Raw genomic sequence first — 57,671 nt, forward strand, 5'->3', positions numbered from 1 at the left:
CAGGCAGGCATGGCTCAATACAGCTGGAGCGGCGGCCAGGGGTCGCCGTCGCGCCCGATCGTGAGCTCCCAGGCATCGCCGGCGGCAAGGGTGAGGACGTTCGTGGTGGCTGAATGGTCCGGCCCGCTCAGTTCGTAGGAATACTTGCCGGGCGCCAGGTCCAGCGATACCGCATTGGCGCCGGCGGCGCGCTTGACGGTTCGTGCGTTGATCGTAAGCGCCGCGTCCCTCCCGCTGATGTTGCTGAACACCAGTTTCGCCTGGCCGGGTTCGGGCATGATATTGGCCCGGGTCGCCGCATCGGCGTTCTTCTGCACGAGATGGATCGAGGTGCTGCTGTCCTTGCGGGCGAGCTGCAGCGCGGCCGGCCCCAGCGGGGAGGCGAAGGCGAGCTGGGCGTGATCGGTTGCGATCACCGCGCCATCGGTCTGTTCCTGCCAGCCAAGCTTTCCAAGCTCCGTGCGATAGAAGCTGAGGACGTCGCCGAGCTCTGCGGGCACGGTGGTTTCGAGCCTGGTGCGGAGCGGGGCTTCGACGCCGGGCATCACGGTGGTGTGGGTCCCTCGATAGAGGTAGCGGGTCGGCGCGGGCAGCCGCGCATCGGGATCCGGCGTGAGCGCCACTGAGAACAGTGGCGACAAATTCGATACCCAGGCGCCGGCGCTTGCCGCGAGCAGGCAGCTCGCGAACAGAGCGAGGCCGCACGCAAGAAGTTGCCATCGCGCTGGAGCTGTCGCCCCATGCCTTACCGTCGTCATGCCTATGCTCCAAGCATCGCGCGTGTGTGAAATACTGCGCGATTGCACAACGGCGACACCGTCGGCGCCGCTTCAGACAGCTAGTCGCTGATGGAACAGGGCGGGTTCAACCCGGAGGCCTAGCGTCGAGACGAGACCTGTCCGCTCTCGACGTCGAAGACTTCGCCTCCAGCGCCGATCTCGGTGAAGGCCGCCGGGTCCGCGCCGGTCAGCCACACTTGCGCGCCGAGCTTGCGCAGCTCGTCGAACAGCGCGGCGCGCCTGCTAGGATCGAGATGGGCGACGACCTCGTCGAGCAGCAGCAGCGGCACGATTCCGGTCATCTCGGCGACCAGGCTCGCATGCGCCAGCACGAGACCGATCAGCAGCGCCTTCTGCTCGCCTGTGGACGCATCACGCGCGGGCATGCTCTTCGGCGCATAGATCACCTGGAGATCGGTGAGATGCGGACCGTCGGTGGTGCGGCCGGCGATGGCATCGCGCGGCCGGTTGTCGCGCAGGATCTGGCGGTAGCGATCCTCGACCGACGTCGCCGTCTCAGTCAGCAGCGCGTTCTCCATCCAGCCGTCGAGCGCGATCTGCGCCGAGGGAAAGGCGGAGGCCTGCGCGCGCGCATTGAGCATGCCGGTGAGCCTTGCTGCGGTCTGGCCGCGCGTCGCTGCGACCGCGACGGCAAGCTCCGCGGTCTCGCGCTCGATGGCGTCGCACCAATGGTCGTCGTAATTGCGGGTTTCGAGCAGGCGGTTGCGCGAGCGCAGCGAGCGCTCCAGCGCGTTGATGCGGCTCGAATGCTCATTGTCGATCGCCAGCACCAGGCGGTCGAAGAAACGCCGCCGCTCCGAGCCCGCGCCCATGAACAGCCCGTCCATCGCCGGCGTCAGCCACACCATGCGGATATGGTCGCCGAAGGCCGTCGCGGACCCCACCGGCTCGCGGTCGATGCGGCAGCGCCGGCTCACCGCGCTGTCGGGCCGCGGCGCATCGATGCCGGTGCCGAGCGTGGCCAGCCCCAGCGCGCCCTCGACCTGCGCCGAGACGGCCCAGGATCCGTCGCCCTGGTTGTCGGCGACGTCTTCCAGCGTCGCCCGCCGCAAGCCGCGCCCGGGCGACAGAAACGAGATCGCCTCGATGCAATTGGTCTTGCCCGCCCCGTTCGGCCCGACCAGCGCCACCATGTCAGCCGCCGTCTCGAGCCCCGCCGCCCGATAATTGCGAAAATGCGTCAGCGTCAGGCGATGAATGCGGGAGGGGGTCATCAGTTATTCGATCTGGCGCGATTCTTCCCCTCTCCCCTTGTGGGAGAGGGTGGCGCCTCACGCAGTGAGGCGACGGGTGAGGGGTATCTTACCGCCCGGCAAGCTTTGCAAGGATATCCTCTAATACAGAAGCGGGCTGCTGTAGCACGTCGTTGTTCCAGTAGCGCAATGTCCAAAACCCTTCGGCAGCAAGCGTCGCCTCTCGCGTCGCGTCACGTTGTGATTCTACGTGCTGGCTACCGTCGATCTCGATCACAAGGCGCTTTTCGAAACAGACAAAATCGAGAATGTAGTTTTTGAATGGTACCTGTCGGCGAAACTTGAAAGTGGAGACCCGACGATCCCTCAGCAAGCGCCACATTGCGGTTTCAGCATCGGTTGGTTCGTGCCGCATGTTCTTCGCGAATTGGCGGAGACGCTTGGCGACTGGCCGATGGGATGGCTCCTGCGGCACGAACCCCTCACCCGACTGAGTGTGTATCCGCCACCGGAGCTGCCCTCTCCCACAAGGGGAGAGGGCACAACAACGTGCGTCGCGCTTGTGGCGACAGGATAGGCTGTAGCTTCACCCTCTTCCCTCGTGGGAGAGGGTGGCTTCGCGCACCGAAGCCGGGTGAGGGGTTGTCTCCGCGTACAAGGTATCGCGAGAGGGGGAGCACGTCCCTCACACCCGCATCGGCATCAGCACATACAGCGCGCTCTTGTCGTCGCGGTCTTGGACCAGGGTCGGGGAGCCGGGATCGGCGAGCCTGAGTGTTGCGACGTCGCCTTCGATCTGGGCGGCGATGTCGAGCAAATAGCGCGAGTTGAAGCCGATATCGAGGGCGTCGGAGGCGTATTCGACTTCGAGCTCTTCGGTGGCGCTGCCGGAATCCGGATTGGTCACCGACAGCACCAGCTTGCCCGGTGACAGCGACAACTTCACCGCCCGGCCGCGCTCGCTCGAGATCGTCGAGACGCGGTCAACCGCGTTCTCGAAATCCTTCTTGTCGACGACGAGCTCCTTGTCGTTGCCCTGCGGGATGACGCGGCCGTAGTCGGGGAAGGTGCCGTCGATCAGTTTCGAGGTCAGCACGACATTGCCGATCGTAAAGCGGATTTTTGCCTGCGACAGCTCGATCGTCATCTCGGCGTCGGTGTCCTCGATCAGGCGCTGCACCTCGCCGACTGTCTTGCGCGGCACGATCACGCCGGGCATGCCCTCGGCGCCCTTGGGCTGCACCAAATCGAGCTGGGCGAGGCGGTGACCGTCGGTGGCGACGCCGCGTAAGGTCGCGGCCTTGGGCGTGCCCGCGGCGTGCAGGTAGATGCCGTTGAGATAATAGCGGGTCTCCTCGGTGGAGATCGCGAACTGGGTGCGGTCGATCAGCCGCTTGACGTCCTTGGCGGCGAGCGAGAACGAGTGCGACATGTCGCCGGCGGCCAGATCCGGGAAATCATTCTCCGGCAGGGTCTGCAGCGTGAAGCGCGAGCGACCGGCGCGGATCGCCAGCACGGCGCGGTCGCCGTCGGCCTCCAGCACGATCTGCGAGCCGTCCGGCAGCTTGCGCACGATGTCGTAGAACATGTGCGCCGGCACGGTGGTGGAGCCCGCGGTCGCGGTTTCCGCCGGCAGCGTCTCCGTCACCTCGAGGTCGAGGTCGGTCGCTTTCAGCGACAATTTGGCGTTCTCGGCCCGGACCAGCACGTTGCCGAGGATCGGAATCGTGTTGCGGCGCTCGACCACGCGGTGGACGTGGCCCAGTGACTTCAGGAGTTGCGCGCGTTCGACCGTAACCTTCATTGCACTACTCGCCCGATCCCCAAATGAAGAAGCCGGGCGGTCGAAAAGCCCCGCCGCGGCACCGATGACCCCGGCAGGTCAGGGCCATCCAACCGATATGACCAAAGCCGCCAGGGTCGCGCAAGGTGGCTCGGATGGCCCCCGGATTCAAGGGATCGGGGGCCAGTTCCGCACGATTCCCACGATTTACCGCCCAAACGAAAGCCGCCGCCCAGGCATGGCCGGGGCGGCGGGAGAATGGCAGGAGCGCCTTAGGCGTTTATTCCTGAAGCTGGCGCTTCAGCGACTCCACTTCCTCTGACAGTGCGGTGTCCTTGGAGACCAGGGACTCGATCTTGCGCACGGCGTGCAGCACCGTGGTGTGGTCGCGCCCGCCGAAGCGGCGGCCGATCTCGGGGAGCGAGCGCAGGGTCAGCGTCTTGGCGAGATACATCGCCACCTGGCGCGGGCGCACCACATTGGCGGTGCGGCGGGAGGAGAGCAGGTCGGAGCGGCTGACATTATACTGCCGCGCCACCACGCGCTGGATGTCCTCGATCTTGATCCGCTTCGGCTCCTGCGGCCGGACCAGGTCGCGCACCTCGTGCTCGGCCATCTCCAGCGTCACCGGCCGGTTGTTGAGCTTCGAGTGCGCCAGCAGGCGGTTGATCGCGCCTTCGAGGTCGCGGCCGTTGTGGGTGATGGTGCGCGCCAGATAATGCAGCACCTCCTCCGGCACCTCGAAGGTCGCATGATGGGCGCGGGCCGCGGCGACGCGCGACTTGAGGATGCCGTGGCGCAGCTCTTCGCCGAGCGAGCCCATCTCGACCACGAGGCCGCCGGCGAGCCGCGAGCGGACGCGGTCGTCGAGGCTTTCAAGATCGGACGGCGGCCGGTCGGCCGCGATCACGACCTGGCGGCCGGCATCGATCAGCGCGTTCAGCGTGTGACAGAACTCGGCCTGGGTCGACTTGCCCTGCAGGAACTGCAGATCGTCGATCACCAGCACGTCGATGCCGCGCAGCGCTTCCTTGAAGGCCAGCGCCGTCTGCGTCTTCAGCGCGGCGACGAAGCCGTACATGAATTTCTCTGCGGTGAGATACAGCACCTTGCGCTCGTTGCCGGAATTGCCGGCCCAGGTCACCGCCTGGAGCAGGTGCGTCTTGCCGAGGCCGACGCCGGCATGGATGTAGAGCGGGTTGAACATCACGGGGTCGCCGCGGCGACCTTCGGCGACCTGGCGCGCGGCCGCATGCGCCAGCGTGTTGGAACGGCCGACGACGAAGCTCGCGAAGGTCAGGCGCGGATCGAGCGGCGAGCCGCCGAGCGCATCATGATTGGCCGACACCGGCGCGGTCGCGGTCGAGCGCAGCTCCGGCGTGGGCGTGCGTCGCGTCTCGACCGGCGCGGGGGCTTCCTTCGGCTGTATCACCGGGCGCACGGCCGAACGCACCGTGAGGTCGATGCGATGCACTTCCGGCATCTCGGCCTGCCAGCACGACAGCACGCGCTCGGCATAATGAGCCTGAATCCAGCTCTTCAGGAACCGGGTCGGCACCGAGAGCCGCACGCTCTCCTCCTGCACGCCTTCCAGATCCATGCGCGCAAACCAGCTCGTGTAAACGTCTTCGCCAACGCTCGAGCGCAGCCGACCCTTCACGCGTGACCAGCGATCCTGTTCCATTGTCATCGTCAGAAAACTTCTCTTGAGAGATAAGGTTGCGTGGTGAGCGCCAAGCAGGGTTTCCTGTCATGGCGCGACCTCAAGCGAGTCCATCGTCAGGCATAGCTCGACCGTTCGGCGCAAACGCCGCAGGTCAGATCAGCGATGTCGGAGATGGAGAGTTCGCGAGGTCAGCGCGTACTCGACGCGCTCTCGCATGTGGGAGGCTGAACGCAGGACGGATCGGAGACGGCATCGTTGAACGATGGAACTTGTGTCAATACCGCGTTGAATCCGTAGGACATGATACCTCCCCGTCCTGCCGTGATCGCTCACGACAAGGTCCTGCTTCTGAAGACACCCGCGACGAAAATCGCTGATGACCTGCCCGTCTGCACTGCTCGTCCGCTCGGCTTCGCCTTCGCTCGTGTCGGGGTAACTTTGCGATGTCCGTGCGCCTCGCGAGGGATACGCAAGATCCCGCTTGGAGACATTCAGACAAAGAGATACCATTCCCATATTGCTATGGGTTTTTGATCCGACATTCGCTTTTTGAAGCGTCGCCTACGTGCACACCGCCGCCGATTTGCACGCTCGCCCCGTTTCCTAAACCGCGCTGGTCTGAAGATCGTGGGCGCCGCTGACGACTTAAGGAATACACTATGCGGAAAGACTCGCAACGAAATTGATTCACACTTGAGGCGTCAAAAAACTTGACCTCGGTTAACGCCGCGCGGGAGTTGTTCACAGGCTCGGAAGCAAGTTTTTGGATTCGTGCACAGAATCGAGAATGCCGGGCATCATGTGACAATTCTCCGTCACTGCTAAAAAAATTTTTACAAATTCGTCACGCGCCGGACGTGTCGGCGAATTTTCCAAATGCTTGCGGTCGCTATGTCGATAAGTGATTAGCGAGACATCGCTTTTTGAGTCTCGTTTCACAGGGTAACTCCAAGCCGTGCGCGTTCCGGTGAATCTACGGTGTGCAGAACTCTTACGCGCGCGAATTCATCTTAGCCCCGCAGCACAGGGGTTTTTGCAACGCGGTGAAAGTTTCCACTGTTGCAAGTTACCGGCAGGTAGAACTACGGAACGAAGAATAGCGCAGGCGGTGCAAACCTTCCGATCGAAGATCGACTGTAGCGTGACCGGTTGCGTGAATATGACGGGCAACAAAAAAGCCCGGCGCGATGCCGGGCTGTTTGACGCATGCGATGTTCGATCGGATCGGCCGACCGATTGGTTCGCCGTTACCTGGCTCGTTACTTGGCGAGCTTGGCGATCTGCGCGGTGAGGCGCGAGACTTTGCGGCTGGCGTTGTTCTTGTGAATGATGTTGCGCTGGGCGGCGCGCATCAAGGCGGGCTCGGCATTCGCCAGCGCCTTCACGGCAGCGGCGCGGTCACCGGTCGCGATGGCTTCTTCGACGTTACGCACGGCACCGCGCATCTGGGTGCGGCGCGACTTGTTGACGGCGGTGCGGCGGGCGATCTTGCGCGTCGCTTTCTTGGCGGAAGTGGTATTGGCCATGGTCTCAATATCCTTTGCGGGTACCGGTCGCGTCTTGGTCGGGTAGCGCCGGCTTGCTTGACCGCGGAATCGACGCTCGGATTTAGGGTGTTCGGTTGCTGGGCTGTCCCCGGAACATGAGGCCGCAAAGAGCTCTAAGCTCAAGGAGCCTGCAACTGCTCAAAGAACAGCGGCGGCAGGATTGCGCCCGCCGCCAGTTGGCGCCCTTATAGAGAGGGTCTTCGGCACCGTCAACGCTTTCCAGGCTGGAAAAGCGGCCTCCGGGGCCGTCCAGGGGCGTCGTAACGCCCTGAAGAGGTTGAATTTCTGCCGTCTCCCGGCTATTGGCTGGCGGCGTTTTGTCGGCTCCTCCGATCGGACGACCATATAAGGTGAGGCATGATCCGCGGTTTTTTCCGACTGATTGGGCTGTTGCTGCTCGCTGGCGGGTTCATCTTCATGGTCTATGACGGCGCCCGCTGGGTGGCCGACCAGACCCTCAGATTCACCCGGTTCGGCCAGTTCTGGAACGACATCAATCAGGCCAGCCAAGCGGCATTCCGCACCTGGGTCGAGGCCAAGGCGCCCTGGCTCTGGACCTCGGTGATCCGCCTGCTGCTGGATCAGCCGGTGTTCGCCGTCCTCGGCATTCTCGGCATCCTGCTGATGATCCTGTTCCGGCCGCGGAAACCGCTGATCGGCTATTCCCGGGATTGATCTTCAATCCCCGGGATTGATCCTCAATTCCCGCCGGGATTGAGCGCTCGCCAGCCGCGCGGCGTAACAAGGCTGCCCACGCCAGCGTAGATCCCTATATTCCCACCTGATCGCGAGCACGCCGCCTGAACATCTGGCTCGGGCGACGGACGGCTCGTCTGCGGAGATCCAATCATGCTGTTCATGCGCAAGACCACCGCGTTGCCGAGCGCAGCCGAGGCGCTGCCCGGCCGTGCGCAAGCCATTCCGACCGCGACCTTCCATTTCGTCAACGGCAGCAAGCTCAAGCCGCCTTATCCCACCGGCCTCGAGCAGGCCGTGTTCGGGCTCGGCTGCTTCTGGGGCGCCGAGCGCAAGTTCTGGCAGCTCGGCGATGGCATCTACACCACCGCCGTCGGCTATGCCGGCGGCCACACGCCGAACCCGACCTATGAAGAGACCTGCTCGGGACGCACCGGTCACACCGAAGTGGTGCTGGTCGTGTTCGATCCGAACAGGATTTCTTACGAGACGCTGCTGAAGACGTTCTGGGAAAGCCACAACCCGACGCAGGGCATGCGTCAGGGCAACGATGTCGGCACGCAATATCGTAGCGCGATCTATACCACTTCCGATGCGCAGAAGAAGGCGGCCGATGAGTCGAAGGCGCTCTATCAGAAGGCGCTCGCCGCCAGGGGCCTCGGTGCCATCACCACCGAGATCGCGCCATCAGGCGAATTCTATTTCGCCGAGGACTATCATCAGCAATATCTGGCGAAGAATCCCGCCGGCTATTGCGGCTTAGGGGGCACCGGCGTGTCCTGCCCGATCGGTGTGGGTGTGTAAGGAGACGACGCATCTTGCTTACCCTCCCCTGGAGGGGGAGGGTCGCTACGCATGCAGCGAAGCGGAATGCGTAGCGGGGTGGGGTGACAGTCTCTCCACATCCAACAGCGCGCCAGTGGAGAGATCGCCCCACCCCGCTCGCGCTGCGCGCGATCGACCCTCCCCCTCCAGGGGAGGGTGCGACGGTCACAGCCGCCCCGCTCAACGCTTTATTAACCATAACCGGTGCATCACTTAAGCCGTCTCGTTTCGAGGGATTGGTCCGGTGCCGGTTGCACGCGCGTTTCGATGGTCGATCTTGGCAGCGTCCCTGGCAGCGTCCGCCGCGCTGACCCTTGGCGGCTGCATGCAGACCGCCGGCCCCGTCGCGGTGATGCAGCCCCGCGCCGATCTCGATTCCATGGCCTATGGCCAGCCCTACAATGCGCCGCAACCGGTTGTCGTCGCCGACGGCGGCGGCGCCATCGGCGCGCTGCGCAATTCCTTTGCCTCCTCGCCCGCACCCATGCCGGTCGGTTACGCCGCGCCGATGGCGCCGGTGCGCTACGACGCCTCCTACCATCTCGACGCCGGCGACAAGCTCCGCGTCGTGGTCTACGGCCAGGAAGGTCTCACCAACAGCTACGCCATCGATGCGGGCGGCTCCATCACCATGCCGCTGATCGGCGCGGTGCCGGCTCGCGGCCGCACCACGGCGGGCCTTGCCGGCGAGATCGCCGCGCGCCTGCGCAATGGTTACATCCGCGAGCCCTCGGTCGCGGTCGAGATCGAGGCCTATCGCCCGTTCTTCATTCTCGGCGAAGTCACCGCGCCCGGCCAATATCCGTACGTGCCGAACATGACGGTCGAGAGCGCGGTCGCGATCGCCGGCGGCTTCTCGCCCCGCGCCAAACGCGACGTGGTCACCATCACGCACACCGAGAACGGCGGCTCCATGCGCGCCGTGGTGCCGCTCGGCACTCCCTTGAATCCCGGCGACACCGTGTTCGTCGGCGAGCGCTGGTTCTAGCTCACCGCCTGAAATCCAGCCGCCCCTCCGGAAAGCACCCGTCGATCCTGTTAGCGTCGACCACGCGCCCGACCCATGGCCGTGTGATCGCCGGCGTGGTCAGGTTGATATATTTTCCGACCAGCCGATCCGCGCCCTCGCGCGCGGCGTCGATCAGACCGTGCCGGCGGCCATTGTCCCAGTCGAAGCGCAGATAGATCCGGCTGCCCGTGATGCGCACTTCCGCGCGCCCTTGTTTCCACTTCTCCGCGGCGTCGCCAGCGATGGTCGGATCGGCGCCGCCATTCCAGCGGCTCGCCCAGCTGCCTTCGAGCGGATCGGATGGCGCCGCGGTCGCTGTCCACGCCGCAGCATTGCCGTCCGCGGCGTCGCCAGCCAGCCTGGCCGTCGCGGCATAATCCATCACCTCGGAATCATCGGGTGAGGGGACATCCATGGTTCCGAACGGATTGCGGATGACGAGGTGCGTGATGGCTTGCTGCATGGCGATCTCCCGGCGTGAGCTGGCTCGATTGGCCAGCTCTATCGCCGGGCGGCAGGATGCGGCCACCCGATTTCCGCGAGGGGACGCCGCGTGTTGTCTCTCCTTGTGGAGAGAGTTCGTCCCTATTTCAAATGCTTCGCGAAAAAGTCCATGCTGCGCGGCCAGGCGATGTCGGCGCTGGCCTTGTCGTAGCTCGCGCGCTCGTCGCAATGGAAGCCGTGCTGGGCGCCCGGATAGACGAACACCTCCACGTCCGGCCGCTTCGACTTGATGGTCTCGACGTCGGTCAAGGGGATGCCCGCATCCTTCTCGCCGAAATGCAGTTGCGTCGGCACCTTCGGCGTCTCGTCGGCGAAGCGCACGACCGCGCCGCCGTAATAGCCGATCGCAGCCTTCAGTCCCGACAGCCGCGTCGCCGCGACAAAGGCGATGCTGCCGCCCAAGCAAAAGCCGATGATGCCCACCGGGCCCACGCTCTTCACCGCATCGATCGCGGCCTGGGTGTCGCGCAGCATCGCGGCCCAATCGGGGTTGGCGACGAACTTGCGCGCTTCGGCGACCTCATCGGGCGAATAGCCCGACTGGAAGCCCGGCGCGGTCCGGTCGAAGATCGAGGGCGCGATCGCGACATAGCCTTCCCCGGCGAGGCGGTCGCAGACCGAGCGGATGTGGTGATTGACGCCAAAGATCTCCTGGATCACCACCACCGCGCCCTTCGGCGTGCCACCGGGATCGGCGCGATAGGCGCCAAACTGGAAATTGTCGGAGGCCGTCAGCTTGATGTCTTGTCCCACGCGGGTTGTCCTTCTTGGTTGTCACGGAATTCACTCTCTTCCCTCATCCTGAGGAGCGCGCTCTTCGCGCGCGTCTCGAAGGATGCAAGACCGGGATGCAGCGGCGGGGGGCTTTTCATCCTTCGAGACGCTTGCTGCGCAAGCTCCTCAGGATGAGAGGCCGCACCTATTCCCACATCCAGTTCTCGCCGTAATCCTCCTTCCATCCTGCCAGCCGTCCATGACGGAATTGCAGGAACAGGCGGTGCCGATAGGGGATCAAGCCGCTGCCGCCGATGTTGCGAAGCGCGAGATAGATCTCGTTGCCGGGACGCCCGCGCACATATTGCAGCGGCTGCCCAAGGGCGCGCGCGGTCTGCTCGGCATCCATGCCGAAGGCGAGCGGCGTATTGTTCGACAAGGTCGTGACGAAGGGCTGGCGCGGCGGCACTGTGCCGAACGGTTCGGCCTGCGCTGCCGACAACAGCGCCGCCATTGCGCCCGCCGCGAAGATCGCTCGCATCATGGTCGACGTCCTCATTGCCTAGCCTAGGCCGGCAAGTTCTTCAGGAAAGGCACGACCGCGTCAACAAAAGCCTTGGGCTGATCGATGTTGACGGCGTGGCCGGCCGCGGGGATCACGACCTTTTGTGCGCCCGGGATTTTTGCGGCCATGTAATCGGACGCGGCCAGGAACGGCGTGTCGTCGGCGCCGACCACGATCAGGCAGGGCACCTTGATGTCGGGCAGCAGCTCGATCACGCGCGCATCCCGCTGGGTCAGCATGCCGCGTGCGGCGAGCGCCAATCCCCTGGCGTTGCGATGGCTGGCGGTGGCGCGCTCGCGCGTCGCCGATTTCAGCATGTCGAGACCTTCGCGATCGAGCTTGTCGGCGGTGCCGAGCGCCCGCGCATTCCAGGCCTCGCGGGCGTCGTCCTTCCTAAAGCCGGGCCCGGTATCGATGATCAGCAGCGCACGGGCGGCTTGCGGATAGGTGCGATAGAACGCGAGCGACATGTAGCCGCCGAGCGAGAGGCCGCCGATGATGGCGCGCTCAGCGCCGACCGCGTCGAGGATCGCCGCCATGTCGCCGACGGTCAGAGTTTCGCTGTAGGCGTTGGGATCATCGGGATAATCGGACTGGCCGTGGCCGCGCATGTCCCACAGGATCAGCGTGTGATCCTTCGCGAGCGCATCGACCTGTCCATGCCACATCGCCGACGTCGAGGAATAACCGTGGGTGAGCAGCAATGGCGGACCGTTGCCGTGGACCTCGTAGTAAATTCCGACGCCGTCCCGATTGATCTTTGGCATTGCTTCCGCCCCATTCTTTTTGTTCTAGCCGCGATCTCAGTGTTTCACCTCCCCCTTCAGGGGAGGGTAAGGTTCGTGGTTGGCTGCATTCTACGTCGCCAAGTTACCTGGAAGAAACTGCCTGAACGCGATGGCACGCATGTCTGACGCACGCGCTATTGTGTCCAGTCGCTGCGTCGGCGTCGTTGGCGCGGCGCACAACGAGCAAGTGTAGAAGCGGTTTTTTCGACTCGTTCCAAATTGCATTTGCCACGGCACCCGAACCCGATCATGCTCGCGGCCAAGGCTGACGCCAGCCCGGTGGGCGTCCGCCATTCAAGTTGCCGCCGTAAGCGGCTTCATGCACCGGCAGGGGAAGACGCCTATGCCAACTCTCACCATCAACGGGCGGAGTCTGTCCGTGGATGCGGCGAACGACACGCCGCTCCTCTGGGCAATCCGCGAGCAATTGCAGATGACCGGCACCAAGTTCGGCTGCGGTGCCGGGTTGTGCGGGGCGTGCACCGTGCACGTCAACGGCGAAGCCGTGCGCTCGTGCCAGACCATGCTCAGTGATGTCGCCGGCAAGAAGATCACTACCATCGAAGGCCTCTCCGCCAAGGGCGATCATCCCTTGCAGAAGGCGTGGGTTGCCGAGCAGGTGCCGCAATGCGGCTACTGCCAGTCCGGGCAGATCATGCAGGCGGCCTCGCTGCTGTCGAAGAATCCCAATCCGACCAAGGAAGAGGTCGTCGCGCATATGGACGGCAATCTCTGCCGCTGCATGACCTATTCGCGGATCCAGAAGGCGATCATGCGCGCCGCATCCGAGATGCGCACCGCATCCGCCACCTCCACCGAACGGAGGCCCACATGAATCGGCACGTCAAGAACGTCACCCCCGCGACGACCGATCTCAGCCGCCGCTCCTTCCTGGTCGGCACCGCCGCAAGCGGCCTCGTGCTCGGCTATGCCGGCGTGCCCGGCATCGATTCCGCCTCGGCCGCGGCTTCCGCGAATTTCGAGCCGAGCGTCTGGTACGCGATCGCGCCGGATGGTCTCGTCACCGTGACCTGCGGCAAGGCCGACATGGGCCAGCACATCGCCTCCACCATGGCCCAGATCGTCTGCGAGGAGTTGGGCGCGAAATGGAGCGACATGCGCGTGCAGCTCGCCTCCAACGATCCGAAGTTCAACGATCCCGTGCTCGGCGCGCAGATCACCGGCGGCAGCTGGTCGACCATGATGAACTTCGAGGCGATGAGCCGGGCGGGTGCGGCCGGCCGCATCGCGTTGACGGAGGCCGCCGCCGCGGCCATGGGCCTGCCGCCCTATTTCAAGGACCAGCTCGTGGTCCGCGACTCCGTGATCTCGCATCCGAAGTCGAAGAAGCAGATGACCTTTGCCGAGATCGTCAAGAGCGGCAAGGCGACGAAAACCTTCACGCCGGACGAATTGAAGGCGATCAAGCTGAAGACGCCGGACCAATACACCATGATCGGCGTGTCGGTGCCGCAGCTCGACATCCCCGCCAAGACCAACGGCACGGCCAAGTACGGCATCGACGTGATGTTGCCGGGCATGGCCTACGGCAAGGTGGTGACCCCGCCGGTACGCTTCGGCGCCACCGTGAAGTCGGTCGACGACAGCGACGCCAAGAAGGTGCCCGGCTTCATGAAGGCCGTCATCCTCGACGACAAGACCGGAACCACCTCCGGCTGGGTCGTCGCGGTCGCCAGCACCTACGCCAACGCGCGCAAGGCGGCGGATGCGCTGAAGATCGCCTATGACGGCGGTCCGAACGCAAAACTGTCGAGCCAGTCGCTGCTAGACGAGGCCAAGCGGCTTCAGGGCCTGGAGGATTCCGGCCAGTTCTTCGTCAAGGACGGCGATCCGAACGCGGCCTTCGGTTCGGCGGCCAAGGTGGTGGAAGCCGAGTACACCACCAGCATCAACATCCACGCGCCGCTGGAGCCGATGAACGCCACCGCGGAGTTCAAGGGCGACATCCTGCACATCTATTCCGGCAACCAGTTCGCGACGCGCTCCGGCGCGATCGCTGCGGGTGCGGCCGGGATCGATCCGAAGTTCGTCGTCATGCATCAGCATTGGCTCGGCGGCGGCTTTGGCCGCCGGCTCGATGCCGACATGATGATTCCCGCGGTGCAGGCGGCGAAGGCGGTCGGCAAGCCGGTCAAGGTGATCTACTCGCGCGAGAACGACATGACGATGGATTTCTCGCGTCCGCTCACCTACCAAAAGGTCAAGGCCGGCGTGGACGGCGACGGCAAGCTCGTCGCGCTCAGCCACGACGTGGTCTCGGCCTGGCCGACCGCGCGCTGGGGAATCCCCGATTTCCTGACGCCCTCGGTCGACAAGAAGGGTCCGCTCGACAGCTTCACGGTCAACGGCGCGGACTTCTTCTACACCGTGCCCAACCATTATGTGCGCGCGATCAAGAACGAGCTGGCGCACAATGCCACGCCGTCCGGCCAGCTCCGCTCGGTGGCGCCGGGCTGGACCTTCTGGGCGGTCGAAAGCATGATCGACGAGATCGCGGCTGCCACGGGCAAGGATCCCGCGCAGTTCCGCATCTCGCTGCTCGACGGCGCCGGCAAGAACGACGGCGGCGCGCAGCGGCTGCGCAACACACTGCTCGCCGCGATGGGACTGTCGGGCTACGGCACCAGGCCATTGCCGAAAGGCGAGGGCATGGGGGTCGCCTGCGTCTCGTCGCAGGAGCGCGCGACCGCAAGCTGGACGGCGTGCGTCGCCCATGTTGCGGTGGCGCCGTCAGGCGCGGTCACCGTGAAGAAGCTCACGGTCGCAACCGACGTCGGCACGCAGGTGCATCCCGACAACATCCGCGCCCAGGTCGAGGGCGCGGCGCTGTGGGGCCTGTCGCTGGCGATGTACGAGAAGGCGACGCTGAAGGACGGTGGCATCGAGCAGACCAATTTCGATAGCTACACGCCCTTGCGCATGAGCCAGATGCCCGAAGTCGCGGTTACCGTGATCGCCAATGGCGAGAAGGCCACCGGTGTCGGCGAGCCCGCGGTCACCGTGGTCGCCCCCGCCATCGGCAACGCCATCTTCAACGCCTCAGGCGCCCGCGTGCGGGCACTGCCGATCACGGCGGAGGCCGTGAAGGCGAGCATGAAGGCGTAAGCCGAGCGCGATTGCAGAATGAGACGATCCGCCGGAGGGCAACCTCCGGCGGATTTGTTTTGGTGGCTGTCTCCCCAATCTCGATGTCATGCCCGCGAAGGCGGGGCATCCCGTACGTCGCGGCTTCTCGGTTCCGGCCCCACCGCCTCGGCGTACTGGGTCGCCCGGTCCCGGCTCCGCCGAGGCTCACACGAGTGCTCGGCGCGCCGAAGGCTTCAGCGAAGGCGGCAAGCCGGGCGATGATAGCGGGGGGAGCGCACTCAAAATTCCCCTTATCTTTCAATGCCCCTTCTACTGTGCATGGGGTTGTTTTCGCGATTTTTGCCGTTCCCCTTCCGGAACCGAAATCCGTAAAATTGCACCCAATTCCAGAAGGTTCCATTGAGCACCCCTCTTAAGGGCCAGAGAACCTGATCCGGCTTAGGCTGACGCCAAATCCAATCCCGTGCTTTGGGGAAGTCATGAACGCCTCAGCCAAAACCGCCGCCAAACGCCGGCTTCTGCTCGCCTCCGATCGGAGCGACGAGAGCACCGAGCTCGCCAGCATCCTGAAGGCGGTCGGCGATGTCTCGACGGTGACGACGCAGGGCATTCCCGAGCAGCCCTCACGCGATCTCTCCGGCCTCGTGGTCGATATCAACCTGCGCTCGCCCGAGAGCGTGCAGCGGGTGCGCAACAAGCTGCGCGGCGACGCCTATCGTTCGATGCCGCGGCTGTTCGTGCTTGCCGATGCGCTGCATCACGGCACCATGCAGGCCTGGGCGCTGGGCGCCACCGACACCATCTCGCGGCCGCTCCAGGCGGACGCCATCCTTCAGCGCATCCGCGCCGCCTTCCCGGACACCGCCGCCTATGACGCGACCGACCGCGGCAAGACGCTCAACCGCGGCGTCGAGGCGGCGCACGCGGTGCTGGCCAAGATGTTCGAGAAGCTGCCGCTCGGCGTGCCCCTGACCTTCGACGACGTGATCGCCGCCGAGAGCAAGATCCTGAAGGCGATCAAGCACTCCTCGCTGCGCGAATGGCTCACCACGGTGGGCTGCCACCATGTCGGCAGCTACCGGCACTGCCTGTTCGTCACCGGCTTCGCCGTCTCGTTCGCGCAGCACCTCGGCATGCGCGAGGACGACCAGCGCCGGCTGACCCGCGCTGCGCTGCTGCACGATGTCGGCAAGGCCTTCGTTCCCTCCGCGCTGCTCGACAAGCCCGGCAAGCTCTCCGACGAGGAGATGGCCGAGGTCCGCCAGCATCCGCGCCGCGGCTATGACGCGCTCGCAGCGCAAGGCGGCTTCCCGCCGGAGATGCTCGACGTCGTGCTGCATCACCACGAATTCCTCGACGGCTCAGGCTATCCGAACGGCCTGTCGTCGAACCAGATCAGCGACATCGTCCGTTTGACGACGATCGTCGACATTTATGCCGCGCTGGTCGAGAAACGCGCTTACCGCATGCCCTTCACGCATTCCCGTGCGTTCGGGATGATGGAAGGCATGGGCGGCAAGCTCGATCAGCAGCTGCTGCAGGCGTTCAGGCCTGTGGCGCTGGGGTCGTTCTAACGCGACGTTCTCCGCTGCCGTAGGGTGGGCAAAGGCGCAAAGCGCCGTGCCCACGAGCTCTCTCCGATCACACTTTGAATGGTGGGCACGCTTCGCTTTGCCCACCCTACGGCAGCGCGCCGTGTGGCCGTGCGCTACCCCACCATCTTCCGCAGTTCCGCCTTCGCCACCTTCTCCAGCGTCGAGCGCGGCATGTCGTCGACGAGCCTGATCTCGCGCGGCACCTTGAAGTCGGCAAGGCCCTTGCGGCAGGCTTCCATGACGCGCTCGTGCAGATCTGGCGCAGCACCGGCGACGCCGCCTTGCGGGATGATGAAGACGACCGGCACCTCGTCCAGCATCGGATGCGGCTTCGCCACCACGGCGGCCTCGCGCACGCCCGGCACCAGCGCAATCACCTGCTCGATCTCGGAGGCCGCGACGTTCTCGCCGCCGACCTTCAGCATGTCCTTGGCGCGGTCGCCGAACTTGATGGTGCCGTTCGCAAGTCGCTCGACGCGGTCGCCGGTGAGGAAGAAGCCGTGCGCGTCAAAGCTCTCGCGCGTCGCTTTCTCGTTGTGCAGATATTCGGCGAACAGCGACAGGCCGGCGATGCCCTTGATCGCGAGATTGCCGGTGTCGCCGACCTCGGTCGGACGTCCCTCATCGTCGGTGATGCGGATTTCATATTCCGGCGCCGCGCGGCCGATCGACATCGGTATGTTGGGCTGGTCGACCTCGCCGACGATGCCGTGGGTGATGGTCTCGGTCATGCCCCACCAGCCGATCATCTTGATCCCGAAGGCGGCAAAGGCCGGCGGCTCGTTGATCGCGGTGCCCCACAGGCGGAATTTGTGATCTCTCGGGATCTCCTGCTCGAGCAGCGCCTTCATGCAGAACGGAATCGTCGAGGTCCAGGTCGCGCCGTGCTCGCGCGCGACACCCCAGAACCGGCTCGCGGAGAAGCGCGGCTGGATCACGCAGGTGGCGCCGACCCACAGCGTCGCCAGCATGGAGTAGGCGAGGGCATTGGTGTGGAACAGCGGCAGATAGGTCTGGTGCACGTCGCTGGCGTGCAGGTCCTCGTGCGCGGCGTTGATCTTGGCGCCCCACAGCGCGTTGGCATGGGTCCACAGCACGGCCTTGGGGCGCGAGGTCGTGCCCGAGGTGTACTGCACGCTGCACGGCGCCAGCGGATCGGCCACGCGCCTGGGGCGGTCGGCACTGTCGGCGGACAGGGATTCAAAACTGTCGCCGCGCGAGACGCCGTGCGCGGGCGCTGCGCCCGCATCATGCGAGGTCACCGCCATCCAGCTTATGTTGCGGCAGTTCTGCGCGACGATCTCCGCATAGGCTGGCTGCGTGATCGCGGCGACCGCGCCGCAATGATCGGCAAAATACGCGATCTCGGCCGGCGCCGAGCGGGTGTTGGTGGTGACCGCAATGGCTCCTAACTCGACACAGGCAAACCAGGCGAGCAGCGCTTCGATGCAATTGTCCAGATGAATGAGCACATATTCGCCCGGCTTGACGCCGCGCCGTGCCAGCCCTGCCGCGAGCGCGCCGACCCGCTCGTGAAATTCGCCATAGCTCCAGCGCTGCGCCGGCGCATCGAACGGCGCCCAGATCAGGAACGGATGGTCACGCCGGACCTCGGCGCGCATCCTCAATAGCCAGGGCACGTCGAGCCCGTCGAATGGGCCGACGGTCCCGGCTGCGGTCTGTTGAAGTGGCATGGATCCTCCCCGTGCAGCCTGCATCTTGATGGCGGCTGTCTTCTGATGATTGCGTCTTCCTGCCATCGGACGGCGCCGGGCGCAAATCGGGGGGCGTGTGAGGCTGCCCTCTCTCCTCGTCATTGCGAGGAGCCCTTGCGACGAAGCAATCCAGACTGCGTCTGCGGAGACAGTCTGGGTTGCTTCGCTTCGCTCGCAATGACGATGGGGCAGGCGGCGATGGCCCTACCGGCCTCAATCTCCGTATGACGAGATCTCGATCAGGCTGCCGTCGGGATCCCGGCAATAGACCGAGCGCAGCGTGCCGCGCGCACCCTGCTTGGGAACCGGGCCTTCCTCGATCGCGATGCCGTGTGCCTGCAAATGCGCCACCACCTCGTCGGGCGCGGCGGAGGTGAGGAAGCAGAGGTCCTCGCTGCCGGCGGTCGCCTGGTCGGCGGTAAACCACTCCACCTTGTCGGCGTCGCGCGGCCGGACGTTGATCTTCTGGTTACCAAAGTGAAGCGAAGTCCGCGGCGCTTTGCCGCCGCCGGGATCGAACACCTTGACTTCCATGCCGAGAATTCTGCGGTACCACTCCGCGCTGGCCGCGACATCGGCGACGTTGATCACGAGATGATCGAGGGCCTCGACTTTAACAGGCATGTCTTATCCTTTCGTCGTGATGCGCCCCGTGCACTTTCCGCGCTCCGCAAGCTTTGTTACAACCCCACCGACGCCGGGTTCAAGCAATCTGGCTTCAAGAACAACACGTTGGGAGAACCCTTGAGATGATCACTCGCCGTACCGCGCTGGGCCTGCTCGCCGCCAGTCCGCTTGCAGCCACCCCGCTGTCGAAGGCCTTTGCCGCCGATTATCCGGCCCGCCCGGTGAAATGGGTGGTCGGCTATCCGCCGGGCGGGGCCACCGACATCCTGGCGCGGCTGATCGGCCAGCGCCTGTCGGAAAAGCTCGGCCAGCAATTCGTGATCGAGAACAAGCCGGGTGCCGGCAACAACATCGCCACCGAATCGGTCATCAATGCCGAGCCCGACGGCTACACGCTGCAGCTGGTCAATCCGGCCAACTACATCAACGCCTCGCTCTACACCAATCTGAAGTTCAACTTCGTGCGCGACATGGCGCCGGTCGCCTCGTTCCAACGCGTGCCGAACGTGATGACCGTCAACAAGGACGTGCCGGCCAAGAACGTCGCCGAGTTCATCGAATACGTGAAGGCCAATCCGGGCAAGGTCAACATGGCCTCGTCCGGCAACGGCACCTCGGTGCATCTGTCCGGCGAGATGTTCATGGCCATGACCGGCTGCAAGATGCAGCACGTGCCTTATCGCGGCGCCGCGCCCGCGATCACCGACATGCTCGCCGGCCAGGTGCAGGTGATCTTCGACAACATGCCTTCGATCATCCAGCACATCCGCTCCGGCTCGCTTCGCGCCATCGGGGTCACCACCACGGAACGCTCGGCGCAGCTGCCTGACGTGCAGCCGATCGCCGACACCGTCAAGGGCTATGAGGCCAGCGCACTGTTCGGCATGGGCGCGCCGAAGAATACGCCGAAGGAGATCATCGCCAAGCTCAACGCCGAGGTCAACGCGGTGATCAAGGAGCCCGACATGGCCAAGCGTCTGGTCGAGCTCGGTGGCGAGCCGCGGGTGCAGACTCCCGAGGCGTTTGGCGAGGAGATCAAGGCCGAGACCGAGAAGTGGAAGAAGGTCGTCGAGTTCGCCGGCCTGAAGGTCGAGTAGCGGCCTTGTGATCGTGAGGATAGGAGCCCTGCCGTTTGGCAGGGCTTTTTTCTTGCGTGCCTTGTTTCGTTGATCTGGAATAAAACCGCGTTGCGAAACCTGATAATAGATGGCGCCGTATCTCGGGCCAGCTAGAGAGGAGTTGGATCATGCGCAAGAAGCAATTGATGCTGCTGACGTTCAGCGCGGCGGTCCTCGCGGGTTTCGCCACCGTCACGCCCGCGGCTGCGCGCGACTATCCATGGTGCGCCCAGGGCGGTGACTATGATTATCCCGGCGAATGCGCCTACGCTACCTACGAACAATGCCAGGCCAGCGTGTCCGGCCGGCTCTTGTACTGCGATCGCAATCCGCGCTTCGCCTACGGCCAGGGGCTGCCGGCGCAACCGCGGCCGCCGCGGCGCGTGCGGCCCGTCGCTCCGTACTGAAGGCGGAGCGGTTTACCGCTTCGCGTCCGCCTGCTCCGTGCCGGTACACGAGATCAGCATCGTGTAGGCGCGGGCGTTGGCGGCGATGTCGGCTGTCTTCAGTTCGCCCTTGGGCTCTGCGGTCTGGTAGGGCACCACGGAGTTGTCGAGGAAGTCGCGCAACGCGCCGGTCTTGATGGCGAAGTTGATATTCTCCGTCAGCTGCCCGGTCTCTTTGATCATCCTGAGCGCGTTGAGCTTGGCAACGACGATGCCGGCGACCTGGCCGGACAAGTCGAACAAGGGGCCCCCACTGTTGCCCGCTTGAACAGCCGCGCTGATCTGCAAACGTCCGGTGTGATTGCGGAAGCCGCTGAGTGAGCTGACGATTCCCGTCGTCACGGTCAGGTCGGAGGAGAGATAGCCGTGCAGCGGGAAGCCGATGGCCACCACTGAATCGCCGGAGTGCATCGAGCGGTCCCGGATCTTCGCAAAATCCTTGAATACTGCCGTCGCCGGCGCCTGCAGCAGCGCGAGATCGTTTGTCGCGTCGCTGGAGACAACGCGCAGAACCATCGCGGCCTCACCGGCGAGATTGCCCTTGATATCTCCGGTGCAGCTATCGATCACGTGACTGTTGGTGACGATATGTCCGTTGGGACTGACCACAAAACCAGTGCCGGTGAAGGTTCCGGTTCGTCCCGGCTTGGCGGGAGGCGCACCTTGCTTGTCGCCGGCCACTGCGGGCTTCGCCGCAACCTTGGTGAAGTCGCCGGCCTTGTCGAGCCCGTCGGCTTTCACCTTGCTCACGCAATTGGCCAATGCCGCGATCACCGGGCCGGTCGATGTCAGGTCGAAATTCAGCACGGTGCGGCCGCTGGTTGCGACCATCAGGCTTGCCTTCTGAAACGTACGCACCACGTTGGCGGGCATGACCGCCGTGAGCATGTTCGGCTGATTGGCCGTGGCGAACAGTCTCGCCTGCTCTTGTCCGTCGAAGATGACGTCGATCGCGGCGTTCTCACCTTGCTTGAAGCGGTAGCTCGGGCTCGCAAAGGCCAGCGACCAGGTGCCGACAGCGTTGTAGCCGACAACCAGGATAACGCCGTTGAGGTAAGGCGTCGTCGCGGCGCAATGGGAGAAGGCACCGGTCTGGTCGTTGCTGAAGGCGCCGCCGATCCAGTTGCCGACATTGACGCTGCCGAACGGTCCCGCCGCATTAGCGGCTCCGGCGATACCTATTTGCAATAGAGATGCGAGAATAAATGACTTAAGCCACATACCAGCCCCCGGACGCTTTTGGACCGCATCTTATCTACGGGAGCCGGGCGTGCGCAACCGGCAGTTGTCTGTGCCGGCGGAATCCTCTCGCGGCGACTTTCAGGCTTGCGTTTGCTTTGCAATGCCATATACTTTGCATTACAAAGTAACGGGACGAGCAATCCCGGAAACACGGGCGGAGCGAGGTTCTGGCGTTGCGCGATCTCGACAAGGCACTGGCCGACATCGTGGCGATCCGCAGCCAGATTGCGGCCGGCACGGCATTCCGCGGCTATGGCCCCGCGACGATGGCGGCGACCGGCGCTGTCGCGCTGCTCACCGCGATCCTGCAATTCTGGCTGCTGGGCGATCCCAACAGCGAGCCGCTCGGCTTCTTCTTCGGTTGGTTCGTTGCCGCCGCGCTGTCCGGCCTGATCATCGGGATCGAGATGCGCGCGCGTTCGCGCCGCCATCATTCGGGTCTGGCCGACGCCATGATCCACCAGGCGGTCGAGCAGTTTCTGCCGGCGGGCGTTGCCGGTGTGCTGCTCGCGGTGGTGATGTGGAAGTTCGCGGGCGAGACGCTGTGGCTGCTCCCGGGCCTGTGGCAGATCCTGGTATCGCTCGGCATCTTCGCTTCCGTCCGCTCGCTGCCGCGCACCGTCGCGCTCGCCGGCGCCTGGTATTTCGTGTCCGGCTTCGCCGTGGTGGTGCTCGCGAGCCAGACGCACACGCTGTCGCCATGGACCATGGGCCTGCCCTACGTGATCGGGCAGTCGGTGATGGCGGGCATTCTCTATGTCGCATCTGGAGACCATGATGTTGAAGGCTGACAGCGCGCCTTTCTCCTATGAAGGGCTCGACCGCGTGATCCACGAGAAGGCGAGGCTCGGGCTTCTGACCTCGTTGATGGCGCATCCCAAGGGGTTGGCATTCGCCGACCTCAAGCAGCTGTGCGGCCTCACCGACGGCAATCTCAGCCGGCATCTCGGCGTGCTGCAGGAGGCCGGCCTCGTCGAGGTGACCAAGGGCTACGAGGGCAATCGCCCGCACACCACCTGCCGCCTCACCAAGGCCGGGCGCCGCCGTTTCCTCGACTATCTCGCCGTGCTCGAACGCCTGGTGCGCGACGCTGCGAAAGCCGCCGGCCGCGAGGCGCCGCCGCTCGGCCGCCTCGGTATCGTCTCGACCTGATCCTCCCCCTTTTTGACCGGAGACTTTGCAATGCAAAGTGACCTTGCGTCCCGCAACGAAAAGCTTCATGTCGGCATCATCATGGACGGCAACGGACGATGGGCGACGCGGCGGGGCCTGTCGCGCGTGCGCGGCCACGAGGCCGGCGTCGAAACCATCCGCCGCATCGTCGAGGCCGCGCCAAAACAGGGCATCGGCACGCTGACGCTCTACGCCTTCTCGACCGACAATTGGCGGAGACCGAAGCCCGAGGTCGCGGCGCTGATGACCCTGCTGCGCTTCTATCTCGCCAACGAGGTGCAGAGCCTGGTCAAGAACGGCGTGCGCCTCACCGTGATCGGCCGCCGCGACCGCTTGCCTGACGGTATCGCCAATGCGATCACACGAGCCGAAGACGCGACAGTTGAAGGCTCAACGCTGCACCTGCGTATCGCCGTCGACTATTCCGCGCGTGATGCCATCCTCAATGCCGCGGCGAAGGCGGCCGCGCTGACGAGCCTCACCCGCGAAGCCTTCTCACAGCTCGTCACCGGCGAAGCCGGTCTGCGCGACGTCGATCTCATCATCCGCACCTCGGGCGAGAAGCGGCTGTCGGACTTCCTGCTCTGGGAAGGCGCCTATGCCGAGCTGCACTTCACCGAGCGGATGTGGCCTGAATTCGACGCCAGCGATCTCGCCGCCGCCCTGGCCTCCTTCCACGGCCGCGAGCGCCGCTTCGGCGGCCTTCAGGCGATCGTGCCCGAGGAGGTGCCTTCGCTCTCCCGTGTGTGACCCGCGGCACATGAAAACGAGCTGTTCGTTTTCATCCGCATGATTGGCAGCTCCGTCCAAGCGGACGGTGAGCGGCCTCGGCTAGGTCTGCAAGTCCCAGCAACCTGCCGAAAGCATCACGCATGTCACAGCTGTTTCCGGGAGCCGTCGTCGAGCCGGTCGAACTGGCCGACGCAAACGGCATGGTCTGCATCAGAACCGCGAGCGCATCCGACGTGGAGAATCTGTCGGTCTATTTCACCGGCCTTTCCACGACATCACGCAACAAGCGCTTCAGTGGTGCGCGTTCCGACCTCGGCGTGGTCGCGGCCGAATGCATCGCCAAGAGCGGCGGTCTCGACAACTTCACCTTGCTCGCCGAGCTCAGGGAGGAGGGACGGGGCAGGATCATCGGCGAAGCGCTATACGCGTACGATGCGACGGCCCGGCACGGCGAATTTGCGATCTCGGTTGCCGATGCCTTCCAGCGCATGGGGCTCGGCCTTCAGATGATGACGGCGATGGAAACGCGCGCGATTGATCTCGGGCATGAGATGATCGCTGCCGAGACCGCGCGGGCGAATGCTGAGATGCGCGGCCTCGCCAGGAAAGCGGGATTCAACGATACCGGGCTCGGAGACTGGCAGTCGGTTCATCTCGCCAAGCGCCTGTCGCGCGAGCGGGGTCTTGCCGAAAATTTGAGCAAGCAGGCGATGCCGATCGTGCTCTACTGTCTCCCGTGATCGGAGCTTTCAGCGATGCGCGCAGTCTTGAACTATTGCCGCGGCGGAACGGAACGGCAGGTGGCGGCCGGCACGTTGATCGTCACCGAGGGTGGCACCAGCGGCCATCTCTACGTGCTGATGAAGGGCAGGCTCGAGGTGCTTAAGGGCGAGATGGTGGTCGCCACCGTCGCCGAGCCAGGCGCGGTGCTGGGTGAAATGTCCGTGCTGCTCGAGCAGCCGCATACCGCGACGGTGCGGGCCTGCACCGACGCGGTCATCTACGAATTCGAGGATGCAGCATCGGTGCTCAGGCAGGAGCCGGGCGTCGCGCTGTTGATCGCGCGGATGCTGGCACAGCGGCTCAACGTCGCCAACACCTATCTCGCCGATCTCAAGCGGCAATATGCCGGTCACGGCACGCATCTGGCCATGGTTGGCGAAGTGCTCCAGAGCATGATCAACTTGCCGCCGCTTGAGGTCTCGCCAGGGTCGGATCGGCAATCCGATCCAAGAATGTGAGCCAGTCGGGCGGCGCCTCGATAGGGGCAGCGGGCCGCTTCAGCGGCGCGCTGAGGTCGATCCATTGGGCTTCGCCAGCCGCGAGCCAGAACGCCTGGTCTGCGTCGAGGTCCAGCACGATGCAGGTCGGTGGCCGGCCCGGCTGCAGTCCGGCGTTGAACACCCAGGTGTCGCCCAGCCGGTCGAACCACGAGCCGTCCTTGATGAAAGGCGACTGATGCACATGACCCGAGATCACCATCGAAGGCTGGTACTGCGTGATCCATTGCGCCAGCTCGACATCGCCGAAGAACCGCTTGCCGCCCCAACTGGTCGGTGAATCGGCCGGTGGCGCGTGATGTGCCCAGATCCAGCGTCGCAGCCGGCCGGAAGCGGCGTCGCCGAGCTGGGTCATGAGGCGCTGTTTGACCAGCGGCCCGTCCCACCACGGGCACACGGTGAACAGAGTGTCGCCGATGGTGAGGCTGTCGCCATCGCAGGCAATGCCGATGTCGCGCACCTCCGAAATCCAGCGTGCGATCTTCTCGCCCTCTGCATTGCGCTCGTCGAGGTCGTGGTTGCCGGAGCAGAGGATCACGCGGGTCTTCGCGGCGAGCAGCGCGAGGTATTTTTTCACCACCACGATCTGGGCCCGGAAATCCACCATCGAGCCGATGTCGAGCGCATCGCCGGCGAAGATCACGAGGTCGAATTGCGGAGCCGCACTGACGAGCCAGTCGAGCTGAGGCAGCGAATAATGCAGGTCGGCAACGACCAGGCAACGCATCGAAAATCCATTGGTAAGAGAAATCGAATTGCTTGCGAATTGATGGACGCAAGAAACGGGCCAGGCTCCGGGCGCAACAAAATGGCTGGGAAGGCGGTCGGGCGTGCGGGTGAAATCCGCGGTCGATGCCCAGCCAGCCGATCAATCAATCGCCGGCGGATTTTCCCAGGATTCTCCGGTCAGCCAGGGTCTTGGCAAGTTGCTCGGTGTAGATCATCCGCGCCCATCGATGCAAATGCGAGGGATAATGCGCATACAGGATATCGAGCATCACGTCCGGCGTATCCAGAAACTGCGATTGATCGAGGCCAAGTCGAGCCGCAATCCTCTGACCTGCCTCGGTGTGGAAGCTTTGCGGACCGCCCTGAGCATTGACGGAATTGACCGGCGAGATCACGAGATAAACCTTCGTCCGGTCGAGCTTCGAAAGCGTTATGGACAGGGAGTCGAGCGCCTTTTCGAATTCCGCGTTCATCACGAACGGCTTTGATGCGGGGAGCGGCTTGAGAAGAACGTGAGCGGGCAGCGTGGCCTTGAATGCCTCCAGCGAAGGAATATCAAGCATTCGGTTGGGCTCGATGGCGCTACCGTGCTCCCTCCATATGGTCGAAATGAACTGGTCCTTGCCGCCGTAATAAATCCCATAGGCGCCTGGAAGCGGGGTGTACACGGCTCGCTCCATCAGCAGTCGGATGTATTCGAGACCGCCGGCCGGAAACGTCAGGCTGGAAGGAACTTCGAAACGGTCGGTCCTGATGAAGGTCGGCCACTCATTCCATCTCGGATCGCGCTGGAACTGGATCGGATTGAACACCAGAATGAGTTTCTTGGGCTGGCGTCCGCGGGCGATCATCTTGTCAAGCATGGCGGCGTAGCCATCCGGCCCAACGAAGCCGATGGTGCAGAACGACTCGACGTCGGATCCCGGAAACGTGCGTAACAAGGTCGGGACGTGAACCCCAAACAGGCAAGAGCTGTCGCCGAGAAAGGCGAGATCGGATGCAGGCAGCCGCTCCGAACGCCTGATCTGCTCGAGGACGATGTAGGTCTCGATCCCGCGAGACCATTGATAGTTGCCCTGCTGATAAATCAAATTCGCGACTCCGAGGATGAGAGCCGTCAAGGCGACGACCGGAACGAATTTGCGCGCGACGAGCTGAAGCGCATGGGTCAGCGGCCACTTTCCGATCGCCTGAATCGTGCGGTTCTGCATGGCCTAGAACTGAAAATAGATGAAGGTTGCGTTGACGTGCCCGGACGCCGCGATAGTCACAGCCGCCAAGGCTGCAAACAGTGGATACCTCATCCAAGCAGGTCGGCGAATCAGGAAATAATCCCCGCGCGACTGCAATTGCCATTCCAGCAGCATCAGTGGGGCTGACAGCGATAGAATCGCGACTGCGACGGCGCTGTGCACCGGGGCCCATTCCCAGTTCTTGAGCGCACTGAGCATGCCCATCAGCAAATTCCAGTTTGCCGCTCGAAACAGGAACCAGCCGACGAATACGACCAGCATGGTGACGGCCCAGCCGGCGCCGCGGGCGACCCCCGAAGGGGGCTCGTCTCCGCCGGGCAATTTGCGCCACAGCGCAAGCACGGTTCCATGAAGCAGTCCCCAGAGAACGAACGTCCACGACGCGCCGTGCCAGAGGCCCCCCAAAGCCATGGTCAGCATCAAATTCCGGTTCGTGATGGTCTCGCCACGACGGTTTCCGCCGAGCGTGATGTACAAATAGTCCCGGAGCCATGTGCTGAGGCTGATGTGCCAGCGCCGCCAGAATTCGCTGATCGATACCGACCAGTAGGGGTAGCGGAAATTCCACGTCAGCTCGAAGCCGAACAGCAGCGCGACGCCTTTTGCGATCAGGCTATATCCGTTGAAATCGGCGTAGATCTGGATGCCGAAGGCGATCGTGGCGAGCACGACCGACCAGCCAAAGGGTTGATCCGGAATGAAGAGCGTGTCGACGATCACGGCCAAACTGTCCGCCACCACGACCTTCATGGCGTAGCCGTAGATCAGCAGCCAGAGTGCGCGATCGGCATGGTCAGCCGTGAATTGTCGAGGCTTCGAAAATTGGTCCAGGAGATTGCTGGCTCTTTCGATCGGTCCCGCCACGAGTTGCGGGAAGAACGCCTTGAAGGCGAGAAACTTGACCAGGTCTCTCTCCGCAACATGCTTGCCGCGATAGACGTCCACCACATAGGCGATGCCCTGGAAGGTGATAAAGGATATGCCCAGCGGCAGGATGATGCGCATCGTCGGCAGGTTCGGATTGAGACCCGCGCGTTGGGCAATCGTCACGAACGAATCGATGAAGAAGCTGAAATACTTGAATATCGCGAGGACGATGATCGCCACTGCGACCGCGGAAAAGACCAGAAGCTTTCGGGTGTGCTCGTGAGGGGTCGCGGCGATCAGAATCGCTGCAGCATAGTTGACGACGGAAATTCCGACCAGCAGCGGCAGAAAACGCCAGTCCCACCAGCCATAAAAGACGTAGCTTGCCGCCAGGATGATGACATTCTGGACCGCGAGCCGGGAGGTGGCGTGATAGAGCAGGAAGGTCGCGGGCACCAGACCGAGGAACGCCACGGAGACAAAGGACATTGCAAGAATAGGTCACATTATTGGATCGCGACGCCGCTCGTCGCTCTGCTCAGTCTGGATAACGAGGCGAGCGGGGGTGCAACCGGGATTGCGCAGATAAACCACAGTCCAGCGAGGCGGTGACTGGGCCGCTTCATTGGCCGCGGCATCCAATAGCAACTTTGAGATGAAATCAACCGCTATCCACCCGCGCCCTCATCCGGGCGGCGACGTCCTTGGCCGAGGACCCCGACCACGTGCGCCTGGCGCGCCGGCATCACGGACTTCACCTCCGCGGTGCTGGACCTCTTGGGCCAATTCTGGTGTCTTGACGATTCATCAACGCGGATGTCCGCATGACCTCCTTCAAGACCATTCGCGCCCGCGCCGAGAAACGCAAGGGCGGACCCAAGGCCCTGGAAAAGCTGATGCCGGCGAAGCCGGACCTGAAGCGTCTGGCGAAGCTCGGCGACGATCGCATCCTGGCGGAGATGACGAAGCGTGTGTTCTGCGCCGGCTTTGCCTGGAGCGTGATCGAGACGAAATGGGACGGATTTGAAGACGCTTTCCTGCGTTTCCAGCCGGCCAAGCTCAGCTTCCAGCCCGAGGATTATTGGGAAGGCCTGCTGCGCGATGCGCGCATCGTGCGCAATGGTGCCAAGATCATGTCGGTGCGCGACAACGCTGCCTTCGTGCAGGAGATCGCGAAGGAGCACGGCAGCTTCGGCAAGTTTCTGGCGAAGTGGCCGTCGTCCGACGAGATCGGCCTGCTCGATCTCATGACCAAGCGCGGCAGCCGGCTCGGCGGCAATACCGGGCAGATGCTGCTGCGCTTCGTCGGGTGGGACGGTTTTGTGACCTCCGCAGACGTGGTGGCTTGCCTGCGCGATGCCGGTCTCGACATTGCCGAAGAGGTCAAGTCGAAGCGGGATCTCGCCAAGGTGCAGGCGCAGTTCAATGCCTGGGCCGAGGAGACCGGCCTGCCCTACACATATCTGTCACGCATCTGCGCGCTCTCGGTCGGTGAAAGCCGCAGCGCGTAGCAGGTCCCCCGATAAATCGTGTGCATCCTGTGGCGATCTCGTGCCGCGAGCGCGGCAGATGCAGCGCCCGATCACGAAATACATTTCTCGGGAACATTTGAGCGCAGCACCTGTTCGGAGTCGAGCCAGGCGGACAAAGGCGCAGGGAACGCGTGCTCCCGCCCTGGCCAACGAAACCGGACACAGAAACGGAGCAGCTCATGAAGCTCACATCCGAACAGGTGAAGCAGACCGTCAACCAACTCGGCGCTCAGGTGCTGCCCGACGAACACCCGGCCATGCCGCAACTCAACAGCATGTTCGGCGAGCATACCTTCTTCGTCGACGAAATGGGCCTCAAGGTCCTCGAGCCCACACCATCGCTCGGTGCCGACCGCCAGAGCGGCGAAGTCGTCAGCCTCGCCGATTGGGGCGATTCCGACCTGACGCGCCTGATGGCGCACGAGCCCGAGCCGACCGGCGTGATCGTGGTGTTCGAGCACGTGAGGCATTGATTGCCCCGAGCGGGTCGAATTCCATCGGTGACGGGGCCTGAAAATCCCGTCACCATCGGCCGCGTGCCGCCTTGTGAGGCGGCTCCAGGAGCCGCAGCATCATGCTTCGATCGGAATCTCGATCGCGATCTGAGTCCCTGGCCCCGCCCTGCTCTCAAGTCGCAGGCGCCCGTTCAGCGACGAGGCCACCAAATTGAATGCGATGTGCAGCCCGAGGCCGGCATGTCCACTCTCACGACCGGTCGTGACGAACGGATCGAAGATCTGCGCCTGTAATTCCTGGGGTATCCCAACTCCGTCGTCGGCGCAGACCAGCCGGACCCGTTTCGCGTCGGGCTGGCTGACGGTGATTGCGAATCTGCCGCCTCTCTTGTCCGGGTACGCATGCCCTGCGGTATTGAGGGCGAGATTGCTGATCACCTGGGCGAGCGCTCCGGGGTAAGTGTTGAGCGTGATGCCCGCCGGGCATTGGACGTCGACCGCCAGAGCATGGTGCGATAGCAGCGGCCCAAGCTTGGACATCAGCTCAGCCAGCCAATCCTTGAGCTCGAAGATGCGCCGGTCTTCATCGGCCTGGTGGACTGCGACCTGCCTGAAGCTGTGCACCATCTCGGATGCGCGATGCAGGTTGTCGAAGGTCAGGTCGAGCCCCTGCTTGAGCCTGTCAATTCCCTTGGTCAGATCGGATCGCCGGACCGACGCTCCGCCCAATGCGTCGGCCATTGTCTGCAGATCGGTCTGCATGGTGGTCGAGGTCGTCAGGGCGAGGCCAAGCGGGGTGCTGACCTCGTGCGCGACACCGGCCACCAATCGACCGAGCGAGGCGAGTTTTTCTGCCTGCACCAGATGTTCCTGGGTCGCGCGCAGATCGCGCAGCGATTTCTCCGAGCGTTCCTTTTCCCGCTGCAGCGCCTCCGACGTTCGGAATTGCTTTCGCGCCCGGTATTCGCGCGCGGCCACGGCGTAGAGCGACAATGCGTAGGCGTTGCCGACGAGAGAATGATTGATGAATCGCAGGCCGATCGGCATCGTCGGTGCGAACGTCTCGGCGACCAGCAGCGCCAGCCACGACAACAGGCAGAAAATCGCCAGCGAGCCGATCCGCAATGGCAGCATGGTCGAGACGAACAGAATGATCATCATCATGCCGGGGGCGGCAAAGGTGAAGCCCGACGGCAGGACGAGATAGATGCTCGGAAGGATGCAGCCGGGAATGACGCAGTAGACGAGGAAAATCGTCTCCGCCCATGGCTTCATCAAGCGCCGTGACAGTAACGCGGTCAGCGGGAGCAGCACGAACAGGGCGGTGCCGCCACGGATGGCCAACGTGGTTGGAACGACTTCGGGATAGAGCACCCAATCCCAGAGGGTGTAGCCGGCATAGGTGGCGGCGCCGAGCAGCATCGCGATCTGCGTCCACCCGAGACTGCCTCGGACGTATTGGTCGACAAACCGGCGCTCCTCGATGCGGTCTTCGAAGCGCAAACCGAGGCGTATCAATAGAGCAAGCATTCCAGCATCAATCGCGAAAAACCGTGTTTTGGTGTCTCTACGACAGGTTTTGAGCCGCGTCGCGGATAAAGATGTCGCGTTCGCCGAGGGCCTGGCGGCCCCGTTCAAATGCCCAAGGTCAGCTGCGGCTCCGCCTCGTCCCCGATCTGGAGCGCGGACAGCGAGACACCCAGCAGCCTGACGCGCTTGGGCAATGGCATCTCGACTTCGAGCAGGCCGCACGCCAGCCGCTCCAGATCGTCCCGCCCCGCGACGGCCGCTGCGACAGACCTGCTGCGTGTGATGATCTCGAAGTCGGCAAACTTGATCTTCAGCGTGACGGTGCGGCCGCGATTGCCGGTCGCCTCGCAATGCCGCCAGACCTTGTCGACGAGAGGTCTTAGCTCCGCGGCGAGCGCGTCATATTCGGCAAGGTCGGTCGAGAACGTGGTCTCCGCGCCGATGGACTTGCGGATCCGGTTGGCCCGGACCGGCCGATCGTCGACGCCGCGTGAGATCCAGTAATAGTACGCACCTGACTTGCCGAAATTCGCATTCATGAACTCCAGCGTCTGGTTGCGAATGTCGAGACCGGTGAACAGGCCGAGCGCGTTCATCTTCGCAGCCGTCGCCGGGCCTATGCCGTGGAACCTGCCGACCGGCAGCGTCTCGACGAAAGCCGGTCCCATCTCCGGCGAGATCACGAACTGGCCGTTGGGCTTGCGATGATCGGAGGCGAGCTTGGCCAGAAACTTGTTGTAGGAGATGCCCGCCGACGCGTTGAGGTCAGTCTCGGCCTTGATCTTCCCGCGGATCTTCAGCGCGATGTCGCGCGCCAGCGGGATTCCTTGCAGGTTCTCTGTCACATCGAGATAGGCCTCGTCGAGCGACAAGGGTTCGATGATGGGCGTGTGCTCGGCAAAGATATCGCGGATCTGCCTGGAGATCGCCTTGTAGACCTCGAAACGCGGCTTGACGAAGATCAGATCGGGGCACTGCCGCTTCGCAGTGACCGACGGCATCGCGGAGCGAACGCCGAACTGGCGCGCCTCGTAGCTGGCGGCCGCGACGACGCCGCGTTCCGCGGAGCCTCCGACCGCGACCGGCTTGCCGCGCAGCTCCGGATTGTCGCGCTGCTCCACCGACGCATAGAAGGCATCCATGTCGATATGGATGATCTTGCGGACGGGCGAGGCTTCGCCGGTCACCGTGTCGGATTCGCTCATGAACAGATGATACAATTGCGCGATGAAATGCGCGAGGTGATGGATGCTGCAGCTGTTGTTGTTCGTGGTGGGCGTGGTCGGCACGGGCTGGCTGATCGGCGCAACCAATCTCCCCGGAGACTGGTATGCCGGCCTCGCCAAACCGGCGTTCGTGCCACCGAACTGGGCGTTCCCGGTGGCCTGGACCCTGCTCTACATCATGATCGCCATCGCGGGCTGGCGGACCTTTCGCCGTGAAGCCGGGGGCAAAGCGATGATGGCCTGGGCTGCGCAACTGGCGCTCAACTTCGCCTGGTCGCCGGTGATGTTCACGATGCACCAGATCGGCGCTGCGCTCGTCATTCTCATCGGCCTGTTCGTCGCGATCGCGACCTATATCGGTCTCGAGGCATCACGAGACAGGCTGGCCGCCGCATTGTTCGTGCCCTACGCAGCCTGGGTCGCGTTTGCCGGCGTGCTCAATGCGGCCATCTGGCGTTTGAATTGAGACATTCAGTCTCGACCAGTTCAAAGAACAATCTCAGGCTTGTGAGTGGCAAGCATGGTCACGCGACCTAATATGAGCGCACGGAGGACAGCCAATGCAATACAGCTCCGAGCTCATTCACACGATGCGTCAAGCGCTGGAGACCGTGATGGCGAGCGTACCGGCCCATCAATCGGTGTTCGGCCTGAAAGCGGCCGTGGCCGAATGCATCCTGAACGCCGCCGCACACGGCCAGACCTCATATGACGGACTGGTCTCGTCCGCCTCGGACCAGCTCCAGACGATTGTCGCGATGCTGACGTGAGCGTTGGCCTGAAACGGCCGTAGGACTGGCGCGCCACGGCCGATGAAGATGGGCACTATTGCTTCGCCGTAGCACTATGACGCGGCGGCCGGCGACGCGATCACGCCCGATGACCAGCGACGGACTGCGATCTTGCGCTACGCCTGATAGGCTGTTGTCTCCCGATTTCGCGGTTGCGGCCATTTCGATCAATCTCGGGAACAGCGCGGTGGGCCAAGAAGAGGCATCGCTATCTTCCCCGCTCGTCAAGAATGTTTAGGGCACGGACCTGTTTCCGAGTTACGGTCGCTTAGTTTGAAAAGCCGCACGGCACAGTCCGTTAACTCGGCACGATTTTCGCCAAGCCTTTAGAGACCGTTAAGAAGACATTCTCCTAAAAGTTGTAAGGCGCCCAAACAAGCAACCAGATGTTAGGAAACGCTGTCCAGTGTTGGCCAGAACGGATCTAATTTTTCGCCGATGACCAACTAAGGGTGAATGCTGTGCCGGCAAGTCTCAGGATTCCAGGCAGCTACTATTTTGCAATTTTTGTCTTGGCCTGCGCTACTCTCTCTTTCCAGATCCTGATCACGCGCTTTTTTAGCGTGATGCTATACTACCACTTCGCGTTCGCGGCCATTTCGCTTGCGATGCTCGGACTGACGCGCGGCGCGATGGAGGTCTACAACAACGCCGAGCGTTACGGGCCCGAGGCAGTGGGCCCCGAGTTCGCACGCCACGCCTCGTGGTTCGCAGTCTCGGGTGTTGGCGCGATGGTCGCCTTCCTCTGCGTGCCTCTCGTGATTCCTGCAGTCCTCGCGCAGGGCGCTCTCGCGCTTGCGGCCCTGGCATTCGTGATCCCCTTCAGCGAAAGCGGCATCTGCATCACGCTGCTGCTCACGCGTCTTCCGTATGCCGGTGGCTGGCTCTATGCCGCGGATCTGACCGGGGCCGCGTTCGGATGCCTCGGCATCATCTTCGCTTTGCTCGTCGTCGATCCCGTCAGCGCCACGTTGTGGCTCGGTGCCTTTGCCGCAGGTGCGGGCTGGATGGTGGTCCGCAGCGGCGGCGATGTCGGCAGCCGGCGACTGAGCGGTGTAGTCGCGCTGACGCTGGCGACTACGGCCGCCCTGCACACTGGTCTTCATGTTGCTGGCAAAAGTCACCTTGGAGTGTTCTGGGCCAAGGGGCGGGAGGAGACCGGGACACTGTTCGAGCGCTGGAACACATATTCCCGTGTACGAGTGAGGCCGCTCGGAGAGACAGCTCCGTTCGGCTGGGGCTTTGCCCGCGATCCCAAGGTAAAGATCGACCAGAACTATCTGGATATCGACTCCGACGCGGCTACCGTCATCACCCGGCACGACGGCGATCTCGACAAGCTGTCCTATCTGAAAGACGACGTTATCAATGCGGCCTACCTAGTTCAGCCGCCAACAGACGTGGCTGTCATCGGCGTCGGCGGCGGGCGCGACATCCTTTCTGCACTTTTGTTTGGCGCGAAGCGCATCCGCGGAATCGAGATCAACCCCGCCATTTTCGAGGTCCTGACCGACAAATTCGCCGAATTCTCCGGCCATCTTGATCGTCAGCCGGGTGTGAAGCTGGTGAACGCCGAAGCACGCAGCTACATCAATCATTCTTCCGATCGGTATGATCTCGTCCAGATTTCGCTGATCGACACCTGGGCCGCCACGGCCGCCGGCGGGCTGACGCTGACGGAAAATCGCCTCTATACCGTGGAGGCCTGGGGCGACTTCTACCGTGCCTTGAAGCCCGGCGGGCTGCTGTCGATCTCGCGTTGGTACGATCCCACGGATCATAGCGGAGAATTTTACCGGCTTGTGGCGATCGCCGCCGACGCACTACAGCGGCACGGTGTACCCGTGGGCGAACTCGCGCGGCATGTGATCGCCGTCAACGCTGGTCCTGTCGTGACCGTCATCACCCGACCCGACGCCCTCACGGACGCCGAATGGCAAAGCGCGCGGGTAAGACTTGCTGCACAGGGCTTCAAGATCATCCTGGCACCCGACGTCGCTTTCGACGCCATCACTTCTAAATTGCTCTCCGGCAACGCAGGCCCTGCTTTCTTGGCGTCATTGCCGGAGAATATCACCGCTTCGACCGACGATAGTCCGTTCTTCTTCTTCACGCAGCGCTTTACGAATTTCATCACCAAACCGTCGTCCACCGTCACGAACAACAATGTGGCCACCAGCATGATCTTGCTGGTGCTCGGTGTCGCGCTCGGCGCCTGCGCATATTATATCGTCGTTCCGTTTGTGCGTCTGGCACGACAGATGCCGCCATCGAGACTGACGCCGCCGGTGGTCTATTTCAGCGCGATCGGCCTCGGATTTATGCTGATCGAAGTGTCGCAGATGCAGCGGTTAATGGTCTTTCTCGGACATCCCGTTTACGGATTGAGCGTCGTTCTCTTCACCATTCTCATCTTCAGCGGTATCGGCAGTGCGACGGTTGGTGCGCTAACCCCTCATCGCGGCGTAGTGCTCGGCCGGGTGGCTGCTCTCCTCGTCACGCTCACCGTGGCGGGCTTCCTTACACCGCTGGTGAGCATCTGGGCGCGGTCGGAAGCGACCGACATCCGGATACTGATCTCCGTCTCCTTGTTAGCGCCGCCGGCGTTCTGCATGGGCATGATGTTCCCGCTCGGCTTAAGCATCTGGCGCCGGCACTCGGAAATACTTCCGTTCCTTTGGAGCGCCAACGGCATTACCTCGATGCTAGCCTCGGTGCTGGGCGTGACCCTTTCCATCCTGTTCGGCATCGCCTCGACATATGCGTTGGGCGTCGCCCTCTACGTTGTCTCTGCCGCCCTGCTCGCCCTCAGGCGTAAGGAAAGTCATCCCGTTCCGCCTGTGGTCGAGCTGATCCAGGGACCAGGACTGGTACCGGACGACGTTGCCTCTCCGATCGGTTCGCCCATTCCGTCGCCGCAGGCCGCCGCGAGGACGTGAAGGAGCTGATCGCGCTCGCGAAGGCGAAGTCCGGCGCGATCAATGTCGGGGCGTCGGGGAACGGTACGACCAATCATCTCGCCGGCGAGGGCGCAGCGCCCGCGAAAACGCCCGCGCGCGTCCTTAACATCACCAGTTTTGTACCGACGTGGCGCGCCACGGCCGATGAAGATGGGCACTATTGCTTCGCTATTCCCCTATGATGCCGCAATCCGCCACGCGCTCCAATCGGCAAAACAGCGACGGCCTGCGATCCTGCGCTACGCCTCGCGGGCGCTATTCCCCGATTTCGCCGGGTGTCCGGTCATCCCTTGACAGCGGCCGTTTCGATCAATGCCCCGATCGACGTGATATGCGAGAAGCAGATATCGAGGATTTGGCTTTAGACCACGGCTGCAATTTTCGGGAAAAGGCGATTGAGCGCATCTTTGTCAACGCCATCTGCGCCTTGCCACCAGATGACTGGATAGTTCCAGTCATTGGTGTGATCGGGAGGCCGGTCTCTAAGCTCATTTGACGTAAATGCTTGCAAAAAACCGCAGCGGCCTGCCGGTTTGAGAACACCGCAATACCCAAGAATTTCGATGAGCACGCGCCGCTCCGAGCCGTTAGACTTGATCACCTTGCTGATGCGCTTCTCTAGCTCATTCGGCTTCGCTTTCGGAGGCAGGCCAGACACTATTTCGACGATTCGGGCGAGGATCGAATAGTCCTCCTGTGTCGGCGCAGCCAAACTGGCTTTCTCGAATTGCGTTAGGTCGAACCAGCAATACAGTGGATCTAGATGACGAACGCCGCCCCATTTCCATCTCTCGAAACTCAGGACGTTGAGGTCTTCCTGCTCTGCGGCGGAATGGCCGTAACGGCCACAGAGGCGACAATGCAGCCGGCCGCTCGGCATTTGACCGCGGGCCTGTTCGACAAGTCGATGATCCGGGAAGTGTGCGGCGAAGGAGTAGCTGCCGAGCGCTGAGCGCAACTCAAGCCGACGTGTGCTGAGGCTGGCCAGAAAGGCGTCTGTTACCTGTTCTAGGCTTACGCGGTTACGAATAGTGAGCAGCCGTGCGACGATGTCGTCGTGGGTTACCGCAACGGGATCGAACATGTAACCAGCCTGCCGAGCGCACTCGAAATCGGCGGGTTCGATCGCTTTGTCTCGCTTCCAACCCTTTGGCGACCAATGGGTGTCAAGAAGTATTTGAAGGGCCTTCTTATCACGCGACATGAGCCGCCTCCTACGCCTCCAGAACACAATTGCCCTATCCGTAATGGCACTGCTGGGCAATGACTACGTTCACCGCGTTGCGGAGACAAAAGATGAAACTCCGTTGGCCCGCTCAAGGGCATTCGCGTGACATTTCCACGTCCGCCTTCTCGTCCGCCGTCGACGATGCCCGACATTACCAACCGGGTGCCGCGCGCCTGTCTTGACGGGACGCAGAGCGCGACCGATTAGGACGGCTAGATAAAAGCGACGGTGTCGCTCCGGGCCGTTGGGGGGTCGTAAGTGTTTGTCTGCACATTGTTTTGGATGGCACTGCAGCGGCACCATATGAGACGGCCTGGTGCCGCTCGACCCGAGAAAGCAATCAAAATCAACATTCCGAGCGCCATCGTTCGCAGCATAGCGTCTAGTCGCGCATGCTCGGCATGGATGTCCGCCATGATCGCATGGGAGACTGCTGCCGGACCAACGGAACACCGCCAAGGCCCGCGCCTCGCGCGACCGGCTCCGCCGGCTTGCGGCCTTGACTGCGCCCCGCTGGCCCGGCTCTTTGCTGCCATCCGATCAAGGCTTGCTGTGTGCGATTACGCTCACGCGGCAGACGGAGCGCAAGGTCGGAGCACCACAGCGTGATGTGGCGCGCACTTCGGTTGTTCAGTGGATCGACCAGGCTTGCCACAATCGCGCCATGGCTCGCTCTCAAGAATCGCAGCGGCGCGTGTCGACCAACGCGCAATGCGACGATCTCTACGACTATGCAGTGGCGCCCGCTCGTCCTAGCCCGCGACGAGCAAAGCGCACTTCTGTGACATGGACGGTGACGGATGACTGGCCGGAAGACGTGCCGGTTACTGAAGCCGAGATCGCCGTCTTCGAGGCTTGGTTCGGCGAACTGTTCGACGAGCTACTTGGAGACTGCTGAAGGGGACATCACCATGGCTGTAACGGTTCGGGCGGCGCTCTACTTGCGGGTCTCAACGGGACGGCAGGCCGACAGCGATCTCTCCATCCCGGACCAGCGTCGTCAGGCGAAGGGTTATTGCGCGTCGCGCGGCTGGGAGATCGTCGCCGACTATGTCGAGCCAGGCGCGTCCGCGACCGACGATCGGCGGCCGGAGCTCCAGCGCATGATCGACGCGGCGACGGTCAAGCCGCCGGCGTTCGAGGCGATCCTGGTGCATAGCTTCAGTCGCTTCTTCCGGGACCAGTTCCAGCTTGAGTTTTATGTTCGCCGGCTCGCCAAGAACGGCGTGCGTCTGGTGTCGATCACCCAGGAACTCGGTGACGATCCGATGAGCAACATGATCCGCCAGATCATGGCGCTGTTCGACGAGTACCAGTCCAAGGAGAACGCGAAGCACACGCTGCGGGCGATGAAGGAGAACGCGCGGCAAGGCTTCTGGAATGGCGCGCTGCCGCCGATCGGCTACCGCGTCGTTGAAGCCGCCGAGCAGCGCGGCCATCGCATCAAGAAGACGCTGGAAATTGATCCCATCCAAGCCGAGACCGTGCGGCTGATCTATCGCCTGGCGCGGGAGGGAAACGGCTCCTCCGGGTCGATGGGCGTCAAATCGATCGCCAAGCATCTGAACGAATCCGGCATCCGAACGCGCGACGGCGGACGCTGGGGCGTCGATGCCGTGCACAAGGTACTGACGCGAACCACGTATGTCCGACGCCACCGATTCAACACCAAATATTGGAAAACGCGCGAGTGCAAACCAGAGGCGGAGATCGTCGAAATGGCGGTGCCGCCGATCATCGAGGCCGCGGAGTTCGAGGCGGTGCAGACGCTGCTCAAAACACGCTGCCCGGCACTGACCGCGCCGCGCATCGTCAGCGGCCCAACCCTCCTTACCGGCATCTGCTTTTGCGCTGCCTGCAGCGGGGCGATGACGCTGAGGACCGGAAAGAGCGGGAGATACAAGTATTACACTTGCTCGACCAAGTCCCGGCAGGGCGAGACCGGTTGCAAGGGCCGCACCGTTCCCATGGAAAAGCTCGACAGTGTGGTGGCCGAGCACATTGAGCAGCGCCTCTTACAGCCCAAACGTCTCGAGGAAGTCCTGTCGGCCGTTCTCTATCGCCGGAAGGAGCGCGCCGAACGCCGAACGGCGCATATTGCCGAATTGCGCAAGCGGGCGTCCGAGGCAGAAGCCAAACTTAAGCGCCTCTACGACGCCATCGAGAACGGCGTCGCTGACGTCTCCGATCCGCTGCTCAAGGAGCGCGTGACCGAGCTGAAGGGCATCCGGGATCAGGCCCGTGCTGACGCAGAGCGGGCCGAGGGCGCGCTTGATCGGGCTGGGCCAAGCATCACACCCCAAGCACTCAAGACCTTCGCCAGCCAGGCCCGCAGGCGGATGCGAACTGAGGCGGGCGGTTACCGCCGCGACCATCTGCGCGCCCTGGCCCAGCGGGTCGAAGTGGACGCGAAAGAGGTTCGCATCATGGGATCGAAAAGCGTGCTCTTGTGCACCCTTGTCGCTGCGTCCGGCGCAAAAACGGCAGGTTTTGGAGTGCCCAGTTTTGTACCGAAGTGGCGCACCCGACACGATTCGAACGTGTGACCTTTGCCTTCGGAGGGCAACGCTCTATCCAGCTGAGCTACGGGTGCAGTGCTCGCTCATTTAGCCGATTGGCGCGGGGCGGGCAACCGGTTCTCGCCACATTGCGCTTTAAGCGGTTTTGCGCCGGAAAGGGGCCGGAACCGCTGCGGCCTCCCTACCGAGGCTTGCGAATTCGGCGAGCACCCTTTCGGCGCAAATGACGCGGTTGCGGCCGAGGCGTTTGGCCACATAGAGCGCCTCGTCGGCCGCGCCCAGCAGCCGGTCGGGCCCGCCATCGGCGCCGCCGGGAATGTGGCTGGCGACCCCGACGCTGAGGGTGACGTGGTCGCCGGCGCCGATGGCGCCATGGGCGATCCGCAAGGCGATGACGGCGCAGCGGATCTCATCGGCGATTACGCAGGCGGTATCGCAATCCATGTCCGGCAGGATCAGCGCGAACTCCTCGCCGCCATAGCGGCTGGCGAGATCGAGCGGGCGCACGGCATGCCGGCTGACCACCGAAGCGACCGCGCGCAGGCATTCGTCGCCGATCTGGTGGCCGTGGTGGTCGTTGAACAGCTTGAAATGATCGACGTCGACGAACAGCAGCGCCAGCGGCTTCTGCGTGCGCTGGGCGCGGGCCCATTCGGTCATCAGCATCTGGTCGAACGAGCGGCGGTTCGACAGACCGGTCAACCCATCCTTGGTGGCGAGCTCCTTCAGCGCCATCTCGGCGCGCTTCTGGTCGGTGAGGTCGCGCAGCGTCTCCACCACGGCGATCAGATGGCCGGCCTCGTCGTGGATCGGTCCGGCGTCGATGGCGAGATAGAGCTGGCTGCCGAGCTTCGGCATCGTGCACCAGTTTTCCGCGGAAAAGCCCAGCCCGTTATGGCCGCGCGCGGCGTATTCCGAATAGAACTCCGGAAGCCGCTCGGGCCGGTCGAGCGCGACGAGATCGGCAAGGCAGGGGCGTCTCGTCTCGTAGAAGGCCTGCCAGTGCTTGTTGGTGCCGATCACCTCGGATGCGGCGAGGCCGGTCAACCGCTCGCAGGCCCTGTTCCAGATCACGACGCGGCGCTTGGGATCGATCACGAAGGTCGGCACCACCAGATGCTGCATCAGCCGCACGGCATAGGAATCCGCGACGTCGACCGTCTTGGCCGAAATCTTCGCCGAAGGCTTGCGCGAAGACTTGCGCGAAGACTTGGCCGACGTCTTGCTCGGCGACTTCATAGATTTCGTCATCAGGCCACCGCCGCCACCGGCAAGGCTCCGGGCAAGCCATTGCCCGAGCCGAACAGTTTCCGCACCTCGCTGGCCGGCTTCGGCGGGCTGAACAGATAGCCCTGCATCTGCGTGCAGCCGAGCGCGCGCAGCATCTCGCGCTGCGCCTCGGTCTCGACGCCCTCGGCGACCGTGGTCATACTGCTGGCGGCCGCGATGTTCACCACCGCCTGCACGATCACGGGTGCACCGCTCGTCTCCGCGATGTCGGCGACGAAGCAGCGATCGATCTTGATCTTGTCGAACGGGAAGCGCTTGAGATAGCTGAGCGAGGAGTAGCCGGTGCCGAAATCGTCGAGCGCGATGCGTACGCCGATCGAGCGGAGCTGGTGCAGGATCGAGAGCGCTGCTTCGTCGTCGCGGATCAGCACGGCCTCGGTGATCTCGAGCTCGAGCCGGCGCGGGTCCAGCCCGGAGGCGGCGAGTGCGCCGGCGATCCGCAGCGCCAGCGTGTCGCATTTGAGCTGCACCGGCGACACGTTGACCGCGACGCGGATATGCGTCGGCCAGGTCGCGGCCTCGTTGCAGGCCATGCGCAGCACCCAGTCGCCGAGCTCGTTGATCAGGCCGGTGTCCTCGGCGACGGGAATGAACTCGGCCGGCGAGACCATGCCGCGTTCGGGATGGCGCCAGCGTAGCAATGCCTCGCAGCCCGCCACGTCGTTGGTGCGCAGGTCGACCAGCGGCTGATAGTGAATCTCGAAGCCGCCGTTCACCAGGGCCTGCCGCAGATCCTGCTCCATGCTCAGGCGCGCCTTGGCGCAGGCATCCATCTCTGGCTCGAAGAAGCGGTGGGTGCGGCGCCCCTCGGCCTTGGCGCCGTACATCGCGAGATCGGCGTTCTTGATGAGCTGGTCGAGATCGGTGCCGTCCTGCGGCGCCAGCGCGATTCCGATGCTCGCGTCGGTGGAGAGCTGATGGCCGAGACAGTGATAGGGCTGTCGAATCGCCTCGTAGATTCGCGTCACGAAGGCCAGCACGTCGGCAGGGGACTGGATACCGGTCTGGATCACGGCGAACTCGTCGCCGCCGAGCCGCGCGATCAAATCGTCCTGCTTGAGGCAGCCGCGGAGGCGGCCTGCGATCGCCTTCAACAGCTCGTCGCCGACGTGGTGGCCGAGCGAATCGTTGATGCCCTTGAATTCGTCGACGTCGATGTAGAGCAGCGCGAACTGCGCGCCATCGGCGACCTTCGCCAGCTCGCGTTCGATCTGTTCGCGGAACAGGGTGCGATTCGGCAGGTCGGTCAGCGCATCGTAATGCGCCATATGCGCGATCTTCTCGTGGGCGCGCCGCCGCTCGGTGACGTCCTCGACGACATTGATGATGTAGCGCGGCTCGCCGGACTTGTCGCGGATGCCGATCCGGGTCGAGGTGATATAGCGCCGGCCGGTGGCCGGGGTATTCCAGATGTGCTCATCCAGGAACAGGCCGTTCGGCGATTGCAGCAGCTTGTCGTCGTCCCGGGTGATGATCTCGGCGTCTTCCGTCGGGTAAAGGTCGAACGCGCTCTTGCCGACGATCGTCTCCGGCGTTTCGCCGAGCTGTTGCTCGGCCACCTGGTTGGCCAGGAGGTAGCGCCGCGTTCGGGCATCCTTCACGGTGATCCGCGAAGGAATATGGTCGATGATCTCGCGCAGGAAGGTGTGGTTGCGATCGCGCTCCTGTTCCAGATGGCGGCGATCGGTGATGTCTTCGATCGTCGCGACCCAGCCGCCCTGGGCGAGCGGGGTGTTGATGACCTGGAAGGCGCGGCCATTGGCCAGTTGATGAATTCGCGTGGAGACCGTGCCTTCGGCGACGACCCTCATCACGTCAGCGCAAAATTCCTCGACGTCGCCGTCAAACGCGCCGCGCTCCTGACGATGATACATCGCCTCGCGGATGTGACAGCCGGGTTTGATGACGTCGTGGGAGAGGCCGAACATGTCGGCGTAGCGTCGGTTGCAGGTGACGATGGTGCCGCTCGCGTCGTAGAGGATCAGCCCCTGCGTCATGTTGTTCAAGGCGGTGTCGAGCCGCAGCCGCTCCGCTTCCAGCCGTTCCTGCGCTTCGCGGTTCTGCCGGTTGATCAGGCGGATGATCAGATAGGATCAGCGCGATCACGGCAGCCGAAAGCGCGGCGGTCGTGACCATGAAGCCGGTCTGCTGCCGCCAGTCCGCGAGGGCCGCGACTGTCGTGTTGGTGGCGACGATGACCAGCGGAAAATGCGTCAGCGACGCCGCTGAGCCGAGCCGCTCCTCGCCGTCGAGCGGGCTCTTGACGCGGAGCGTCTGCTGACCGCCCTTGGTCAGCACCTTCCGCATCAGCGGTGCATCCTTGAAGCTCCGTCCGATCAACTCCTCATGATGCGGATAACGCGCCAGCATCTTGCCTTCGCGATCGAACAGCGAGATGGCCGTGCCCTCGGCAAGCGCGACCGATGCGAAATAATGCTGGTAGCTGTCCGGATCGATCCGGCGGACCATCGCGCCGAGGAAGGTGCCGTCCGCGCCGTTCAAGCGGCGCGCCACGATCGTGGTCCATTTGTTGATGATGAAGCTGCGGACTGATTCCAGCAGCACCGGTTCGGACTGCGGATTGGTCTTGAATGTCTGAAAGTAGGCCCGCGACGAAACGTTGATCTTGGGCAGGGGCTGGGCCCGCGACCAGTTGATCAGCTCGCCGTCGGCATCGTAGATCGCGATATCGCCGAGGTAAGACACGGAGCTGATCTTGCTGCGCAGCATCTGGTTCGCCGCAGCCCCGGACATGCGCTCGCGGAACATCGTCGGCGAGGTGATCTCCGTCAGGCTCATCTGACCGATCAGATCGGCAGCGACGAAGTCGGAGTCCTCGAATTGCTGATCAAAATGCCGGGCGATCAGCTGGACCGTGTTTTCCAGCTCGCGCTCGCGGTTGGCCAGTGTGCGCTCGCGAAATTCACCGACGGCCACGGCCGTCACACCGAAGATGCCCGCGACCAGCAACACGCCGCACAGGATCAGCCACAGGACAGGACCACGTCGCGCCAAGGCCTCCCAGCCGTTCCTTGCGGCTAGAGACATTCCGGCTGCCACCGTGGAAAAGACCTGGCGCATTCCCCCTCCCTGGAGGAACACGAATACACCGCACAAATGGCCTAAACCTTAGGAAAGCCAGTTACCTAAGCATTAATCCAGTTGCGCAGTCGCGTCCGTATCCAGCAGAGCGGGAATCGCGTCGTGGTTGTGCGGCGGGTACAGCAACCGCCGCACTGCATCATTAATCGCGCCTTAATGCGAACTGCCGGCGCTCTTGCCGCCAGCGGGATTACGCAGCCGCCCGACCACGCCGGTCGGGAAGAAGTAGACGCTGGCGATGAACAGCAGGCCGAGCCACAGCAGCCAGCGGTCGGGATGCAGCAGCCCCGGCAGCAGCGGCAAGCCGGCCTCCGACGCCGCCGTGGAGGCGACGCCCATCAGCGACTGCAAATAGTTCTGGGCGAGGATGAAGATGGTGGCGCCGATGATCGCGCCGTAGATCGTGCCCATGCCGCCGATCACGACCATCAGCAGGATGTCCAGCATGATCGAGAAGCTGAGCGAGGTGTCGGGACCGGCATAGCGCAGCCACAGCGCATTCAGGATGCCGGCACTGGCGGCGACCAGCGCGGCGATGCAGTTGGCATAGGTCAGGTGGAACACCGTGCGGAAGCCGAGTGCCTCGGCGCGAAAGCGATTCTCGCGGATTGCCTGCAGCACGCGCCCGAACGGCGAGTTCACGACGCGCAGCAGTGCGAGGATCATCAGGGCCGAGATGGCGAACACCAGGTAGTAGGTCAGGATCCGGCCGTTGACCTCGAAGCCGACCAGGCTCTTTGGGATCAGCACCGTGCCGGGCCGGAGCAGCTCGGGCAGCTGAAAGCTGCGCCCGTCCTCGCCGCCGGTCAGCCAGGACAGCTGCGAAGCCAGCACCTGGAAGGCGGAGGCGACCGCGAGCGTGATCATGGCAAAGAAGATCGCGGCGACCCGCAGCGAAAACAGCCCGATGGCGAGCGCGAGCAGGGCCGCGAGCGGTAGGCCGACGACGATGCCGGTGGCGACCGCCGCCCAGTTCGGGCCCATCCCGTACAGCGCGATGGCGATCGCGTAGCTGCCGATGCCGTAGAACATGGTGTGAGCGAACGACACCGAGCCGGTATAGCCGAGCAGGAGGTCGTAGGAGGCGACCAGCGCGGCGAAGACGCAGATCTTGGCGGCGACGTTCAATGCCTTGGCACCCGGAAACAGGAACGGCGTCGCCGCCAGCGCCAGGATGATGACGACCAGAACGACGGTGAGGATCCGGCTACGCGGCGGATCGCCTGACAGGATCATCATCGGCTGGTCACCGCATAGAGGCCGCGCGGCCGCCACATCAGAATGGCGACCATCAGCAGGATGTTGGAGACGAGGGCGAGTTTCGGCACCAGGAAGCCGCCGTAATTGGCAACCATGGCCACGAGGATCGCACCGATGAAGCAGCCGCCGATCGACCCCAAGCCGCCGATGATGACGACGATGAAGATCAAGACGGTGAGGTCGTCGCTCATGGAGGCATGGACCTGCTCGCGATAGAGCGCCCACATCACGCCGCCGAGGCCGGCCAGCGCCGATCCCGTCATGAACACGCCGAGGAACAGCCGGCGGATGCGATAGCCGAGCGCTTCCACCATCTCGCGGTTCTCCACGCCGGCGCGGATCAGGAGCCCGAGCTTGGTGCGGTTGAGCACGAGCTGGATCGCGATGAAGACGGCAAGGCCGATCAGCATCGCCAGCACGCGGTATTTGGCGATCGCGACGTCGCCGAGGATGAAGGAGCCGCGCAGCGACGCCGGTAGCGGCATCGGGATGATCTGCGGCCCCCACAGCGCATAGAGCGTCTGCTCGGCCACGATCAGGCCGCCGGTGGTCATCAGGATCTGCTTCAGGTGCTGGCCGTAGACCGGCAGGATCAGCACGCGCTCGACGACGAGGCCAAGGGCGCCCGACACCGCCATCGAGAGCAGGGCGGCCGGCGCCAGCACGGCGAGGTTCATCCAGAGCGAATCCGCCTGAATGGAGGCTGCGAACGGCGCCAGCACCAGGGTCGCGACATAGGCACCGACGGCGATGAAGGCGCCGTGGCCGAAATTGAGCACGTCCATCAGGCCGAACACCAGCGTCAGGCCCGAGGCCATGATGAAGATCATCATGCCCATGGCGAGGCTCGCGGCGGTCAGCGTCAGCCAGGTGCTGGGCGAGCCGATCAGGGGGATCGTCACGAGGGCGAGCGCGACCGGCAGCAGGATCGGCGCGATGTCGCGCTTCGGCTTCGGCAGCGGATCGGTTGCGGCAAGGTCAGTCACTGATGCGCCTCCAGGCTCAAGCCGAGCAGCCGCTCCTGCAGCGGCACGTCGGCGGCGAGCGCCGCCATCTCGCCGCGATGGACGATGGTGCCGTTGTCCATCACGAGCACGTTGTCGCCGAGCTCGCGGGCGGCAAAGAAATTCTGCTCGACCAGGAGGATGGTTGCGCCCTTGCGCTTGATCTCCTTCAGGCACTCGATCAGCGCCATCACGATCGCCGGCGCGAGCCCCTTGGTCGGTTCGTCGATCAGCAAGAGCTTGCGCGGCTCGATGATGGCGCGCGCGATCGAGAGCATCTGTTTCTGCCCGCCCGAGAGGCTTCCTGCCCGCGACAGCCAGAACCGCCGCAGCGCCGGGAAGAAACCAAAAATCCAGTCGAGCTGCTTGTCGTCCAGCGGCCCGTCGCGCGCCGCCAGCACCAGGTTTTCCTTCACGGTGAGATCGGAGAACACCGCCATGCTCTCCGGAACGTATCCGACACCGAGCCTTGCGATGTCGGGCGTGGCACGGCTCTCGATGCGATCGCCGGAGAGGCTGATCTCGCCCGATGAAGCTTGCCACAGCCCCATGATGGTGCGCAGCGTCGTGGTCTTGCCGGCGCCGTTGCGGCCGAGCAGCATCGTGGTCTGCCCCTGCGGGACGGCGAGGTCGATGCCCTGGAGGATGTGATAGCGGCCGATATGGGTGTGGACGCCGGAGAGCCTTAAAAGATCGGTCATGCCGCGCTCCCTGCAGCTGTCTTGGGCGCGACGCCGAGATAGGCCTCCTGCACGATCGGCGAGGCGATCACCTCGGCAGGCGGGCCGTCGGCGACGAGTTGCCCGTTATGCAGCACGATGATGCGGTCGGCGAGCGAGCGCACCACGTCCATCTTGTGCTCGACCAGCAGGATGATCTTGCTCCTGTCCTGCTTGAGCTGTGCGATCAGGTTGAGGACGACCGGGACCTCGTCGATGCTCATGCCGGCGGTCGGCTCGTCGAACATGAAGACTTTTGGCTCCAGCGCGATCATCAGGGCGACCTCGAGCTTGCGCTGGTCGCCATGCGACAGCGCGGTCGCGGCGACGCCGCGGCGGCTGCCGAGCGCGACCTGGTCGAGGATGGCGTCGGCGCGGGCGATCAGGTCGCGGCGCACCATCCAGGGCCGCAGCATGTCGTAATGGGTGCCGTTCGCCGCCTGCACTGCGAGGCGGACGTTCTCTTCCACGGTGAGGTTTGGAAAGAGGTTGGTGAGCTGGAAGGCGCGCCCGAGGCCGGCGCGGGTCCGCATCGGCGCGGAGTGCTGGGTGATGTCGGTGCCGTCGAACAGGATGCTGCCGTTCGAGGCGCGTAGCTGGCCCGAGATCAGATTGAAATAGGTGGTCTTGCCGGCGCCGTTCGGCCCGACGATCGCGGTGAGCTCGCCCGGACGGAACGTGCAGGTCACGTTGTTGACCGCAACATGGCCGCCGAAGCGGATGGTGAGGTCGCGAGTTTCGAGGGTGAGCGTCATTGTTTGGCAAATGATGAGATGAGGAAGTATCCGCGATCACAGTGGGCTCCCTCCCCCGCTTGCGGGGGAGGGGTGGGGAGAGGGTATTTCCGCACGCGAGAACCCCCAAGGGGAGAGAGCCCTCTCCCGGCCTCCCCCGCAAGCGGGGGAGGTGAAGTAAGAAACGTCAGCGCTTGTTCTTGACCGGAACGTCCATGTCCTCGATCTTCAGCTCGCGCACCGGCTCGAGCACGGCCCAGGCGACGTTCGGATCGACCTTGACCTTGAAGGCGTACATGCTCTGCAGCGCCTGATGGTCTTCCTTCCGGAACACCATCTTGCCCTTCGGCGTGTCGAACTCCAGGCCTTCCATCGCCGTGATCAGCTTCTCGCTGTCGGTCGACTTCGCCTTGGTGACGGCGGCGACGACGGACATCGCGGCGGCAAAGCCGCCCGCAGTGAAGAAGTCCGGCGGCGCGTTGAAGCGCTTCTGGTGCTCGGCGACGAGCCAGTCGTTCACAGGGTTCTTCGGGATCTCGTAGAAATAATAGGTCGCGCCTTCCATGCCGGGCAGGCCCTTATAGGCGGCGAGGGCCGGGAGGATGTTGCCGCCGGTGGAGAGCTCGATGCCGTAGCGCTTCGGGTCCATGTCCTGCAGCTTGGCCAGCGGATTGCCGGCGCCGGCCCAGATCACCCAGATGACCTTGCGGCCCGGCTTGTCCTTCAGTGCGTCGAACAGGCGCTGGCCGACTGCGGTGAAGTCGGTGGTCGAGGTCGGGGCATATTCTTCGGCAGCGAGGGTCGCGCCGGTCTTGGCGAGTGCCTCCTTGAAGGCGGCGACGCCATCGCGGCCGAACGCATAGTCCTGTGCCAGCGTTGCGACGGTGACGCCCTGCTTGCCGATCGCGACCGCATTGGAGATCGCGTCCTGCGAGGAGTTGCGCGCGGTGCGGAAGATGTAGCGATTCCACTTCTCGCCGGTAATCTGGTCCGCGACGGCGGGCTCGACGATCAGGATTTTCTTGTTCTCCTCGGCGACGGGGAGAATGGCGAGCGCCGCGGCCGACGAGGTCGTGCCGATCGCGATGTCGGCCTTGTCGTCCTGATAGGCTTCGGCGAGCGCGGCCTTCGAGAGATCCGGCTTGCCCTGGTCGTCCTTGGTGATGATGACGATCTTGCGGCCATCGAGGGTCATCGTGCCCTTGGTGGCGTATTCGAAGCCCATCTTCAGGCCGGTCTCGGTCTGCTTGGCGTAGGCCTCGAGCGGACCGGTCTTGCCGTAGATCAGCGCGACCTTGAGATCGTCGGCCTGCACGGAGGTGCCCGCAGCGAGTCCGAGAATGGTTGTTGTTATGATGAGTGATCGACGCACGATGGTCCCTCCTGATTTAACGTTTCTCGGCAACAGCGATTTGCATAACACTACGAACATTGCAATTGAACCTTCCGGCCGAGCGCGTCGGCCTTTCGAGCATGCATCATTTTTGGGCTGGCCGCGCATCGCCGGCTCCCTCGGCCTGACGCCGATCCGACTGCGCCTCATCAGCGCTTTCGAAAATGTGCGGCGCGACGCCGCGCTTCTCCAGGGCTTCGCCGAGCTTGATGCGCAGGAAGCCCGACGTGGTGTAGCGCGACACGCCGGAATAGAAGCGATCGACGAGGCTGCGCACCATCGCCGAATAATCGTCCATCAACTCCGGCAGGATGGAAAAATTGTCATAATTGACGATGGCGTAGACCCGGCGGCCAAGCGGAGCGAGCCTGGCTTCGACGATACCAGCGATGGTGTCGATCTCGGCCTTGCTGCGTAGCGGATAGCGCTCGAGATTGACGAAGAACAGGTTCTGCTGCTCGTCCAGCGTGAAGCGCTGGTCGAGTGGGATGGTGAGCAGGCGCTCGCGCAAATCCATCAGACCTTCGCGGAAGATGCGATCGTCCATCAGCGCCGGGTCGCGCGGGATCAGCGGCTTGAAGTCCATCAGGCGCAGAATGTCGCGCTCGATGTCGATGCCGGGCGCGACTTCGGTAAGCTCGAGCCCGTCGGGCCTGAGCTCGAACACGCAGCGCTCGGTGACATACAGCGTGCGCTGCTTGCGCGCGGCGGCGAACGGGCCGCTGAAGGTGACGTGCTCGACGTTACCTACGAACTTGCGCGACTTGGCCTCGTCGAGAATGACGAGCTTGCCGTCCTTCACCGCGATGCGCTGCTTGCCCGCGCCGAAGGTGCCGACGAAAATGACCTCCTTGGCGTTCTGGCTGATGTTGATGAAGCCGCCGGCACCCGCAAGCTTCGGCCCGAACTTGCTGACATTGAGGTTGCCGGCGCGATCGACCTGGGCGAGCCCGAGGAAGGCGGCGTCCAAGCCGCCGCCGTCGTAGAAGTCGAACTGATAAGGCTGGTCGATCACCGCCTGGGTGTTGATCGCCGCGCCGAAATCGATGCCGCTCGCGGGGATGCCGCCGATCACGCCCGGTTCGGCCGTCAACGTGATGAGGTCGATGATCCGCTCCTCATTGGCGACGGAGGCAATCCCCTCGGGCATGCCGATGCCGAGATTGACGACGCTGTTGGCCTTCAGCTCCAGGGCGGCGCGACGGGCGATGATCTTGCGCTCGCTGACCGGCATCACCGGCAGCGAGGCGGCGCGGACGCGGATCTCGCTGGAGAAGGCCGGATTGTATTGCGTGCCGAAGGTCTGCCAGTGATTCTCGGGCCTCGCCACCACGACGCAGTCGACGAGGATGCCGGGAATCTTGACCTGGCGTGGATTGAGGCTGCCGGCCTCGGCAACGCGTTCGACCTGGGCAATGACGATGCCGCCGGAATTATGCGCCGCCATCGCGATGGCGAGCGCTTCCAGCGTCAGCGCCTCCTTCTCCATGGTGAGGTTGCCGTCGGGATCGCCCGTGGTGGCGCGGATGATCCCGACGTTGATCGGGAACGTCTTGTAGAGCAGGCATTCCTCGCCGCCGATCTTGATCAGTTCCACAAGCTCTTCGGTGGTGCGCGCATTCAGCTTGCCGCCGCCCTGCCGCGGATCGACGAAGGTGCCCATGCCGACGCGGGTGATGTGGCCGGGCCGGTGCGCCGCGATGTCGCGAAAGAGATGCGTGATCACGCCCTGCGGCAGATTATAGGCCTCGATCTGGCTCGCGATCGCAAGCTGCTGCAATTTCGGCGCAAGGCCCCAATGTCCCCCGATCACGCGGCGGACCAGGCCTTCATGCGCGAAATGGTTGAGGCCGCGATTCTTGCCGTCGCCCTGGCCCGCCGCGTAGACCAGCGTCAGATTGCGCGGCTTGCCCTGCGTATAGGGGGCATCGCCCTCGTGGGAGAGATAGAGCTCTTCCAGCGCGACCGCGATCTCCTCGGCAAAGCCGATGCCGACGAAGCCGCCGGTCGCGACCGTGTCGCCGTCACGGATCAGCATGACGGCTTCCGCCGCGGTGACGACTTTGCCCTTCTCGGAATTGCGCAAGTAGGGCAAGGCAGGATGCTGGCTCATGGCATTCCCTCCCATGTCTGTTGCGGACCGCATGCCGGCTCTTCTCGTTTGCCTCTATTCGTATCGCGTGGAGCGGCTGGCGACCAGCCGCTCCGGCGTCGCGGAGGCCGCACTCAGCCCGTTCAGGGCTGGGCGACCTTGCGTGTTTCGGTGGCGAAATAGACCGAGACGATGGTGATCAGCGCCAGCGCGATCATGTAGAGCGAGATCGGCCAGGTCGCCGGCGCGTAGGCCGTCATCAGTCCCGTCGCGATCAGCGGCGACAGCGCGCCGGCGAAGATCGAGGCGAGGTTGTAGCCGAGCGAGACGCCGCTGTAGCGCACCTTGGTACCGAACAGCTCCGACAGGAAGCTCGCCTGCGGGCCGTACATCGCGGCATGACCGATGGCGAGGCCGAGCACGATCGCGATCCAGGCATATTGCGGGTTCCTGGTCGCCAGCAGCGTGAACAGCGGGAACGACATCAGCGCCGAGAACACCGCGCCGAAAATGTAGATCGGTCGCCGCCCGAGCCGGTCGGAGAGCGCACCGAAGGCCGGGATGGTGAAGGTCTCGATCGCGGCGCCGATCAGCACGCCATTGAGCATGTCCTGCTTGTTCATGCCGAGCGATTGCGTGGCATAGGCGAGCACGAAGGTCGCGTAGATGTAGAAGAAGCCGTTTTCGGCGAAGCGCGCGCCCATCGCGAGCAGGATGTTCTTGGGATACATCCTGATCGCCTCCAGGATCGGCATCTTCACTTCCTGCTTGGTATCCTTGACCTTCTGGAACTCCGGAGATTCGGCGATGGTGAAGCGGATCCACAGGCCGACCAGCACCAGCGCGATCGAGAACAGGAACGGGATGCGCCAGCCCCACGCCAGCAGCTGCGCGTCGGTCAGCATCGCCGATACCACCGAGAAGACCAGCGTGCCGAGCACGAGGCCGAGCGGAGCGCCGAGCTGCGGCCAGCTGCCGTAAAAGCCCTTCTTGTCCGCGGGCGCATGCTCGACCGCCATCAGCACCGCACCGCCCCATTCGCCGCCAAGGCCAAAGCCCTGGATCAGGCGGCAGGTGACGAGCAGGACCGCGGCCCAGATGCCCGCGGTCTCGTAGGTCGGCAGGAATCCGATCGCCGCGGTCGCCACGCCCATGATCAGCAGCGTCAGATAGAGCATGGTCTTGCGGCCGATCTTGTCGCCGTAATGCCCGAACACGACGCCGCCGAGCGGGCGTGCGACGAAGCCGAGCGCGTAGGTCGCGAACGCCAGCAGTGTTCCCATCATGGGGTCGAAGGTCGGAAAGAACAGCTTGTTGAAGATCAGCGCCGCGGCGGTGCCGTAGAGGAAGAAGTCGTACCACTCGATGGCGGTGCCGATCAGGCTCGCCGTGGCGACCGTGACATGCGAGGGCTGCTTCGCCTGAAGCTGATGGACCGAGATCGCTTCACTCATCCTTGCGTCCTCCCTGATTTGCGAATGCGCATGTGCAGCATGCGTCATTGTGCAAAGCGAAGAGCAAGGTCCGCGCCAGGTGCTGTTGGCTCGCGCAAACCGGCTTAAATTCCGGCAATTTCCGCATTGGCGCCCGGACAGAGCCGCTCGGTGCCTTGTCCGGAATCCGAGACTCCGGACAGTCCATTGTCTCGAAACTCAGACGGAGGCCGGCCCTGCGGCGAGGCCGAACTTGGCGAGCTTCTTGTAGAAGGTCGCGCGCGAGATCCGCAGCATCCTGGCGGCCTCGGAGATCTGGCCGTTGCTGGCGGCGAGCGCCTGCTCGAGCGTATGCTTCTCGAATTCGGCCTCGGCTTCGGCATAGGGCACCACGGGTCCGGCCGGGCGCGCGGATGCTGAGGGCCTGACGTCGGAGCCGACGGGAAGAATGCGGGCGACGTCCTCGCCGGTCAGCCGGCCGGAATCGCTCAGGATCAGCGCCCGCTCCAGGATGTTGCGGAGCTCGCGGACGTTGCCCGGCCAGTCATAGCGTGCCAGCGCGGAAAGCGCGCTCGGCGTGATCTTCGCCTTGATGTAATCGCCGGAGGCGCTGATGTCCTCGAGCAGCCGGGCGCAGATGTCGGGGAGATCATCCAGGCACTGCCGCAGCGGCGGCAAATCGATCGAGAGCACGTTCAGCCGGTAATAGAGATCGGGCCGGAACGCGCCGTCGCTGACGCGCTTGCGCAAATCCACATTGGTCGCCGCGACCACGCGCACGTCGACCTTGGAGATCTTGTCCGAGCCGAGCGGCTCGATCTCGCGCTCCTGCAGCACGCGCAGCAGCTTGGCCTGCAATTGCAGCGGCATCTCGCCGATCTCGTCGAGGAACAGCGTGCCGCCGTCGGCGATCCGGAATTTTCCTTCGCGTCCCCTGCGGTCGGCGCCGGTATAGGCGCCCGGCGCGGTGCCGAAGAACTCCGATTCGATCAGCGTGTCGGGGACCGCGGCGACATTGACGCTGACGAACGGCTTCTCGGCACGCGAGGAGGCATTGTGAATCGCCTGCGCCAGCATCTCCTTGCCCGTTCCGGTCTCGCCGGTGAGCAGCACGGTGACGCTCTGCCTCGCGGCGCGGCTTGCAAGCTGTTTGGCCTGCGCGATACCAGGCGTGGTGCCGACGTAGTCGGCGAAGGTGAAGCGCGCCGCCCGGGCGTTGGACAATTGCCGCCGCGCCAGCCGCAGATCGCTCTCGAGCTGGGCGACGCGGGCGAGCAGGGGTTTGAGGCTTTCGAGGTGGTCGTACAGCACGAAGCCGATCGCGCCGATCACGGTGCCGTTCTCGTCCTCGATCGGCATGCGCGTGACCACGAGCTGCTCGCCGCCGAGCTCCATGATGTCGAGCAGGATCGGTTCGCCGGTCTCGGCCACCTTGCGCATCAGGCTGTTCGGGATGACCTCCTCGATCGGCCGGCCGATTGCCTCACTGGTCCGCTTGAGGCCGAGCGCCGCGAGATATTTTTCATTGACGTAGACGACGCGTCCGCCGCGGTCGATCGCGATCGCGCCCTCGCAGAGCTTCTCCAGCCGCTCGAACAGCGTCTCCATCGCGCGCGCACGAAGGTAAGCGGGATCGCTGATCGAGGCGGAAGAGGCGGACATGACATATCCCGGGGGAAGTCTGTCTGTGTATTAGCAAAAGGGCGTCGATTTCAAAGGGGGAATTGGTCGGTCGCGAGGCGCCCCATCGTCGTCCCGGACAAGCGAAGCGTAGATCCGGGACCCATACCCACAGGGCATAGTTTGGCGAACATTCGGAGTTGGCAGCCTACTCCATAACCACGCCCTGGGGTGGGTCCCGGGTTCGCTTCGCGCCCCGGGACGACAGCGGTAATGTTGTCCCGCTTGCACCCTACCTTCGATACCCGCTCGCCCGCGAATAGCCCTGGCGGTTCTGCTGGTGCGGGCGGCTTGCGACGCTGGCGCGTGACTCGCTGGACACGGGCGTTGCGAGCTTGAGTTCCTCCAAAAAGATCGGCCGGGAGAAGTAATAGCCCTGCGCGTAGCGGATCTTGGTCGCGGCCTGCAGATAGGCGAGCTCCTCGTAGGATTCGAGGCCTTCGGCGATCACGGTCATGCCGAGCGCTTCGCTCAAGGATTCGATCGCGCGCAGGATGCCCTGGCTGCGCGGGCGCTTATGGATGTCGGTGATGAAGGAGCGGTCGATCTTGATCTCGTCCGCGGTGATGTCGGCCAGCGCCGAGAGCGAGGAATATCCGGTGCCGAAATCGTCGATCGAGATGCCGACGCCGAGCTTGCGGAACATCGGCAGGATCTCGTCCTGGAAATGATTCTTGGCGACGAAGGCGTCTTCGGTCACCTCGATCATGAAGCGCTGCGGAAAGCCGGTGTCGTCGAGCGCCCGCGCGAAGCTGCGCATGAATTCTGGGTTGCCGGCCTGCTTGGCCGCGACGTTGATGCTGATGGTCGCTTCCGCGCCGAACGTCTCGTTGATCAGGTCGATCGATTTGACGATTTCGGCGAGCACGAGATGGGTCAATTCGTCGATCAGGCCGAGCTCGCTGGCAAGATTGATGAAGGATCCCGGCGCCTGGATCACGCCTTCGTCGTCGCGCAAACGGACCAGGGCCTCGATGCCCTTCACCGCCTGGGTGCGGATGTCGACCTTGGACTGGAAGGCGCAGCAGAAACGCTTTTCCAGGATAGCGAGCCGCAGCGACTGCTCGATCTTCATCCGCGCCAGCGCCTCGCGCTCCATGCTGGAGTCGAAGAAGGCTGCCGATCCCTTGCCGTCGTTCTTGATGCGGTACATCGCGATGTCGGCATTCTGGCGCAGCGTCTCGAAGCTGCGTCCGTGATCGGGATAGAGGCTGATGCCGACCGAGGTGGAGGCAAAGAGTTCCGAATGGTCGATGAAGAACGGCGCCGTCAGCCGCTCCAGCGTCGACTGCATGAATTCGGCGACTTCCTCCTGGCTCTGGATCGGGGAGAGCAGCAGCAGGAATTCGTCGCCGGAGATGCGCGACAGCATGTCGGTATCGCGCAAGTCGCGCCCGAGCCGCTTCGACAGCTCGACCAGCAGCGCATCGCCGACGGCGTGGCCGTAATAGTCGTTGATGTGCTTGAAATTGTCGACGTCGAGGAAGGCCAGCGCGAAGCGCTCGCCGCCGCCATTCTCCGCCAGCAGATTGTTGGCGTGATGTTCGATCACGCGCCGCGAGGGCAATCCCGTCAGCTCGTCGAAATAGGCCGAGCGGAACAGCTGGTCCTCGAAATTCTTCTGCTCGGTGATGTCGGACGACGCCGAGATCAGCAGTTCGCGTCCGGCGAGGCGAACGGGACGATGGGTCGTGAGCAGTACCTGGCGCGCGGCGCCGCCGTGAAGCGCCTCCTCGGTGACGACAGCCTGGCCGGCGCTCAGTGCCTGGCGGCAGGCCTCGCGGCGCGGCGCAAGATCGGGTGAAGGACGGCTGCCGTCCATGCCGAGCTGCGCGGCCGCGGCATCGTTAACCAGCAGAAGCTCGCCATGCGCATCCTGCACGGTCAGACCGGCCGGCAGCATTCTAACGATTTCCTTGAGAAAACCGAGCTCGGCTTCAGTCGCGCCGGAATATTGGTTGTCGTTCATAGAAGTCATGAATCTTGTTGTTTCAGCGCGCCTTTGCAATGGGCGCGATCTTGCGTGGTTCCCTCTTAAGTTTGGTTAAGGGGTCAGGAGAAATACGGGGGTGTTTTGGAGGAAACTTGCGGCGTTGCGACGCGCGCCGACGATCGTCATTAACAGAGGGTCAACAGCGCGTGCGAAACTGCGGGCGGCACGCGGGCCGGCTTTCCTTGACGCGCGATGCTATTCGCTTCGGGGGATGCGGCACTGCATGATGCAATGCAGCCCGGTCTTCAGGTAAGAGATCTCGGTCCTGCCATCGAAGGACGACAGTGCCGATTTCAGCAGCTTGGTGCCGAAGCCGGGCTCGGACACCTCATCCACACTCGGACCCTCGGTCTCGTCCCAGGTGATGATCAGGCGGTCGTCGCTGACGGTCCATGACACCTGCAGTAGACCGCGCGGCGCGGAGAATGCGCCGTACTTGCCCGCATTGGTGGCGAGTTCGTGAAACATCAATGACAGCGTGACCGCGAGCTTCGGCGGCAGGAACAGTCGATCGCCATTGAGGGTGAAGCGGACATGGCCGTAGGGGCCGAGCTCCGAGATCAGGAGGTCACGGATGTCACAGCCGGCCTTGTCGATCCGCGAGATCAGATCGTCGGTCGCGGCCAGCGAGCGCAGCCGCGGATCGACCCGGGCCCAGACCTGGGGGTGGTCGTGGAGCACCTGGTGCAGCACCGCGTGCACCGTCGACAGCTTGTTCTTCAGCCGGTGCTGGAGCTCGTCGACCAGCAGTTTGC

51 protein-coding genes, 1 tRNA gene and 1 pseudogene (1 of these 53 only partly in view) are annotated in these 57,671 nt (G+C 63.8%); 21 read left to right on the top strand and 32 right to left on the bottom strand.

Translation table 11 applies throughout. From position 1 onward, the window contains the following. Positions 1–14: 14 nt before the first annotated feature. The 6 genes from GGD67_RS11440 to rpsT all read right to left on the bottom strand — a co-directional run bounded on the left by GGD67_RS11440 (position 15) and on the right by rpsT (position 6,968). Positions 15–758: a hypothetical protein gene (locus tag GGD67_RS11440; protein WP_179732788.1), complete on the bottom strand. Its 744-nt coding sequence runs from the start codon at positions 756–758 to the stop codon at positions 15–17. A 119-nt stretch (positions 759–877) separates the two neighbouring features. Then, complete coding sequence (gene recF / locus GGD67_RS11445; RefSeq protein ID WP_018319462.1) at positions 878–2,014, bottom strand: DNA replication/repair protein RecF; 1,137 nt, start codon at positions 2,012–2,014, stop codon at positions 878–880. 88 nt (positions 2,015–2,102) lie between these two features. Next, complete coding sequence (locus tag GGD67_RS11450; protein WP_018319463.1) at positions 2,103–2,468, bottom strand: endonuclease domain-containing protein; 366 nt, start codon at positions 2,466–2,468, stop codon at positions 2,103–2,105. 210 nt (positions 2,469–2,678) lie between these two features. Continuing rightward, on the bottom strand, positions 2,679–3,797 hold the full coding sequence (gene dnaN, locus GGD67_RS11455; protein ID WP_018319464.1) for a DNA polymerase III subunit beta: 1,119 nt from the start codon (positions 3,795–3,797) through the stop codon (positions 2,679–2,681). Positions 3,798–4,056: 259 nt separating this feature from the next. Then, positions 4,057–5,466 (bottom strand): chromosomal replication initiator protein DnaA, encoded by a 1,410-nt coding sequence (dnaA, locus tag GGD67_RS11460; protein WP_026202184.1) that lies wholly within the window; start codon positions 5,464–5,466, stop codon positions 4,057–4,059. A gap of 1,235 nt (positions 5,467–6,701) precedes the next feature. Beyond that, positions 6,702–6,968 (bottom strand): 30S ribosomal protein S20, encoded by a 267-nt coding sequence (gene rpsT, locus GGD67_RS11465; RefSeq protein WP_018319466.1) that lies wholly within the window; start codon positions 6,966–6,968, stop codon positions 6,702–6,704. 378 nt (positions 6,969–7,346) lie between these two features. Between rpsT and GGD67_RS11470 the strand changes: the two genes are divergently transcribed. From GGD67_RS11470 to GGD67_RS11480, 3 genes are all read left to right on the top strand, one after another. After that, the gene (locus GGD67_RS11470) at positions 7,347–7,664 is read left to right on the top strand and encodes a hypothetical protein (RefSeq protein ID WP_018319467.1); all 318 of its coding nucleotides are present in this window, start codon (positions 7,347–7,349) and stop codon (positions 7,662–7,664) included. Between the two features lie 174 nt (positions 7,665–7,838). Next, a complete protein-coding gene (gene msrA / locus GGD67_RS11475) occupies positions 7,839–8,489 on the top strand; it encodes a peptide-methionine (S)-S-oxide reductase MsrA (protein WP_179732790.1) in 651 nt (216 codons plus the stop codon). Between the two features lie 265 nt (positions 8,490–8,754). Then, a complete protein-coding gene (locus GGD67_RS11480; RefSeq protein WP_018319469.1) occupies positions 8,755–9,498 on the top strand; it encodes a polysaccharide biosynthesis/export family protein in 744 nt (247 codons plus the stop codon). 1 nt (position 9,499) lies between these two features. Here the strand turns inward: GGD67_RS11480 and GGD67_RS11485 are convergent, their stop codons facing one another. The 4 genes from GGD67_RS11485 to GGD67_RS11500 all read right to left on the bottom strand — a co-directional run bounded on the left by GGD67_RS11485 (position 9,500) and on the right by GGD67_RS11500 (position 12,069). Further along, a complete protein-coding gene (locus GGD67_RS11485; protein ID WP_179732792.1) occupies positions 9,500–9,982 on the bottom strand; it encodes a hypothetical protein in 483 nt (160 codons plus the stop codon). A gap of 122 nt (positions 9,983–10,104) precedes the next feature. Then, positions 10,105–10,776 carry a dienelactone hydrolase family protein gene (locus GGD67_RS11490; RefSeq protein WP_179732794.1) on the bottom strand — a complete coding sequence of 224 codons (672 nt, stop codon included), beginning with the start codon at positions 10,774–10,776 and terminating at the stop codon, positions 10,105–10,107. Between the two features lie 166 nt (positions 10,777–10,942). Continuing rightward, positions 10,943–11,281, bottom strand: a complete 339-nt coding sequence (locus GGD67_RS11495; protein WP_179732796.1) for a hypothetical protein — start codon at positions 11,279–11,281, stop codon at positions 10,943–10,945. 23 nt (positions 11,282–11,304) lie between these two features. Then, entirely contained in the window at positions 11,305–12,069 is a 765-nt protein-coding gene (locus GGD67_RS11500) for an alpha/beta fold hydrolase (protein ID WP_179732797.1), read from the bottom strand. A gap of 364 nt (positions 12,070–12,433) precedes the next feature. On the opposite strand from GGD67_RS11500, the gene GGD67_RS11505 reads away from it, so the two are divergent. The 3 genes from GGD67_RS11505 (at position 12,434) to GGD67_RS11515 (ending at position 16,772) form a co-directional block, all read left to right on the top strand. After that, positions 12,434–12,925: a (2Fe-2S)-binding protein gene (locus tag GGD67_RS11505; protein WP_018319474.1), complete on the top strand. Its 492-nt coding sequence runs from the start codon at positions 12,434–12,436 to the stop codon at positions 12,923–12,925. Next, entirely contained in the window at positions 12,922–15,216 is a 2,295-nt protein-coding gene (locus tag GGD67_RS11510) for a molybdopterin cofactor-binding domain-containing protein (RefSeq protein ID WP_179732799.1), read from the top strand. The genes GGD67_RS11505 and GGD67_RS11510 overlap by 4 nt, the downstream gene beginning before the upstream one ends. A 461-nt stretch (positions 15,217–15,677) precedes the next feature. Continuing rightward, positions 15,678–16,772 carry an HD-GYP domain-containing protein gene (locus GGD67_RS11515; protein WP_018319476.1) on the top strand — a complete coding sequence of 365 codons (1,095 nt, stop codon included), beginning with the start codon at positions 15,678–15,680 and terminating at the stop codon, positions 16,770–16,772. 134 nt (positions 16,773–16,906) lie between these two features. Here the strand turns inward: GGD67_RS11515 and GGD67_RS11520 are convergent, their stop codons facing one another. Both GGD67_RS11520 and GGD67_RS11525 read right to left on the bottom strand, forming a co-directional pair. Next, the gene (locus GGD67_RS11520; protein WP_179732801.1) at positions 16,907–18,487 is read right to left on the bottom strand and encodes an AMP-binding protein; all 1,581 of its coding nucleotides are present in this window, start codon (positions 18,485–18,487) and stop codon (positions 16,907–16,909) included. 234 nt (positions 18,488–18,721) lie between these two features. Further along, complete coding sequence (locus GGD67_RS11525) at positions 18,722–19,132, bottom strand: VOC family protein (RefSeq protein ID WP_018319478.1); 411 nt, start codon at positions 19,130–19,132, stop codon at positions 18,722–18,724. 125 nt (positions 19,133–19,257) lie between these two features. Between GGD67_RS11525 and GGD67_RS11530 the strand changes: the two genes are divergently transcribed. Together GGD67_RS11530 and GGD67_RS11535 are read left to right on the top strand one after the other, a co-directional pair. Beyond that, a complete protein-coding gene (locus GGD67_RS11530) occupies positions 19,258–20,232 on the top strand; it encodes a tripartite tricarboxylate transporter substrate binding protein (protein ID WP_018319479.1) in 975 nt (324 codons plus the stop codon). Between the two features lie 149 nt (positions 20,233–20,381). Next, positions 20,382–20,660: a DUF3551 domain-containing protein gene (locus GGD67_RS11535; RefSeq protein WP_179732803.1), complete on the top strand. Its 279-nt coding sequence runs from the start codon at positions 20,382–20,384 to the stop codon at positions 20,658–20,660. A 12-nt stretch (positions 20,661–20,672) separates the two neighbouring features. Here GGD67_RS11535 and GGD67_RS11540 read toward each other — a convergent pair whose 3' ends face one another. Continuing rightward, positions 20,673–21,920 carry a S1C family serine protease gene (locus tag GGD67_RS11540; protein WP_179732805.1) on the bottom strand — a complete coding sequence of 416 codons (1,248 nt, stop codon included), beginning with the start codon at positions 21,918–21,920 and terminating at the stop codon, positions 20,673–20,675. 194 nt (positions 21,921–22,114) lie between these two features. Between GGD67_RS11540 and GGD67_RS11545 the strand changes: the two genes are divergently transcribed. From GGD67_RS11545 to GGD67_RS11565, 5 genes are all read left to right on the top strand, one after another. Further along, on the top strand, positions 22,115–22,732 hold the full coding sequence (locus GGD67_RS11545) for a hypothetical protein (RefSeq protein WP_179732807.1): 618 nt from the start codon (positions 22,115–22,117) through the stop codon (positions 22,730–22,732). Continuing rightward, positions 22,719–23,093, top strand: a complete 375-nt coding sequence (locus tag GGD67_RS11550; RefSeq protein ID WP_026202187.1) for a winged helix-turn-helix domain-containing protein — start codon at positions 22,719–22,721, stop codon at positions 23,091–23,093. Before GGD67_RS11545 ends, GGD67_RS11550 begins: the two co-directional genes overlap by 14 nt. A gap of 30 nt (positions 23,094–23,123) precedes the next feature. After that, positions 23,124–23,864 carry a di-trans,poly-cis-decaprenylcistransferase gene (locus GGD67_RS11555; protein WP_018319484.1) on the top strand — a complete coding sequence of 247 codons (741 nt, stop codon included), beginning with the start codon at positions 23,124–23,126 and terminating at the stop codon, positions 23,862–23,864. Positions 23,865–23,986: 122 nt separating this feature from the next. Then, positions 23,987–24,586 (top strand): GNAT family N-acetyltransferase, encoded by a 600-nt coding sequence (locus GGD67_RS11560; protein WP_179732809.1) that lies wholly within the window; start codon positions 23,987–23,989, stop codon positions 24,584–24,586. 15 nt (positions 24,587–24,601) lie between these two features. Further along, the gene (locus tag GGD67_RS11565; RefSeq protein ID WP_179732811.1) at positions 24,602–25,087 is read left to right on the top strand and encodes a Crp/Fnr family transcriptional regulator; all 486 of its coding nucleotides are present in this window, start codon (positions 24,602–24,604) and stop codon (positions 25,085–25,087) included. Here GGD67_RS11565 and GGD67_RS11570 read toward each other — a convergent pair. The 3 genes from GGD67_RS11570 to GGD67_RS11580 form a co-directional block, all read right to left on the bottom strand. Continuing rightward, positions 25,026–25,853, bottom strand: a complete 828-nt coding sequence (locus tag GGD67_RS11570) for a metallophosphoesterase (protein ID WP_179732813.1) — start codon at positions 25,851–25,853, stop codon at positions 25,026–25,028. The two genes, GGD67_RS11565 and GGD67_RS11570, sit on opposite strands and share 62 nt — an antisense overlap. Before the next feature lie 145 nt (positions 25,854–25,998). Continuing rightward, a complete protein-coding gene (locus tag GGD67_RS11575) occupies positions 25,999–27,066 on the bottom strand; it encodes a hypothetical protein (RefSeq protein ID WP_179732815.1) in 1,068 nt (355 codons plus the stop codon). Positions 27,067–27,069: 3 nt separating this feature from the next. Next, entirely contained in the window at positions 27,070–28,464 is a 1,395-nt protein-coding gene (locus GGD67_RS11580) for an MBOAT family protein (protein WP_179732817.1), read from the bottom strand. A 335-nt stretch (positions 28,465–28,799) separates the two neighbouring features. Between GGD67_RS11580 and GGD67_RS11585 the strand changes: the two genes are divergently transcribed. Continuing rightward, positions 28,800–29,486 carry a DNA-3-methyladenine glycosylase I gene (locus GGD67_RS11585; protein WP_179732819.1) on the top strand — a complete coding sequence of 229 codons (687 nt, stop codon included), beginning with the start codon at positions 28,800–28,802 and terminating at the stop codon, positions 29,484–29,486. Positions 29,487–29,686: 200 nt separating this feature from the next. After that, positions 29,687–29,980 carry a hypothetical protein gene (locus GGD67_RS11590; protein ID WP_018319488.1) on the top strand — a complete coding sequence of 98 codons (294 nt, stop codon included), beginning with the start codon at positions 29,687–29,689 and terminating at the stop codon, positions 29,978–29,980. A gap of 99 nt (positions 29,981–30,079) precedes the next feature. Here GGD67_RS11590 and GGD67_RS11595 read toward each other — a convergent pair whose 3' ends face one another. Further along, a complete protein-coding gene (locus GGD67_RS11595) occupies positions 30,080–31,492 on the bottom strand; it encodes a sensor histidine kinase (RefSeq protein WP_179733053.1) in 1,413 nt (470 codons plus the stop codon). A gap of 104 nt (positions 31,493–31,596) precedes the next feature. Next, positions 31,597–32,697 (bottom strand): DNA polymerase IV, encoded by a 1,101-nt coding sequence (gene dinB / locus GGD67_RS11600; RefSeq protein ID WP_179732827.1) that lies wholly within the window; start codon positions 32,695–32,697, stop codon positions 31,597–31,599. A gap of 43 nt (positions 32,698–32,740) precedes the next feature. On the opposite strand from dinB, the gene GGD67_RS11605 reads away from it, so the two are divergent. From GGD67_RS11605 to GGD67_RS11620, 4 genes are all read left to right on the top strand, one after another. Beyond that, the gene (locus tag GGD67_RS11605; RefSeq protein WP_179732829.1) at positions 32,741–33,184 is read left to right on the top strand and encodes a TspO/MBR family protein; all 444 of its coding nucleotides are present in this window, start codon (positions 32,741–32,743) and stop codon (positions 33,182–33,184) included. Positions 33,185–33,278: 94 nt separating this feature from the next. Beyond that, positions 33,279–33,488 (top strand): hypothetical protein, encoded by a 210-nt coding sequence (locus tag GGD67_RS11610; RefSeq protein ID WP_018319492.1) that lies wholly within the window; start codon positions 33,279–33,281, stop codon positions 33,486–33,488. Between the two features lie 482 nt (positions 33,489–33,970). Continuing rightward, the gene (locus GGD67_RS11615; protein WP_312013673.1) at positions 33,971–36,448 is read left to right on the top strand and encodes a hypothetical protein; all 2,478 of its coding nucleotides are present in this window, start codon (positions 33,971–33,973) and stop codon (positions 36,446–36,448) included. After that, positions 36,445–36,651, top strand: coding sequence for a hypothetical protein (locus tag GGD67_RS11620; protein ID WP_179732831.1), 207 nt, complete (start codon positions 36,445–36,447; stop codon positions 36,649–36,651). Before GGD67_RS11615 ends, GGD67_RS11620 begins: the two co-directional genes overlap by 4 nt. 179 nt (positions 36,652–36,830) lie before the next feature. On the opposite strand, the gene GGD67_RS11625 is transcribed toward GGD67_RS11620, so the two are convergent. Next, a complete protein-coding gene (locus GGD67_RS11625) occupies positions 36,831–37,673 on the bottom strand; it encodes a hypothetical protein (protein ID WP_179732833.1) in 843 nt (280 codons plus the stop codon). A 523-nt stretch (positions 37,674–38,196) separates the two neighbouring features. Here GGD67_RS11625 and GGD67_RS11630 point away from each other — a divergent pair. Together GGD67_RS11630 and GGD67_RS11635 are read left to right on the top strand one after the other, a co-directional pair. Beyond that, the gene (locus GGD67_RS11630) at positions 38,197–38,595 is read left to right on the top strand and encodes a hypothetical protein (RefSeq protein WP_179732270.1); all 399 of its coding nucleotides are present in this window, start codon (positions 38,197–38,199) and stop codon (positions 38,593–38,595) included. A gap of 13 nt (positions 38,596–38,608) precedes the next feature. Beyond that, complete coding sequence (locus GGD67_RS11635; protein WP_179733056.1) at positions 38,609–40,243, top strand: recombinase family protein; 1,635 nt, start codon at positions 38,609–38,611, stop codon at positions 40,241–40,243. Here the strand turns inward: GGD67_RS11635 and GGD67_RS11640 are convergent. The 13 genes and pseudogenes from GGD67_RS11640 to GGD67_RS11700 form a co-directional block, all read right to left on the bottom strand. Continuing rightward, positions 40,214–40,290: transfer RNA gene (locus GGD67_RS11640), tRNA-Arg, on the bottom strand. The two genes, GGD67_RS11635 and GGD67_RS11640, sit on opposite strands and share 30 nt — an antisense overlap. Positions 40,291–40,351: 61 nt before the next feature. Continuing rightward, complete coding sequence (locus GGD67_RS11645; protein ID WP_246784278.1) at positions 40,352–41,341, bottom strand: diguanylate cyclase; 990 nt, start codon at positions 41,339–41,341, stop codon at positions 40,352–40,354. Between the two features lie 125 nt (positions 41,342–41,466). Further along, positions 41,467–44,587, bottom strand: a pseudogene (locus tag GGD67_RS11650) (EAL domain-containing protein). Positions 44,588–44,761: 174 nt separating this feature from the next. Beyond that, a complete protein-coding gene (locus GGD67_RS11655; protein ID WP_179732835.1) occupies positions 44,762–45,847 on the bottom strand; it encodes a branched-chain amino acid ABC transporter permease in 1,086 nt (361 codons plus the stop codon). Continuing rightward, complete coding sequence (locus GGD67_RS11660; protein WP_018319497.1) at positions 45,844–46,854, bottom strand: branched-chain amino acid ABC transporter permease; 1,011 nt, start codon at positions 46,852–46,854, stop codon at positions 45,844–45,846. Before GGD67_RS11660 ends, GGD67_RS11655 begins: the two co-directional genes overlap by 4 nt. Then, positions 46,851–47,573, bottom strand: coding sequence for an ABC transporter ATP-binding protein (locus GGD67_RS11665; protein ID WP_179732837.1), 723 nt, complete (start codon positions 47,571–47,573; stop codon positions 46,851–46,853). The genes GGD67_RS11660 and GGD67_RS11665 overlap by 4 nt, the downstream gene beginning before the upstream one ends. After that, on the bottom strand, positions 47,570–48,346 hold the full coding sequence (locus GGD67_RS11670; RefSeq protein WP_179732839.1) for an ABC transporter ATP-binding protein: 777 nt from the start codon (positions 48,344–48,346) through the stop codon (positions 47,570–47,572). Before GGD67_RS11670 ends, GGD67_RS11665 begins: the two co-directional genes overlap by 4 nt. 166 nt (positions 48,347–48,512) lie before the next feature. After that, a complete protein-coding gene (locus GGD67_RS11675; RefSeq protein WP_026202193.1) occupies positions 48,513–49,697 on the bottom strand; it encodes a substrate-binding domain-containing protein in 1,185 nt (394 codons plus the stop codon). 106 nt (positions 49,698–49,803) lie between these two features. Continuing rightward, positions 49,804–51,831, bottom strand: a complete 2,028-nt coding sequence (locus GGD67_RS11680; RefSeq protein WP_179732841.1) for an acyl CoA:acetate/3-ketoacid CoA transferase — start codon at positions 51,829–51,831, stop codon at positions 49,804–49,806. 122 nt (positions 51,832–51,953) lie between these two features. After that, positions 51,954–53,264: an MFS transporter gene (locus GGD67_RS11685; RefSeq protein WP_179732843.1), complete on the bottom strand. Its 1,311-nt coding sequence runs from the start codon at positions 53,262–53,264 to the stop codon at positions 51,954–51,956. A 198-nt stretch (positions 53,265–53,462) separates the two neighbouring features. Further along, a complete protein-coding gene (locus tag GGD67_RS11690; protein WP_179732844.1) occupies positions 53,463–54,905 on the bottom strand; it encodes a sigma-54-dependent Fis family transcriptional regulator in 1,443 nt (480 codons plus the stop codon). 250 nt (positions 54,906–55,155) lie between these two features. Next, positions 55,156–56,892, bottom strand: coding sequence for a bifunctional diguanylate cyclase/phosphodiesterase (locus GGD67_RS11695; RefSeq protein ID WP_179732845.1), 1,737 nt, complete (start codon positions 56,890–56,892; stop codon positions 55,156–55,158). Between the two features lie 219 nt (positions 56,893–57,111). Further along, positions 57,112–57,671: the 3' portion of a sensor histidine kinase gene (locus tag GGD67_RS11700; RefSeq protein ID WP_018319505.1), read on the bottom strand. 406 nt of this gene lie beyond the right edge of the window; the window shows 560 of its 966 coding nt (coding positions 407–966); its start codon lies beyond the right edge, outside the window — the gene reads right to left on this strand; it ends in the stop codon at positions 57,112–57,114.

It is taken from the genome of Bradyrhizobium sp. IAR9, assembly GCF_013408065.1.
GTDB lineage: Bacteria > Pseudomonadota > Alphaproteobacteria > Rhizobiales > Xanthobacteraceae > Bradyrhizobium.

Coding starts and splice junctions, on each gene's coding strand:
- GGD67_RS11440 (WP_179732788.1), bottom strand. CDS start 758: ATGACGACGGTAAGGCATGGGGCGACAGCTCCAGCGCGATGGCAACTT.
- recF (WP_018319462.1), bottom strand. CDS start 2,014: ATGACCCCCTCCCGCATTCATCGCCTGACGCTGACGCATTTTCGCAAT.
- dnaN (WP_018319464.1), bottom strand. CDS start 3,797: ATGAAGGTTACGGTCGAACGCGCGCAACTCCTGAAGTCACTGGGCCAC.
- dnaA (WP_026202184.1), bottom strand. CDS start 5,466: ATGACAATGGAACAGGATCGCTGGTCACGCGTGAAGGGTCGGCTGCGC.
- rpsT (WP_018319466.1), bottom strand. CDS start 6,968: ATGGCCAATACCACTTCCGCCAAGAAAGCGACGCGCAAGATCGCCCGC.
- GGD67_RS11470 (WP_018319467.1), top strand. CDS start 7,347: ATGATCCGCGGTTTTTTCCGACTGATTGGGCTGTTGCTGCTCGCTGGC.
- msrA (WP_179732790.1), top strand. CDS start 7,839: ATGCTGTTCATGCGCAAGACCACCGCGTTGCCGAGCGCAGCCGAGGCG.
- GGD67_RS11485 (WP_179732792.1), bottom strand. CDS start 9,982: ATGCAGCAAGCCATCACGCACCTCGTCATCCGCAATCCGTTCGGAACC.
- GGD67_RS11495 (WP_179732796.1), bottom strand. CDS start 11,281: ATGATGCGAGCGATCTTCGCGGCGGGCGCAATGGCGGCGCTGTTGTCG.
- GGD67_RS11500 (WP_179732797.1), bottom strand. CDS start 12,069: ATGCCAAAGATCAATCGGGACGGCGTCGGAATTTACTACGAGGTCCAC.
- GGD67_RS11505 (WP_018319474.1), top strand. CDS start 12,434: ATGCCAACTCTCACCATCAACGGGCGGAGTCTGTCCGTGGATGCGGCG.
- GGD67_RS11510 (WP_179732799.1), top strand. CDS start 12,922: ATGAATCGGCACGTCAAGAACGTCACCCCCGCGACGACCGATCTCAGC.
- GGD67_RS11515 (WP_018319476.1), top strand. CDS start 15,678: ATGAACGCCTCAGCCAAAACCGCCGCCAAACGCCGGCTTCTGCTCGCC.
- GGD67_RS11520 (WP_179732801.1), bottom strand. CDS start 18,487: ATGCCACTTCAACAGACCGCAGCCGGGACCGTCGGCCCATTCGACGGG.
- GGD67_RS11525 (WP_018319478.1), bottom strand. CDS start 19,132: ATGCCTGTTAAAGTCGAGGCCCTCGATCATCTCGTGATCAACGTCGCC.
- GGD67_RS11530 (WP_018319479.1), top strand. CDS start 19,258: ATGATCACTCGCCGTACCGCGCTGGGCCTGCTCGCCGCCAGTCCGCTT.
- GGD67_RS11535 (WP_179732803.1), top strand. CDS start 20,382: ATGCGCAAGAAGCAATTGATGCTGCTGACGTTCAGCGCGGCGGTCCTC.
- GGD67_RS11540 (WP_179732805.1), bottom strand. CDS start 21,920: ATGTGGCTTAAGTCATTTATTCTCGCATCTCTATTGCAAATAGGTATC.
- GGD67_RS11550 (WP_026202187.1), top strand. CDS start 22,719: ATGTTGAAGGCTGACAGCGCGCCTTTCTCCTATGAAGGGCTCGACCGC.
- GGD67_RS11555 (WP_018319484.1), top strand. CDS start 23,124: ATGCAAAGTGACCTTGCGTCCCGCAACGAAAAGCTTCATGTCGGCATC.
- GGD67_RS11560 (WP_179732809.1), top strand. CDS start 23,987: ATGTCACAGCTGTTTCCGGGAGCCGTCGTCGAGCCGGTCGAACTGGCC.
- GGD67_RS11565 (WP_179732811.1), top strand. CDS start 24,602: ATGCGCGCAGTCTTGAACTATTGCCGCGGCGGAACGGAACGGCAGGTG.
- GGD67_RS11570 (WP_179732813.1), bottom strand. CDS start 25,853: ATGCGTTGCCTGGTCGTTGCCGACCTGCATTATTCGCTGCCTCAGCTC.
- GGD67_RS11575 (WP_179732815.1), bottom strand. CDS start 27,066: ATGCAGAACCGCACGATTCAGGCGATCGGAAAGTGGCCGCTGACCCAT.
- GGD67_RS11580 (WP_179732817.1), bottom strand. CDS start 28,464: ATGTCCTTTGTCTCCGTGGCGTTCCTCGGTCTGGTGCCCGCGACCTTC.
- GGD67_RS11585 (WP_179732819.1), top strand. CDS start 28,800: ATGACCTCCTTCAAGACCATTCGCGCCCGCGCCGAGAAACGCAAGGGC.
- GGD67_RS11590 (WP_018319488.1), top strand. CDS start 29,687: ATGAAGCTCACATCCGAACAGGTGAAGCAGACCGTCAACCAACTCGGC.
- GGD67_RS11595 (WP_179733053.1), bottom strand. CDS start 31,492: ATGCTTGCTCTATTGATACGCCTCGGTTTGCGCTTCGAAGACCGCATC.
- dinB (WP_179732827.1), bottom strand. CDS start 32,697: ATGAGCGAATCCGACACGGTGACCGGCGAAGCCTCGCCCGTCCGCAAG.
- GGD67_RS11605 (WP_179732829.1), top strand. CDS start 32,741: ATGCTGCAGCTGTTGTTGTTCGTGGTGGGCGTGGTCGGCACGGGCTGG.
- GGD67_RS11610 (WP_018319492.1), top strand. CDS start 33,279: ATGCAATACAGCTCCGAGCTCATTCACACGATGCGTCAAGCGCTGGAG.
- GGD67_RS11625 (WP_179732833.1), bottom strand. CDS start 37,673: ATGTCGCGTGATAAGAAGGCCCTTCAAATACTTCTTGACACCCATTGG.
- GGD67_RS11635 (WP_179733056.1), top strand. CDS start 38,609: ATGGCTGTAACGGTTCGGGCGGCGCTCTACTTGCGGGTCTCAACGGGA.
- GGD67_RS11645 (WP_246784278.1), bottom strand. CDS start 41,341: ATGCAGCATCTGGTGGTGCCGACCTTCGTGATCGATCCCAAGCGCCGC.
- GGD67_RS11655 (WP_179732835.1), bottom strand. CDS start 45,847: ATGATGATCCTGTCAGGCGATCCGCCGCGTAGCCGGATCCTCACCGTC.
- GGD67_RS11665 (WP_179732837.1), bottom strand. CDS start 47,573: ATGACCGATCTTTTAAGGCTCTCCGGCGTCCACACCCATATCGGCCGC.
- GGD67_RS11670 (WP_179732839.1), bottom strand. CDS start 48,346: ATGACGCTCACCCTCGAAACTCGCGACCTCACCATCCGCTTCGGCGGC.
- GGD67_RS11680 (WP_179732841.1), bottom strand. CDS start 51,831: ATGAGCCAGCATCCTGCCTTGCCCTACTTGCGCAATTCCGAGAAGGGC.
- GGD67_RS11685 (WP_179732843.1), bottom strand. CDS start 53,264: ATGAGTGAAGCGATCTCGGTCCATCAGCTTCAGGCGAAGCAGCCCTCG.
- GGD67_RS11690 (WP_179732844.1), bottom strand. CDS start 54,905: ATGTCCGCCTCTTCCGCCTCGATCAGCGATCCCGCTTACCTTCGTGCG.
- GGD67_RS11695 (WP_179732845.1), bottom strand. CDS start 56,892: ATGAACGACAACCAATATTCCGGCGCGACTGAAGCCGAGCTCGGTTTT.